The organism is Pseudomonas sp. NY15364 (assembly GCF_048068235.1).
GTDB lineage: Bacteria > Pseudomonadota > Gammaproteobacteria > Pseudomonadales > Pseudomonadaceae > Aquipseudomonas > Aquipseudomonas mendocina_D.
The window spans coordinates 1-43,602 of sequence record NZ_JBLUPX010000032.1 but is presented as its reverse complement, the minus strand read 5'-3'; the positions used below and the strand labels follow the sequence as shown (position 1 = coordinate 43,602).

General features: G+C 61.7%; 44 protein-coding genes and 1 pseudogene. 22 read left to right on the top strand and 23 right to left on the bottom strand.

The genetic code is table 11. From position 1 onward, the window contains the following. From ACNFCJ_RS20400 to recX, 4 genes are all read left to right on the top strand, one after another. Window positions 1-241, top strand: a 241-nt coding sequence (locus tag ACNFCJ_RS20400) for a DUF2514 family protein (protein WP_416773274.1), incomplete at its 5' end; no start/stop codon positions are given. Window positions 242-694: 453 nt separating this feature from the next. After that, complete coding sequence (locus ACNFCJ_RS20395) at window positions 695-1,195, top strand: CinA family protein (protein WP_416773272.1); 501 nt, start codon at window positions 695-697, stop codon at window positions 1,193-1,195. A gap of 87 nt (window positions 1,196-1,282) precedes the next feature. After that, window positions 1,283-2,326, top strand: coding sequence for a recombinase RecA (gene recA / locus ACNFCJ_RS20390; protein WP_106734992.1), 1,044 nt, complete (start codon window positions 1,283-1,285; stop codon window positions 2,324-2,326). 11 nt (window positions 2,327-2,337) lie between these two features. Continuing rightward, entirely contained in the window at window positions 2,338-2,799 is a 462-nt protein-coding gene (gene recX, locus ACNFCJ_RS20385; RefSeq protein WP_343349669.1) for a recombination regulator RecX, read from the top strand. A gap of 13 nt (window positions 2,800-2,812) precedes the next feature. On the opposite strand, the gene ACNFCJ_RS20380 is transcribed toward recX, so the two are convergent. Beyond that, window positions 2,813-3,694 (bottom strand): DUF6685 family protein, encoded by an 882-nt coding sequence (locus tag ACNFCJ_RS20380; protein ID WP_416773271.1) that lies wholly within the window; start codon window positions 3,692-3,694, stop codon window positions 2,813-2,815. A 144-nt stretch (window positions 3,695-3,838) separates the two neighbouring features. Between ACNFCJ_RS20380 and ACNFCJ_RS20375 the strand changes: the two genes are divergently transcribed. Both ACNFCJ_RS20375 and ACNFCJ_RS20370 read left to right on the top strand, forming a co-directional pair. Next, window positions 3,839-4,060, top strand: a complete 222-nt coding sequence (locus ACNFCJ_RS20375; protein ID WP_125874293.1) for a DUF2835 domain-containing protein — start codon at window positions 3,839-3,841, stop codon at window positions 4,058-4,060. 86 nt (window positions 4,061-4,146) lie between these two features. Continuing rightward, window positions 4,147-5,169, top strand: a complete 1,023-nt coding sequence (locus ACNFCJ_RS20370) for a quinone-dependent dihydroorotate dehydrogenase (RefSeq protein ID WP_416773269.1) — start codon at window positions 4,147-4,149, stop codon at window positions 5,167-5,169. Between the two features lie 81 nt (window positions 5,170-5,250). On the opposite strand, the gene rmf is transcribed toward ACNFCJ_RS20370, so the two are convergent. Then, a complete protein-coding gene (gene rmf / locus ACNFCJ_RS20365; RefSeq protein ID WP_003244273.1) occupies window positions 5,251-5,466 on the bottom strand; it encodes a ribosome modulation factor in 216 nt (71 codons plus the stop codon). Between the two features lie 416 nt (window positions 5,467-5,882). Here rmf and rlmKL point away from each other — a divergent pair, with 416 nt between their 5' ends. Beyond that, on the top strand, window positions 5,883-8,063 hold the full coding sequence (gene rlmKL / locus ACNFCJ_RS20360) for a bifunctional 23S rRNA (guanine(2069)-N(7))-methyltransferase RlmK/23S rRNA (guanine(2445)-N(2))-methyltransferase RlmL (RefSeq protein WP_416773267.1): 2,181 nt from the start codon (window positions 5,883-5,885) through the stop codon (window positions 8,061-8,063). 72 nt (window positions 8,064-8,135) lie between these two features. On the opposite strand, the gene dacB is transcribed toward rlmKL, so the two are convergent. After that, complete coding sequence (gene dacB / locus ACNFCJ_RS20355) at window positions 8,136-9,572, bottom strand: D-alanyl-D-alanine carboxypeptidase/D-alanyl-D-alanine-endopeptidase (protein ID WP_416773266.1); 1,437 nt, start codon at window positions 9,570-9,572, stop codon at window positions 8,136-8,138. A 247-nt stretch (window positions 9,573-9,819) separates the two neighbouring features. Between dacB and ACNFCJ_RS20350 the strand changes: the two genes are divergently transcribed. Continuing rightward, complete coding sequence (locus tag ACNFCJ_RS20350; RefSeq protein WP_045735171.1) at window positions 9,820-10,161, top strand: YggL family protein; 342 nt, start codon at window positions 9,820-9,822, stop codon at window positions 10,159-10,161. Between the two features lie 134 nt (window positions 10,162-10,295). On the opposite strand, the gene ACNFCJ_RS20345 is transcribed toward ACNFCJ_RS20350, so the two are convergent. From ACNFCJ_RS20345 to ACNFCJ_RS20315, 7 genes are all read right to left on the bottom strand, one after another. Further along, window positions 10,296-13,247 carry an HD domain-containing phosphohydrolase gene (locus ACNFCJ_RS20345; RefSeq protein ID WP_416773264.1) on the bottom strand — a complete coding sequence of 984 codons (2,952 nt, stop codon included), beginning with the start codon at window positions 13,245-13,247 and terminating at the stop codon, window positions 10,296-10,298. 70 nt (window positions 13,248-13,317) lie between these two features. Beyond that, complete coding sequence (locus ACNFCJ_RS20340) at window positions 13,318-14,382, bottom strand: FUSC family protein (RefSeq protein ID WP_416773263.1); 1,065 nt, start codon at window positions 14,380-14,382, stop codon at window positions 13,318-13,320. Between the two features lie 12 nt (window positions 14,383-14,394). After that, window positions 14,395-15,726, bottom strand: coding sequence for a deoxyguanosinetriphosphate triphosphohydrolase (locus tag ACNFCJ_RS20335; protein ID WP_416773261.1), 1,332 nt, complete (start codon window positions 15,724-15,726; stop codon window positions 14,395-14,397). Between the two features lie 71 nt (window positions 15,727-15,797). Beyond that, complete coding sequence (locus ACNFCJ_RS20330; protein WP_125835717.1) at window positions 15,798-16,961, bottom strand: EAL domain-containing protein; 1,164 nt, start codon at window positions 16,959-16,961, stop codon at window positions 15,798-15,800. A gap of 101 nt (window positions 16,962-17,062) precedes the next feature. Continuing rightward, a complete protein-coding gene (locus ACNFCJ_RS20325) occupies window positions 17,063-17,362 on the bottom strand; it encodes a hypothetical protein (protein ID WP_143505289.1) in 300 nt (99 codons plus the stop codon). Further along, complete coding sequence (locus ACNFCJ_RS20320; protein WP_179576974.1) at window positions 17,359-17,718, bottom strand: phage holin family protein; 360 nt, start codon at window positions 17,716-17,718, stop codon at window positions 17,359-17,361. Before ACNFCJ_RS20320 ends, ACNFCJ_RS20325 begins: the two co-directional genes overlap by 4 nt. 8 nt (window positions 17,719-17,726) lie before the next feature. Then, window positions 17,727-18,044, bottom strand: coding sequence for a DUF883 family protein (locus ACNFCJ_RS20315; protein ID WP_106735004.1), 318 nt, complete (start codon window positions 18,042-18,044; stop codon window positions 17,727-17,729). Window positions 18,045-18,415: 371 nt separating this feature from the next. On the opposite strand from ACNFCJ_RS20315, the pseudogene ACNFCJ_RS20310 reads away from it, so the two are divergent. Then, window positions 18,416-19,625 (top strand): annotated as a pseudogene (locus ACNFCJ_RS20310) (ammonium transporter). A gap of 258 nt (window positions 19,626-19,883) precedes the next feature. Here the strand turns inward: ACNFCJ_RS20310 and ACNFCJ_RS20305 are convergent. The 3 genes from ACNFCJ_RS20305 to purM are packed head-to-tail and all read right to left on the bottom strand — an operon-like array spanning window position 19,884 to window position 22,311. Beyond that, window positions 19,884-20,600: a DUF3108 domain-containing protein gene (locus tag ACNFCJ_RS20305; RefSeq protein WP_416773258.1), complete on the bottom strand. Its 717-nt coding sequence runs from the start codon at window positions 20,598-20,600 to the stop codon at window positions 19,884-19,886. Window positions 20,601-20,608: 8 nt separating this feature from the next. Continuing rightward, entirely contained in the window at window positions 20,609-21,253 is a 645-nt protein-coding gene (gene purN / locus ACNFCJ_RS20300) for a phosphoribosylglycinamide formyltransferase (protein WP_106735007.1), read from the bottom strand. Next, window positions 21,253-22,311 (bottom strand): phosphoribosylformylglycinamidine cyclo-ligase, encoded by a 1,059-nt coding sequence (purM, locus tag ACNFCJ_RS20295; RefSeq protein ID WP_099523368.1) that lies wholly within the window; start codon window positions 22,309-22,311, stop codon window positions 21,253-21,255. Before purM ends, purN begins: the two co-directional genes overlap by 1 nt. Before the next feature lie 247 nt (window positions 22,312-22,558). Between purM and ACNFCJ_RS20290 the strand changes: the two genes are divergently transcribed. The 3 genes from ACNFCJ_RS20290 (at window position 22,559) to hda (ending at window position 25,456) form a co-directional block, all read left to right on the top strand. After that, on the top strand, window positions 22,559-23,599 hold the full coding sequence (locus ACNFCJ_RS20290; protein ID WP_416773257.1) for a DUF2066 domain-containing protein: 1,041 nt from the start codon (window positions 22,559-22,561) through the stop codon (window positions 23,597-23,599). Window positions 23,600-23,672: 73 nt separating this feature from the next. Beyond that, window positions 23,673-24,755 carry an AI-2E family transporter gene (locus tag ACNFCJ_RS20285; RefSeq protein ID WP_143505298.1) on the top strand — a complete coding sequence of 361 codons (1,083 nt, stop codon included), beginning with the start codon at window positions 23,673-23,675 and terminating at the stop codon, window positions 24,753-24,755. Continuing rightward, a complete protein-coding gene (hda, locus tag ACNFCJ_RS20280) occupies window positions 24,752-25,456 on the top strand; it encodes a DnaA regulatory inactivator Hda (protein ID WP_099523360.1) in 705 nt (234 codons plus the stop codon). The genes ACNFCJ_RS20285 and hda overlap by 4 nt, the downstream gene beginning before the upstream one ends. A 96-nt stretch (window positions 25,457-25,552) precedes the next feature. Here hda and ACNFCJ_RS20275 read toward each other — a convergent pair whose 3' ends face one another. Genes ACNFCJ_RS20275 through arsC form a run of 3 tightly spaced genes read right to left on the bottom strand, consistent with a single transcriptional unit; the run spans window position 25,553 to window position 26,909 of the window. Continuing rightward, entirely contained in the window at window positions 25,553-25,960 is a 408-nt protein-coding gene (locus ACNFCJ_RS20275; RefSeq protein ID WP_179576967.1) for a DUF2069 domain-containing protein, read from the bottom strand. Window positions 25,961-25,962: 2 nt separating this feature from the next. Beyond that, complete coding sequence (wrbA, locus tag ACNFCJ_RS20270) at window positions 25,963-26,559, bottom strand: NAD(P)H:quinone oxidoreductase (protein ID WP_179576966.1); 597 nt, start codon at window positions 26,557-26,559, stop codon at window positions 25,963-25,965. After that, complete coding sequence (gene arsC / locus ACNFCJ_RS20265) at window positions 26,556-26,909, bottom strand: arsenate reductase (glutaredoxin) (RefSeq protein ID WP_416773256.1); 354 nt, start codon at window positions 26,907-26,909, stop codon at window positions 26,556-26,558. The genes wrbA and arsC overlap by 4 nt, the downstream gene beginning before the upstream one ends. Window positions 26,910-27,051: 142 nt before the next feature. On the opposite strand from arsC, the gene ACNFCJ_RS20260 reads away from it, so the two are divergent. Both ACNFCJ_RS20260 and ACNFCJ_RS20255 read left to right on the top strand, forming a co-directional pair. Further along, window positions 27,052-28,269, top strand: coding sequence for a YihY family inner membrane protein (locus ACNFCJ_RS20260; protein WP_416773255.1), 1,218 nt, complete (start codon window positions 27,052-27,054; stop codon window positions 28,267-28,269). A 211-nt stretch (window positions 28,270-28,480) separates the two neighbouring features. Continuing rightward, window positions 28,481-28,681, top strand: a complete 201-nt coding sequence (locus ACNFCJ_RS20255; RefSeq protein ID WP_074860691.1) for a hypothetical protein — start codon at window positions 28,481-28,483, stop codon at window positions 28,679-28,681. Between the two features lie 48 nt (window positions 28,682-28,729). On the opposite strand, the gene ACNFCJ_RS20250 is transcribed toward ACNFCJ_RS20255, so the two are convergent. After that, window positions 28,730-29,122 carry a hypothetical protein gene (locus ACNFCJ_RS20250; protein ID WP_003461530.1) on the bottom strand — a complete coding sequence of 131 codons (393 nt, stop codon included), beginning with the start codon at window positions 29,120-29,122 and terminating at the stop codon, window positions 28,730-28,732. Between the two features lie 114 nt (window positions 29,123-29,236). Further along, complete coding sequence (locus tag ACNFCJ_RS20245) at window positions 29,237-30,643, bottom strand: PilZ domain-containing protein (RefSeq protein WP_416773252.1); 1,407 nt, start codon at window positions 30,641-30,643, stop codon at window positions 29,237-29,239. Between the two features lie 30 nt (window positions 30,644-30,673). Between ACNFCJ_RS20245 and ACNFCJ_RS20240 the strand changes: the two genes are divergently transcribed. The 5 genes from ACNFCJ_RS20240 to ACNFCJ_RS20220 all read left to right on the top strand — a co-directional run bounded on the left by ACNFCJ_RS20240 (window position 30,674) and on the right by ACNFCJ_RS20220 (window position 35,262). Next, window positions 30,674-31,150, top strand: coding sequence for a TlpA disulfide reductase family protein (locus tag ACNFCJ_RS20240; RefSeq protein ID WP_416773251.1), 477 nt, complete (start codon window positions 30,674-30,676; stop codon window positions 31,148-31,150). A gap of 98 nt (window positions 31,151-31,248) precedes the next feature. Further along, the gene (locus tag ACNFCJ_RS20235) at window positions 31,249-32,421 is read left to right on the top strand and encodes an MFS transporter (protein WP_416773250.1); all 1,173 of its coding nucleotides are present in this window, start codon (window positions 31,249-31,251) and stop codon (window positions 32,419-32,421) included. A gap of 112 nt (window positions 32,422-32,533) precedes the next feature. Next, window positions 32,534-33,139, top strand: a complete 606-nt coding sequence (locus tag ACNFCJ_RS20230) for a hypothetical protein (protein WP_416773249.1) — start codon at window positions 32,534-32,536, stop codon at window positions 33,137-33,139. A 66-nt stretch (window positions 33,140-33,205) separates the two neighbouring features. Then, on the top strand, window positions 33,206-33,883 hold the full coding sequence (locus ACNFCJ_RS20225; RefSeq protein ID WP_099523335.1) for a response regulator transcription factor: 678 nt from the start codon (window positions 33,206-33,208) through the stop codon (window positions 33,881-33,883). Then, window positions 33,880-35,262 (top strand): ATP-binding protein, encoded by a 1,383-nt coding sequence (locus tag ACNFCJ_RS20220; protein WP_416773247.1) that lies wholly within the window; start codon window positions 33,880-33,882, stop codon window positions 35,260-35,262. The genes ACNFCJ_RS20225 and ACNFCJ_RS20220 overlap by 4 nt, the downstream gene beginning before the upstream one ends. A gap of 238 nt (window positions 35,263-35,500) precedes the next feature. Here ACNFCJ_RS20220 and ACNFCJ_RS20215 read toward each other — a convergent pair whose 3' ends face one another. The 3 genes from ACNFCJ_RS20215 to ACNFCJ_RS20205 form a co-directional block, all read right to left on the bottom strand. After that, window positions 35,501-35,959, bottom strand: coding sequence for a hypothetical protein (locus ACNFCJ_RS20215; protein ID WP_416773245.1), 459 nt, complete (start codon window positions 35,957-35,959; stop codon window positions 35,501-35,503). 95 nt (window positions 35,960-36,054) lie between these two features. Further along, on the bottom strand, window positions 36,055-36,372 hold the full coding sequence (locus ACNFCJ_RS20210) for a hypothetical protein (RefSeq protein ID WP_416773244.1): 318 nt from the start codon (window positions 36,370-36,372) through the stop codon (window positions 36,055-36,057). Between the two features lie 284 nt (window positions 36,373-36,656). Beyond that, window positions 36,657-37,655 carry an AraC family transcriptional regulator gene (locus ACNFCJ_RS20205; RefSeq protein WP_416773242.1) on the bottom strand — a complete coding sequence of 333 codons (999 nt, stop codon included), beginning with the start codon at window positions 37,653-37,655 and terminating at the stop codon, window positions 36,657-36,659. Between the two features lie 162 nt (window positions 37,656-37,817). Between ACNFCJ_RS20205 and ACNFCJ_RS20200 the strand changes: the two genes are divergently transcribed. From ACNFCJ_RS20200 to ACNFCJ_RS20190, 3 genes are all read left to right on the top strand, one after another. Beyond that, a complete protein-coding gene (locus ACNFCJ_RS20200) occupies window positions 37,818-38,957 on the top strand; it encodes an acyl-CoA dehydrogenase family protein (protein ID WP_416773240.1) in 1,140 nt (379 codons plus the stop codon). A 92-nt stretch (window positions 38,958-39,049) separates the two neighbouring features. Next, window positions 39,050-40,690, top strand: a complete 1,641-nt coding sequence (locus ACNFCJ_RS20195; protein WP_416773239.1) for an AMP-binding protein — start codon at window positions 39,050-39,052, stop codon at window positions 40,688-40,690. Window positions 40,691-40,770: 80 nt separating this feature from the next. Next, window positions 40,771-41,952: a CaiB/BaiF CoA transferase family protein gene (locus tag ACNFCJ_RS20190; protein WP_416773238.1), complete on the top strand. Its 1,182-nt coding sequence runs from the start codon at window positions 40,771-40,773 to the stop codon at window positions 41,950-41,952. 110 nt (window positions 41,953-42,062) lie between these two features. Here the strand turns inward: ACNFCJ_RS20190 and ACNFCJ_RS20185 are convergent, their stop codons facing one another. Next, window positions 42,063-42,557 carry a SprT family zinc-dependent metalloprotease gene (locus ACNFCJ_RS20185; RefSeq protein WP_106735555.1) on the bottom strand — a complete coding sequence of 165 codons (495 nt, stop codon included), beginning with the start codon at window positions 42,555-42,557 and terminating at the stop codon, window positions 42,063-42,065. Window positions 42,558-42,618: 61 nt separating this feature from the next. After that, the gene (locus ACNFCJ_RS20180) at window positions 42,619-43,281 is read right to left on the bottom strand and encodes a Yip1 family protein (protein ID WP_416773236.1); all 663 of its coding nucleotides are present in this window, start codon (window positions 43,279-43,281) and stop codon (window positions 42,619-42,621) included. Window positions 43,282-43,602 lie beyond the last annotated feature (321 nt).

The following is a 43,602-nucleotide window of genomic DNA, read 5'->3' as shown; positions in this document are numbered from 1 at the left end:
CGCTGGTACCGCTCTTGAGCGCCTGCAGCAGCGCCTCGCAGCCGCTGAGCAACGCAGTCGTGACGCCGGCAATTCCATCACTGCCCAGCTCGGCCAGGCAGCCGAAGACGCAGCCCGAATGCGAGCCGACGTGCTCGGCCGGCTCGGAGAGGCTGTTCGACTCTATGCTGACATTGCCGACCAGCGAGGAATAGCCGGGGCGACGTGCGAGAAAGCGTATGACGGTTTGAGGGGAGAGTAGTTGCCCAGGACGGGCGATGCGGGGTGTCTAATACTAGGTGCTTCTGTGTCGGTTTTAGTGGCCTGTACGCTGGCTATCTCGCGATTGCCAATTAGACACAGATTCTGTTTGCGCCTTGCGCTGCGCGGCCTTTACGCCTGTTGTTCCGCTACTGCTGCATCATCGGGGTGTGGGCGGAGAGATCGGTCATGCCGGGCCTTACGTGCGTGGGTGTGACGAAGCCGAGAATTTTCCCATACTTCGACCGTTGCGTGGGTGCGATTCGTTGTTGATTCGGACTCAGCCGGGTATCTATGTCCGGCCTGGAATGGCGTCTCTGGTCGGAACCCCCGCGTCGCCTTCCTGCCTGAGTCTTTCTTGTTCCTGCGCAACGTTTCGCAGGTGGCGGAGTCTGTGGTTTCCATCGACCGTGCAAGCTGTGTAGGGTTTGTAGCTCACGATGGAGGTATGAATATGGACAGAATCAGCGAGTTGGCTGAGCTACTGGGCGAGGCACTGAAGACGCAGGGGGCTCAAGTCACCACGGCTGAGTCGTGCACGGGAGGTGGTATCGCTGAGGCCATCACGCGCATCCCCGGCTGTTCGGCCTGGTTCGAAGCCGGCTATGTCACCTATTCCAATGCACAGAAGAGTAAGCAACTGGCAGTTCCGGCCGAATTGTTCTGCAATGTGGGCGCCGTCAGCCGCGAAGTGGTCGAAGCGATGGTGCGTGGCGCTCAGGCCAATAGCGGGGCGCGCTATGCGGTGGCTGTCAGTGGGGTGGCGGGGCCGGGCGGTGGCTCTGTGGAGAAACCGGTCGGTACCGTCTGGTTGGCCTGGGGCGATGACGAGCGTCTTTTCAGTGTGCGCAAGCAGTTCGCTGGTAACCGCGATGAGGTGCGCCGACAAACGGTCGAGGCCGCTCTGGCGGGGCTTCTGCGCCTGTTGGAGGAGGAAAATCCGCTTGTGGGGTAGGCGGGCGACTTGCCCTGTGGAATAATACTGGCTACTTATACAGTTGTCGGCGGCCCTCGAGGCCCTTGTTAATACGTGAGGATGGTAATGGACGAGAACAAGAAGCGCGCGTTGGCGGCTGCCCTGGGTCAGATCGAGAAGCAGTTCGGCAAGGGTGCGGTCATGCGCATGGGCGACCATGAGCGTCAGGCCATTCCGGCCATCTCCACCGGTTCGCTGGGGCTGGATATCGCGCTGGGCATCGGCGGTTTGCCAAAAGGCCGTATTGTCGAGATCTACGGCCCGGAATCCTCTGGTAAGACCACGTTGACCCTGTCGGTAATCGCCGAAGCGCAGAAGCTTGGCGCCACCTGTGCCTTCGTCGATGCCGAGCATGCGCTCGACCCGGATTATGCCGGCAAGCTCGGCGTCAACGTCGATGATCTGCTGGTATCGCAGCCGGACACTGGTGAGCAGGCGCTGGAAATCACCGACATGCTGGTGCGCTCCAACGCCATCGACGTGATCATCGTCGACTCCGTAGCAGCTCTGGTGCCCAAGGCGGAAATCGAAGGCGAGATGGGTGACATGCACGTAGGTCTGCAGGCGCGTCTGATGAGCCAGGCGCTGCGCAAGATCACCGGTAACATCAAGAACGCCAACTGCCTGGTGATCTTCATCAACCAGATTCGTATGAAGATCGGCGTGATGTTCGGTAGCCCGGAAACCACCACTGGTGGTAACGCCCTGAAGTTCTACTCCTCGGTTCGTCTGGATATCCGCCGTACTGGTGCGGTGAAGGAAGGCGAAGAGGTCGTGGGCAGCGAAACCCGCGTGAAGATCGTCAAGAACAAGGTCGCGCCACCTTTCCGCCAGGCTGAGTTCCAGATCCTTTATGGCAAAGGCATCTACCGTAATGGCGAGATCATCGATCTCGGCGTGCAACAGGGCCTGGTCGAGAAGTCGGGTGCCTGGTACAGCTACAAGGGCAACAAGATCGGTCAGGGCAAGGCCAATGCGGCCAAGTACCTGGAAGACAATCAGGAAGTGGCGCGCGAGATCGAAGGTCTCATTCGCGAGAAGCTGCTGGTCAGCAGCACTCCAGCCAAGGCTCCGGCTGCCGATCTGGCTGATGCTGAAGTCGACTTCTAAGCCGTCAGAGCATGACCGTCGTACTGGATAACCCGCTCGCCGTCAGGCGGGCGGCCATGGATCTACTGGCGCGGCGTGAACATGGACGTGTCGAGCTTGCGCGCAAGTTGCGCAAGCGTGGCGCCTCCGAGGACATGATCGACGCGGCTTTGCAGCGGCTATCGGAGGAGGGCTTGTTATCCGAGGCCCGCTATCTGGAAAGTTTCGTCGCTTATCGTGCGCGCGCTGGCTACGGGCCGTTGCGTATTCGCGAGGAGCTCGGCCAGCGTGGGCTTGCGCGTAGCGATGTCGATCAGGCTCTGCGTGAAAGTGGTATCGACTGGTTCGAGCAGTTGCGTGAAACTTGGCAGCGCAAGTTTGCCAGTCGGCTTCCTGAGGATGCTCGAGAGCGTGCTCAGCAAGGCCGGTTTCTGGCCTATCGTGGTTATTCGCTGGATATGATCGGGCGTCTGTTGCGCGGTTGCGATGAATAGCGCGCCAGTCTGCTTAGGCTGGCTGGATGGCCAACTGGCGTAGATGGCTCGGCACGTCTGGTGCGCCGGCCAGGCGCAACCCTTCGCCAAGTGCAGTGGCTTCCTGATGCTCTTTGGGCAGGAGGAGGAACTCCGGGGTGCCGGCTTTCTTCAGTAGCGACAGGCGTGCATAAGGGATGCCGTTGTCCAGAAGCAGCCCCATGAAGCTGGGATCACTCCACGCCGCCTCTGGCATGGCAAGTACGTGATAGCGATTTTGCAGGTTGTCCAGGCCCGCTTCATTCAAGCGATAGCGAACCAGATTGGCTGGCAGCAGCACTTCCAGTTCGCGTCTGCGCGCATAGGCGATTGCTCCGGCGAAGGCTTCGCCGTGCATCTCCCCTGACCAGAAGGTGCGTGAGCCGCGCCAGCTGGCTTGACGCAGCTCTATCGGCTCGCCGGCGAGAAATCGCGGCAACGCCTGGCTGACGGTCTTGACGAAATCCTTGTAGCTGATGATGCGCACCTGCTTGCAGTGTTCGCTTGCCGCGTAGTCTTCGAAGTTCACGTAGCCTGGTACCGGACAAGGACAGGCGAAGCCATCGATCAGGCGCAGATCGAACGATTGCAGTTGCTGCGTTTGCGCTTCCACTACTTGAGTCAGTGCGGAGTGGGCCTGTGCTTTGTCTTCCTGCACCGGGCCGGAAAGTGCGCCGCGAGGCAGGTTGAGCAGAAGCTGCAGTTGCGGGCCGTCGTGCCAGCCAATACTTTCGACCGCTGCTGGCAAGGGTTTGAATGGCAGGCGCAAGGCGCTGGCTCTGGCGAATATCTGCCGTGAGCTGCGGCCGAGCAGGCCCATGCGCTGAGCCAGTGCAGCCAGGCGGCTGCTGAGAGTTGAGGATTCGGACAGGCTCATGGCCGGCAGATCGTTCCTGAAGCGTCTGCTGCAGTGTGGCAGACGCGGATGGCTATTGCCCATATAGCGTAGCGCGGCGCGTGAGTGCCTGTCGCGTTACAGGTCTGTGGCAAAATAGCCGCATTCATTTGCGAGGGTGCCTCCATGCCCAGCTTGGTGCTGGATATTGCGTTATCGGCCGAACGATTGCAGGCCATCTATCGTGGCCAGGCCAACCGGATTATGGCGCAAAGCCGGGATGGGCGCCGCGTCAGTTTGCCGGCCCATCATTTGCGGCCGTATTTGACGCACGCCGGCATCTTTGGTTCCTTCGTGCTGGAATTCAATAGCTCCGGCGAGTTACTGAGCTTACGCCCTTTGGAGTGATCTGGCGCACTTGCCTCGCGCCGAAGCTGCCTGCGCGGCTATAATCGCCGGCTGCCAACCCTCTACCTGTCGAGCTGAGCCTGATCATGTACTCCCTGGCCCGCGAGCTGCTGTTCAAACTGTCCCCGGAAACTTCCCATGAGCTGTCCATCGATCTGATCGGTGCTGGTGGTCGGCTGGGGCTCAACGGCCTGCTGACCAAGGCGCCGGCCAGCCTGCCGGTAAACGTGATGGGTTTGCAGTTCGCCAATCCGGTCGGTCTGGCGGCGGGCTTGGACAAGAATGGCGATGCCATCGATGGTTTCGCCCAGTTGGGCTTCGGTTTCGTCGAGATCGGCACCGTGACCCCACGTCCGCAGCCGGGTAACCCCAAGCCACGACTGTTTCGTTTGCCGGAAGCCGAGGCGGTGATCAATCGCATGGGCTTCAACAACCGTGGCGTCGATCATTTGCTCGAGCGGGTCAAGGCAGCGAAGTTCAAGGGTGTGCTGGGTATCAACATCGGCAAGAACTTCGATACGCCGGTCGAGCGGGCAGTGGATGATTACCTGGCTTGTCTGGGCAAGGTCTATGCCCACGCCAGTTACGTCACGGTCAACGTCAGCTCGCCCAATACGCCAGGGCTGCGCAGTCTGCAGTTCGGTGATTCGTTGAAGGAGTTGCTCGAGGCGCTGCGTCGTCGTCAGGAAGATCTGGCCCAGGAGCATGGCAAACGCGTGCCACTGGCGATCAAGATTGCCCCTGACATGAGCGATGAAGAGACCGCGTTGGTCGCTTCTGCGCTATTGGGCGCGGATATGGATGCGGTGATCGCCACCAACACAACCCTCAGCCGTGAAGGTGTGGAGGGGCTGGCTCATGGTGACGAGGCGGGTGGCTTGTCGGGCGCACCGGTGCGTGACAAGAGCACGCACATCGTCAAGGTACTGGCTGCTGAGTTGTCCGGCCGCCTGCCGATCATTGCGGTCGGCGGTATCACCGAGGGCAAGCACGCTGCGGAGAAGATCGCTGCTGGGGCGAGTCTGGTACAGATCTATTCGGGGTTCATCTACAAGGGGCCGGCGCTGATTCGCGAAGCGGTGGATGCTATTGCCGCGTTGCGCAAATAAATAGGGCTCCCGAAGGAGCCCTTGGGCTTGCGCCCGCCGCCCGGAGGGGGTCGGCATGGTGAAGTCGGGAGTGATCCTGTATTAGCCGACAGCGTGAAGTTCGTTGAGTCGATGAATACCGGCCGTGCCGGTCAGCCCATCCCAGTTGTCACCACGGCCCTCACGCCAGCCATTGAGCCAGGCCTGACGAACCGAAGGTAGGGTGAAGGGGCAAAGTTCGCGGGATTTACCATTGATGCCGTACTGATAGCCGCGCAAAAAAGCTCTTTCTAACGGATCACGCTTAAGTCTTCTCATAGGGTGTTGCCCTCACTGTTGACTGTTATGTCCCGTTGGCCTTGTGGCAAGGCCGGGCAGAAATCTTCTGCCTGCGAAAGTCCGCTGCCGGCGTGGCGAACTTTCTGTGCCTTCGCCGTTGCAGCGAAAGCCCTAGGTAGTGTTCTAACGAATGCACCGAGGCCTGTGAATGATCGATTTGTCATAAGGGCGTAACCTAAATGCAGGTGAGGCCATAAGGACGCTGGAGATACGTCCAGCACCTTTCAGCCAGACGCCGTCGTATCTGGCTATGCGAGCCGATACCGTCATTTTGCTAGTGCAAATGAGAGTGCTTGCTTATTCCGACGAAGGGTCGCGCTGTGACCTTTTGTCACTTATTTTGAGTCGAGGTGCGCCGCCGCACCTCTCTGATTGCCATAGGCAGTGGAACATCCATGTCTGATCGTTACGAAATCGTGCTGACCTGCCCCAAGGGGCTCGAAGGGCTGTTGCTGGAAGAGGCCAGGGCGCTGGGGCTGGAAGAAGCGCGCGAGCAAACGGCTGCGATCCGCGGCCACGCTGAAATCGAAGTGGCTTATCGGCTGTGCCTGTGGTCGCGCCTGGCCAACCGCGTGCTGTTGGTGCTGTCGCGTTTTGCCATGAACAACGCCGACGAGCTTTATGACGGCGTGCAGGCGATCGACTGGAGAGACCATCTGGAGCCGTCCGGCAGCCTGGCAGTGGAGTTCAGTGGCAACGGTTCGGGTATCGACAACACCCACTTCGGTGCACTCAAGGTCAAGGACGCTATTGTCGACCGGTTGCGTACCGCGGGCGGCGAGCGGCCCAGCATCGACAAGCTCAACCCGGACCTGCGCGTGCATCTGCGCCTGGACCGCGGTGAGGCGGTGCTTTCTCTGGACCTTTCCGGTCATAGCCTGCATCAGCGCGGTTATCGCCTGCAGCAGGGTGCTGCGCCGCTGAAGGAGAACCTGGCTGCGGCGGTGTTGATCCGTGCCGGTTGGCCGCGCATTGCCGCTGAGGGTGGCGCCCTGGCTGACCCGATGTGCGGTGTGGGCACCTTCCTGGTGGAGGCGGCGTTGATGGCAGCCGATATCGCCCCCAATCTCAAACGTGAACGCTGGGGCTTCTCCAACTGGCTCGGCCACGTGCCGGCAATCTGGAAGAAGCTGCACGCCGAAGCCGAGCAGCGCGCGGCAGCGGGTCTGGCCAAGCCGCCGTTGTGGATTCGTGGTTACGAAGCCGATCCGCGGCTTATCCAGCCTGGGCGCAACAACGTCGAGCGCGCCGGTCTGTCCGACTGGGTGAAAATCTATCAGGGCGAGCTGGGCAGTTTCGAGCCGTGCCCGGACCAGAATCAGAAGGGCCTGGTGATCAGCAACCCGCCTTATGGCGAGCGCCTGGGCGACGAAGCCAGCCTGTTGTATCTCTATCAGAACCTCGGCGAGCGCCTGCGCCAGGCCTGCCTGGGGTGGGAAGCGGCGGTATTTACCGGCGCGCCCGAACTGGGCAAACGCATGGGCCTGCGCAGCCACAAGCAGTACGCGTTCTGGAACGGCGCACTGCCCTGCAAACTGTTGTTGATCAAGGTGCAGACCGAGCAGTTCGTTACCGGTGAGCGGCGTGCGCGTGAAGACGATCAAGAGCCAGCGCAGGATGCGCCGCAACAGGCGCGTCTGTCCGAAGGCGGGCAGATGTTCGCCAATCGTCTGCAGAAGAATCTCAAACAACTGGGTAAGTGGGCACGCCGCGAAGGTGTCGAGTGCTATCGGCTGTACGATGCCGACATGCCCGAGTATGCCGTGGCAGTCGATCTGTACCGCGACTACGTGCATGTTCAGGAATATGCCGCGCCGCGTTCGATCGACCCGGACAAGGCGCAGGCACGCCTGCTCGATGCCCTGGCGGCAATCCCGCAGGCGCTGGGCGTGGCTCAGAGTCGTGTGGTCATCAAGCGTCGTGAACGCCAGGCCGGTACCAAGCAGTATCAGCGTCAGGCGGCGCAGGGCGAGTTCATGGAAGTGAACGAAGGTGGGGTCAAGCTGCTGGTCAACCTCACCGATTATCTGGATACCGGGCTGTTTCTCGATCACCGCCCGTTGCGCCTACGTCTGCAGCGTGAGGCGGCCGGCAAGCGGTTCCTCAACCTGTTCTGTTACACCGCGACGGCCACCGTGCACGCGGCCAAGGGCGGCGCGCGCAGCACCACCAGCGTCGATCTGTCAAAAACCTATCTGGACTGGGCGCGGCGTAATCTCGCGCTCAACGGTTTTTCCGACAAGCACCGTCTGGAGCAGGGTGACGTGATGGCCTGGCTGGGAGAGGATCGTGGTGAGTACGAGTTGATCTTCATCGACCCGCCGACCTTCTCCAACTCCAAGCGCATGGAAGGTGTATTCGATGTGCAGCGTGACCACGTCGAGCTGCTCGACCTGGCCATGGCGCGTCTGGCCCGTGGCGGCGTTCTGTACTTCTCCAACAACTTCCGCAAGTTCCAGCTGGATGAGAGCCTGGTGGCGCGCTATCAGGTCGAAGAAATCAGCGCGCAGACGCTGGACCCGGACTTCGCCCGCAACCCGAAGATCCACCGCGCCTGGCGTTTCACCGCCCGCTGATTACATCGCTAGGACACAATCAGGGGTCTGGTTCATGAAAACCCCCGGATTGTGTCCGGGCTACAAAAATCGTCAGCGCTTGGGCTGTTTGTAGGTTTCCAGCAACACCTGATCGAGAATCGAGGTGGCTCCCCAGGGTTTGGGGTCGTTGAGGATGGCGACCACGGCCCAGTCCTGGCCATTGCTGTCGCGACTGTAGCCGGCGATGGCGCGCACGTTATTCAGGGTGCCGGTTTTGATGTGCGCCTCACCTACTAGCGGCGTGCGCTGCAGGCGTCGACGCATGGTGCCGTCCATTGCCACCAGCGGCATCGAGCTGCGGAACTCGGCAGCGTAAGGGCTGCGCCAGGCCGCCTGGAGTATCAGCGCCATTTCCCGTGCGCTGATGCGCTCGGCGCGCGACAGGCCGGAGCCATTCTCCATCACCAGATGCGGTGCTGTGATGCCCTTGCGTGCCAGCCAATTGCGGATGACGCGCTGCGCGGCCATGGAGTCATCCTTGTCGGCTTCGGTACGGAACTGTGCGCCGATGCTGAGGAACAACTGCCGTGCCATGGTGTTGTTGCTGTACTTGTTGATGTCGCGGACGATCTCCACCACATCGGGCGAGAAGGCGCGTACCAGCATGCGGGCGTCTTCCGGGACGGGGCCCTGGCGGTCCTTGCCGAGGATCTTGCCGCCCAGTTCCTGCCAGATGCCGCGTACCGCGCCAGCTGCGTAGCTGGGGTGGTCGAGCAACGACAGGTAGGTCTGCGCGCTGCAGCCTTCGGCCAGTTGGCCACTGACGATCAGTGTGGTGCCGTCGAACTGATCCACTGCGTTGTAGCGAATGTCGGGCCAGGATGGGCACTTTGCGGCCTTGAGCAGGCGGACCTGGTTATCGATACGGATCGAGGCGATGGGCGGGTCCATGGCGATGCTCACCTTGCCGTCTTCGGCGCGGGTGATGAAACGTTGCGCCTTGAGGTTGACCAGCAGCGAGTCGGGCTTCACTAGGAACGGCTTGTTGGCGTCGCCGCCATCGTCGTTGAACGCCGGCAATTGCGGAGCGACGAAAAAGCTGCGATCAAGCACCAGGTCCCCTTGAACCTGGCGCACGCCATTGATGCGCAGGTCGCGCAGCAACAGCCAGAGCTTCTCCATGTTCAGTTTCGGGTCACCGCCACCCTTGAGGTAGAGGTTGCCATGCAGCACGCCATCCTTCAGCGGGCCGTCGGCATAGAACTCGGTCTTCCACTGATGGTTGGGTCCCAGCAATTCCAATGCTGCGTAAGTGGTCACCAGCTTCATGGTCGAGGCCGGGTTGACCGAAACATCAGCATTGAACTGCAGGCCGCCAGCCTGGCCGCCCAGAGGCACGGTCATCACCGACAGCGAGTTGTTGGAAATCTTGTTGGCCTTCAGGGCCTGCTCGACCTTGGCGGGGAGTGCGGCGCTGGCAGCGTGGCAGGACAAGGCGAGGGGGAGAAGCAGGGCGCTCAGCGCCAGTTGGCGAAACCGCTGGATCATCGACAAGAACCTTCCGCAGTCAGGCGGGAGTAACGAGGGAGACAGACAAACGACAGTCCGACTCGGGGAAAAGTTGCCGGCATTATGCAGCAAGAACCGGCTTGCAGTCGGCCTCGTCTATTTAAAAACAGTCACTGCAAACAGCTGGCGTTCAATATGTTCGATGGGCTGCCGGGCGACACAAAGCGGGCGCTCTGCCTGCGAAACTGCTAGAGTGCTGCGCGTTATTACCTTTGAGGATTGTTTCATGGCGACCAACCGTTCCCGCCGTCTGCGCAAGAAGCTCTGTGTCGATGAATTCCAGGAGCTGGGCTTCGAGCTGACCCTGAACTTCAAGGCTGACCTGAGCGATCAGACCCTCGACGATTTCGTCGATCAGTTCCTCGATCAGGCCATCGCAGGCAATGGTCTGGATTACGTCGGTGGCGAAGACTTCGGTCTGGTCTGCCTGGCCAAGCGTGGCTCGGTCAACGAGGAGCAGCGTGCTGCCGTTGAGGCCTGGCTGAAAGGCCGTGACGAACTGGAGAAGTTCGAGCTCAGCCCGCTGCAGGACGTCTGGTACCCGGAAAACCCGATCAACCAGGCTTGATCGCTACTCGGCGCCGGGTTCCCAGGCGCCGCCTCAGCTTTGGCTGATCCGGCCATGGCCTGATACCTGACTGCAGGAGCGGCTCTGCTCTCGAGTCGAAGCGTTGACCAACGTTTCGCGAGCAGAGCTCGCTCCTACAGCACTCCTGCCTTTTCCAAGACCATCTGTTCGTCCACCTGATCGATCTGTTCGGGCTGCATGAAACGTTCGGCGTAGCGCCGATAGATGCCAGCGCGAATGAACAGCGCGAACAGCTGCGGGTCGATGTGCGCGCCCTTGCACATGCCGACCATGATGTTCAGCGCCTCCGACAGCGTCTTGCCTTTCTTGTAGGGGCGATCCACCGCCGTCAGTGCTTCGAAGATATCGGCGATTGCCATCATGCGTGCCGGCAGGCTCATTTGCTCGCGCGTCAGGCGTTTGGGATAGCCGCTGCCGTCCATCTTCTCGTGGTGCCCACCGGCGATCTCGGTGACGTTCTGCAGATGCTTGGGGAAGGGCAGGTGGTCGAGCATCAGGATGGTCTGCACGATGTGATGATTGATGATGTAGCGCTCCTCGGCCGTCAACGTGCCGCGGGCGATGCTCAGGTTGTGCAACTCGCCGCGGTTGAACTTGTGCGGCGGCACTTCCAGCTTGAAGCCCCAGGGATTGTCCGGTGCGATCACCTCCTGGCCCACTCGCTCGATCAGGTGCTCGGGGCGGTCGGCGAGCAGCGGTTCTTCCACCGGCAGGCTTGCAGGTGTCGAGCGCTCCAGGCGCTTGGCTTCCTCCCAGGACACGCCCAGGCGATTGTCCAGGGTGCGTAGCCAGCGGCGTTCGGCGATCTGCTGCAGGCGCGCCTGGTCGGCATCGGCCATGGCCTCGCCGCCCAGGTTGATGCGGGCGATGAAGGCGAACTCGTCGTCCAGATCGCTCAGCAACTGGTCGCGTAGCCTGGCCAGCTCCGCCTCCTCGCCACCTTCGGTGCGGGCACGCCAATAGGCGATCCAGGCATCGCGCTTGAGCACCTCGAAACGCATGCGCACTTCGTGAATGCGGTCGTACAGGGTTTCCAGTTTGGTCGCCTTGTCGACCACGTATTCCGGCGTGGTGACCTTGCCACAGTCATGCAGCCAGGCGGCGATATGCAGCGCCTCCCATTCTTCGTCGCTCGGGTTGTAATCACGAAACTCGGGGGCGTCGCTCTCGGCAGCGGCGCGCGCCAGCATCAGGGTGATTTCCGGTACGCGCTGACAGTGGCCGCCGGTATAGGGACTCTTGGCGTCGATAGCGCCGGCGATCAGCTGGATGAAGGCATCGAGCAACTGCTTCTGCCTGGCCAGCAGACGCTGGCTCTCGATGCACAGCGCGGCACTGCCTGAGACGGCATCTACGAAGGCGACACGGTCGGGGCTGAGCATGCTATCGCTGTTCTCGCCGGTGTCACGTTGCAGCAGCACCAGCACGCCGACGGTGTCGCCCTGACGGTTGTGCAGGCCGGCCGCGATCAGGTGCAGGCGCGGGCTGTCCATGGCCGACAGCAGCCCCTGGAATTTCCCCGCCTGATCGAAGCCGATGGACGTGGCGATGCTGTTACCACCGCTGGCCGGGCGTTGTAACCAGGTGGGCAGGGTTGGGTCGTCATGGGCCAGGCCGTGGATGCCGAGGTCGGCGAGGTTGCGGCTCTGACCGTCGAGGATCAGCCCATGGGGCTCCAGGCGTCCGCTGTCGTTGTCCAGCAGGTAGAGCAGGCCGCCCTGGGCCTCGCTGATGGAGACGGTAGCGTCCATCACGCGTTTGATCAGTGCTTCGAACTGGGTTTCCGCAGACAGGCTGGCGGCGATGTCGAGGAAGCTCGACAGAGTGTCCTTCATGCTGCTCATGGACACAGCCAACTGGTCGACTTCGAGAATCGGTGAGCGCCCGCTGGCCGGGTAGGCGAAGTCGAAGCGGCGGATGGCCTGCGCCTCCTGCACCAGGCTGCGCAGCGGTTTGACCACCAGGCGCGAGGTCAGCCAGCCCAGGGGTAGGCACAGCAACAAGGTGGTGAGGGTGATCAGGGCACCCTGCCAGAGTATGCGGTAGGCCTCGGCCAGCAGTTCCCGCTCGGGGACCAGCAGCGCCAGATGCAAACCTTGCGGGCCGCCTTCCTGGATGTGGCGATGGGCCATGGCCCAGCGTTGCTTGGCCAGCTCGATTACGCCTTCGCCCTGTTCGTTCAACTGACCCGCCAGCAGTTCACCCAGGGCAGGGTTGAGCTCGCTGACCTTGACCAGCGATACCTTGCCGTCGACCTCCTTGAGCAGACGGCTGCTCTCGGGGTAGGCCACGGCGTTGCCATCGCTGTCAGCAAGCACCACCTGGGTGTTGGGGGTGACGCGGTGGCTGGCCAGGGTGGCGGATAGATCATCCAGGGTCAGATCCGCGCCGATCACCGTGGTCAGGCCGCTGCGCCTGGCCAGGGTAGTGCCGATTTCCTGGGTGGAGAAGAACAGGTAGGGGGCGGTGGTGATCTGCCCACCGTCGCCACGGGCGCGCTTGAACCACTCGCGTTGCCTCGGATCATAGGGTTCGCTGAGGTTCTGCCGGCGGTTGAGCGGGTTCAACGAGCCGTCATAGAACAGGTAGTCGCTCTCGGTACCGACGCTGCTGCGGTCGATGGCCCAGACCTGGTAGGCGGCTTTGTCCGGCGCGTCGAAGCGTTGCTTGAGCATGTCGCTGCGCAGCGGTCTGACCATGAAGAAATCACCATCTTCATAACCCAGGTAGATCGAGGCCAGCTTGGGGTTGTCGCGCAGGGCCTGGACGAACAGCGGCAGCATTTCCAGGCGTTCGTCCAGCGTATCGGCCTGAGTGGCAGGGTGCAGCGCCAGTAGGCTGAGCAGATGGCGTATCGGTCGGTAGGTGCTATCCAGATCCTTCTGCACGTCGTGCTGGATGCGCTCGAACAGGGTCGAGCTGCTGGAGAAGATCAGTTGGCTGGTCTGCTGATAGTTGAATAGCCCCAGTACCACGCCGGTGAACAGCAGCAGCAAGGTGACCAGGACGCTGATATGAACATGCAGGGGAAAACGGCGTTCGCGCGCAACCGCTGTATTGGCCATCGCACTTCACTCCTTGCTGGCGCTGCAGGCTCCAACAGCATAGTGAAGTGTGGGCGAATCTGCCTAATCGTTATAAAGGCTGTTGCGAACTCTCTTCGGGCTTGCCCGGTTTGTTCAGTTGCAGGCGCAGGCCATGCACCAGCAAGGCGATGGTCAGGGTCAGGGCGACGCCGATCAGTGCGTTGAGCAGGCGAACCTCGGCAAGGTGCCAGTCATGCGACAGGCTCTCGGCCAGGAGCACGAAACACAGGCTGGTCTGCAGCACGAACAGGCCGTAGTGATTGGCCTGCAGTGCACGGCTGAGAAACACCAGCGCCAGCAGGGTCATCACCATCATCGGTGGGCTCTGCAGGCTGTGGCCGAAGATGATCAGTAGGCCGGCGGCGGCGAGGCTGGCCAGGCTGGCCTGCAGGGCGCGCACCAGGCTGCCCTGGAATTCCAGTTGCAGCGTGCTGATGACGGTCAGGGTCAACCAATAGCCGCGCGACAGACCGGCCAGGTTGACGATCAGCCCCGAGGCGGCGAAAGCCAGCATGCACGCCAGGGCGTGCAGGCGCCACTGTTGGCGCGGCAGGCGTTGCGCGTGGCGCTTGAGTACTTTGAGAATGGCGAGAAAGCGCGGCATGTACGGCCACATGCGCAGACCATGCAGGCCGCGCAGGCCGAAGGCCAGCAGCATGACCCAGAGCCCGCCGAGGATGAACAGCGTGGCCACTGCGTAGGGATTGTGCAGATTGCCGATGCCGAACTGACCCTGGCCAAGGCACAGGCAGATGCTCAGGCCGATACCCAGCTTGCCGGCTTCGCTACCGAAGCGTTGCAGCCAGGCCAGCAGCAGGCCGAACGCTGCAAAAATGCACAGGCTGAGCAGGGGGTGACTAGCCACCCAGAAACCCAGGCCGGCACTGCAGGCACCCAGGCCGGTGAGCAGCAGCATGCGCAGCATGCCGAAGCGGTGCAGCGGGTTGGCCTGGGCGGCCTGAAAAGCACCTGCCGAGGCCCAGAGAAAACCACTGTGAGCAGTGAACAGGCCCAGCACCAGCGGCAGGGCGCAGCCCAGCACCGCGACCACGGCAGGGCCCCAGGCCGGTGGGCCGGCATGCCAGGTGAAACTGTTGCGAATCAGGTTCTTCATGCGCTGTTTTCGTCAGATCGGGCTCGAACGGCCGGTCATCTCCCTCGCCATTTCCGTAGCGTAGCTGTCCGTCATGCCGGCGATGAAGTCGATCACCCGCATGAACGAGCGATACAGGGGCCAGCCGGGTTCAGGTGCGTAGTAGCTGAGCAGGTCGAGGATGCGCCGGTGCTTGAACGACAGTGCACGCCCACTGTGCAGCTCCAGCGCTGCACCGCAGAAGGCGTTGAGGAGGATTTCCAGCGTGGTGTAGGCGCCGATTTCATGCAGCGTCTTGCGCTTGTCGTGGAAGATCTTCTCGCGCGCCAGGGATTTCGCGCTCTGAACACAGTGCTTGGCCGCGCCGTGCATGTGTTCGACCAGATCGCCCTGCAGGCTGCCGCCCAGCAGGGCGTGTTGTTGCTCGACGAAGGCACCGGCCGCGGCGTTGGTCAGGTGTTCGATGGCCTTGCCGCGCAGGATCGCCAGCTTGCGTCGGCGTGAGTCCTTGGGGCCGAGCTGGCGATAGGTTTCCGGCAGATCAACGCCCACCAGGTCGAGCAGCAATGCCTCCACTTCGGTGTAGTCGAGCAGTTCCATCTCTACGCCGTCTTCCAGGTCGATCAGGCCGTAGCAGATGTCGTCCGCGGCCTCCATCAGGTAGACCAGCGGGTGGCGTGCCCAGCGCTGCGCCTCCAGTTGCGGCAGCTCGAGTTTGGCGGCGATCTGTTCGAGCAACGGCAGCTCGCTCTGGTAGCAGCCGAACTTGTGCTTCTTGTAGCCCTGAGCGTCGGCATGGCGAGCGGTCCAGGGATATTTGAGGTAGGTGCCGAGGGTGGCGTAGGTCAGCCGTGTGCCGCCATCGAACTGGTGGTATTCCAGCTGGGTGAGCACGCGAAAACCCTGGGCGTTGCCTTCGAAATTGAGAAAGTCGCCGCGTTCGGCATCGCTCATCGCGTCCAGCCAACCGCGCCCGGCAGCCTGCTGAAACCAGTGGCGAATGGCGTCTTCGCCGGAGTGGCCGAACGGCGGGTTGCCGATATCATGGGCCAGGCAGGCGGACTGTACGACCATGCCGAGATCGCTCGGTGTGCACCAGTTGGGCAGGTCGTCACGCAACATCTCACCGACGCGCATGGCCAGTGAGCGGCCGACGCAGCTGACTTCCAGCGAGTGGGTCAGGCGGGTGTGGATATGGTCGTTGCTCGAAACCGGATGCACCTGCGTCTTGCGTCCCAGGCGGCGAAAGGCGCCGGAGAAGATGATGCGGTCATGATCCTTGTGGAAGGGACTGCGGCCTAGCTCTGCCGAGCTGGGCGCAGGTTTACCGAGACGTTCACGGGTGAGCAGGGTGTGCCAATCCAAGGCCTATCCTCGCCAGGTTGATCCGGGCCCCTAGCTTGGGTGTTCATGCCGCCGGCTGCAACCCCGGTTGGTTACAGGCCGGCGGCGTCGATATCCACCAGCAGCAGTCGACGGCCGTTATCGATGAACTGGCCGGCGGTCAGGCAGTATTGGTTGGTGGTGGCGTCGCGGTAGGTGGTGGAGAGCGTCAGGCGCCGTTCTTCCCAGCCTTCGGCCAGCAGTTGATAGAAGTAGGGGCGCCACGACCAGTTGTGGCCGAGGTAACGATCATCAGCCTGCCAAGCCCCTTGGCGCCATTCCAGGTTTGGCGTGAGCTGGGTGCCGTGGCGGTCGCACTGATAGATGCGCAACAGCCAGGGGTAGTTGTCAGGTGCTTTAAGGCTCGTTGTCGGGGCACCGCTTTCGGCCCAGAACCTCAGTTCGGACATCAGCTCGGCCAGTTGCTGGCGCAGGTTGACCAGGCGTGCGCGCTCGGCGAGTTTCTGTTGCACGTAGTTGTCACGCAGGCGCGCGAAGCGGCCGACGAAGGCATCGCTGGCGAACAGCTCCTCTTCCGGCTTGGCGAACAAGAACCCCTGCACATAGCGGGCGCCGCATTCCAGGGCGAAGTTCAGCTCGGCTTCGGTTTCCACGCCTTCGGCGATGATCCAGCAGCCGGTTTTTTCAGCCATTTGCGCCAGCGCCTTGACCACTTCACCGCTGGGGCCGCCACGGGCGGCTTCCTGAAACAGGCGCATATCCAGCTTGAGGATGTCCGGTTGCAGCGCCAGCACGCGGTCGAGCTGTGAGTAGCCAGCGCCGAAATCGTCGATGGCGATGCGTGCACCGGCGTCGCGATAGCGCGACACCACGTCAGGCAGGCGTTGGCTGGCGCCACCGAGTTCGGTGATCTCGAAAACGATGCGCGTCGGGTCGATACCGCTGCGTTGTAGTTGGATCAAGCTGGGCAGAGGTTGCGCCGGGCGCAAGCGACTGATCCAGCGTGGCGAAATGTTCAGGCTCAGGAACCAGTCCGACGGGGCTTGATGAAAGCGCTGCAGGGCATCTTCGCGGACCTGTCGGTCAAGGCGGCGCAGGGCGGCGGGTGGGGTTTTCGGGTCGGCGAAAAGCGGCCCGGCCGAGCGAGCCTGGCCTTTGTCATCGCGCAGCCGAGCCAGAGCCTCGACACCGGCGATACGACCGGTGGCGGTGTCGATAAAGGGTTGGAAGACGGCAAAAGGCAGTCCGTCGATCACCTGGTTTTTCCTTAGCGCTGAGCGGTTGAGCCGCCTGATGGCGGTTGGGTTACTCAACCAAGCAAGATCGCGGCCAGGCCAGGTCTAGACCAATCGGCGTTTCAGTCGATACCGCTTTGCCGACGTCGAAGTAGTGGCGCAATGATCAATGCCAGGCGCAACCAGCGACGCCAACCGCGTTTACCACCGAGCAGTCCGGCCAGTGCCAATGCGCCGCCAGTGAGCAAAAAGGGTGCATTGCCCTGGCGCAGGCGTTGGCCATACTCGCGTACCTGCTTGAGTGGTTGACTGATTTGCAGCACTTCATGGCGCAGTTCCTGGCGGTGCATCTCCAGGCGCATGCGCAGCACGGCTTTACGCAACTGACGGCGCGAGGCGCCTGGTGGCAAGTTGGACGTCATGGCAGCAGTTGCTCGCGGTCACGTTGCAGTTCTTCAAGGCTGGCGCTGAACGGTGCTTCGGCGTTGCGCAGACTGATCAGCAGCCAGGTGGCACACCCTACCAGGCCAGCACCGTAGAACAGGCAAAGACCCGTGGCGACTGCCAGACGGTGACTGTCCCAGTAGACGATCAGCAGCAATGCCGACAGACCTATCAGCAGGAGCAGGGCGAAGGCCAGGCACAGGCCGCCGAGAACCAGCGCGCGCAGTGCCTGGTTGCGTTGGTCTTCGAGTTCATGGGCCAGCAGCGCCACATGGCCCTGGAGGAGGCCCAGTAGGGCCGCCCCCAGGCGCCGTGGCGATGGTCCATTAGACATTGGCGCTGTCAACGGCGGCTGATCAGCAGGCCGAGCACCAGGCCAATAGCGGCCGACAAACCCAGTGCCTGCCATGGGTGCTTGTGCACATAGTCTTCAGTGGCGTCGACGGCGATCTTGCCCTGCTCGCGCAGGCCAGACTCGGCTTTGTGCAGGGCGTCTCGGGCACGATCGAGGCTGCCACGAATGTCATCACGCAGGGCCTCGGCGTGTTCGCCGGCGAGACTGGCGGAATGTTGCAGGAGCTTCTCGGTATCGCTGACCAGAGCCTGGAATTCATCCAGCAGGGCGTCCTTGGTGCTTGGAGTAGCGGCTTTGCGGGGCATGGTGAGCAGTCCTCTGCGTTGGTATGTGCTACTTACGATTGCTCTGCAGCGTGAGGGTTCCGCAAGAATAGTCGGGAAGTGACCGGCCTGGCGTTTGGTATAGCGATTGCATTTTGCTGGTGCGCGAAGGTCGAGAAATGCCCTGTGATGGGGCTTTTTCGGGGCGGCTCAGGATGGTCCATTTCGCACATAACCATTTGATTAACAGGAAATAAGCATCGATATGTCGACATTTGGTGGCGCTATTTTAGGGCCACTCGACGGCACTTTTCGAGGGCGCTCCACTGTGTCTGGCTGCATTGTGGTGCGCGTTTTCGGGTTTGTGTCTTTGTTTGGTGCCTTTTCTTCTGCCGCCGGAGTTTTCTTTCTCGATGGAAAACATCAACAGTGCCGTGGCCACGCTGATCCACGGCTCCAATACCCTGTTCATCCTGCTGGGTGCCATCATGGTTCTGGCCATGCATGCCGGCTTTGCCTTTCTCGAAGTGGGAACGGTACGGCAGAAAAACCAGGTCAACGCGTTATCGAAGATTCTCTCGGATTTCGCTATTTCCGCCTTGGCATATTTCTTCATCGGCTACTGGATCGCCTACGGCATCAATTTCTTCGAGCCGGCTGCGATGCTGACGGAAAACCATGGCTACGGCCTGGTGAAGTTCTTCTTCCTGCTGACCTTCGCCGCGGCGATTCCGGCGATCATCTCCGGTGGTATTGCCGAACGTGCCAAGTTCGGCCCGCAGCTGTGCGCCACGGCGTTGATCGTTGGCCTTCGTCTACCCCTTCTTCGAAGGCATGATCTGGAACGGCAACTATGGCTTCCAGGCCTGGCTCGAGGCTCGCTTCGGTGCAGCCTTCCATGACTTCGCCGGTTCGGTGGTGGTGCATGCCATGGGCGGTTGGTTGGCCTTCGGCGCCGTGCTGTTGCTGGGGCGCCGCAACGGGCGTTATCGCGACGGCAAGCTGGTGGCCATGGCGCCCTCGAACATTCCGTTCCTGGCGCTGGGCTCGTGGATCCTGATCATCGGCTGGTTCGGCTTCAACGTGATGAGCGCGCAGACGCTCGAAGGCGTCAGTGGCCTGGTGGCGGTCAACTCGCTGATGGCCATGGTTGGCGGTACCGTCGCCGCGCTGCTGGTAGGGCGCAACGACCCTGGCTTCCTGCATAACGGCCCGCTGGCTGGCCTGGTCGCGATTTGCGCCGGCTCGGACCTGATGCATCCGATTGGTGCTCTGGTCACTGGCGCGATTGCCGGTGCATTGTTCGTCTGGGCATTCACCGCGACGCAGGTGAAGTGGAAGATCGACGATGTGCTCGGTGTCTGGCCGCTGCATGGCCTGTGCGGTATCTGGGGCGGCATCGCCTGTGGCATCTTCGGCCTCAAGGCATTCGGCGGCCTGGGTGGCGTGAGCCTGGCCAGCCAGGTGATCGGCACTGCGTTGGGGGTGGTGGTCGCTCTGATCGGTGGCTTCGCGGTGTATGGCCTGCTCAAGGCGTCGCTGGGTATTCGCCTGAGTCAGGAAGAGGAATACAACGGTGCTGACCTGTCGATTCACAAGATCTGTGCGGTGAGTCAGGACTGAGAGGCCAGGGCTGGCGTTGTTTGCCAGCGTTTACGGCGGGCAATAAAAAACCGGGCAATGGCCCTAGCCGTTGGGGAAATCTGTTGAAAGATTCCCCGATGGCCTGCGGTTACGGGTCCTATAAGCAAAAATCCCCAGCCGAGATATTTTCTGCTGGGGACTTCTGCTTTTTGGCTTTCAGATCATGACGTTAACGATCTGCATCAACAGATTAAGCCAACGCCTTGGCAATGGCCCGGTTTTTCATTCAGTTGTAGATCAGTCGCGACGACCTTCTACCGATTTGCCGGCGACGGTGCCTTCCTTGAGCATGATCTGGTATTCCTTGCCGTCGGTTTCCACCTGATGCAGGCGTACCAGCAGGTGGCCCCAGTCTTTGGCGAACCACAGCACGGTCTTGCGGGTGCTTTGCGTGGGGTCACGCACGCGTTCGACCTTGATTGCGTCAATCAGGCCCGCCTTGGTGCGTACCACTTCTTCGCCCAGCACGCGGAAGTCATAGGTTTCGATCTCGTCACCGTCGACCACCTGGTAGCTCACGCTCTTCTTGCCGGCCGCAACGTCCTCTTGCAGGGCAACCTGGTAGGTCGATTTGTCCAGCAGGCCACGGTTGAGCGGCAGTCTTACGGCATCGCCACGGTCGCTGCCAATGACTTGCTTCTGCTCCCAGTCGAAGTCCTGCTCGACCTTCTTGCCTTTGCCCAGGCCGCTGCGATTGAGGCGGTAGGTCAACGGCAGCAGGGCGCCGTTATCGACGCGGAAGGTGCTTTCTTCGGTGAGGCCGGCGACCAGCATCGATGCTTCGAAGTTGAGGGTCCAGCGGCCGTTGTCTTCACGTTTGAGGCTGCGCTCGGCGCTGCCACTGACCGGCAGCTGCTTCCAATCCGCGGTGTAGCTGGCGGAGAAGGGCTGCAGGTCCTCGGCAAAGGCGGACAGGCTGAACAGTGTCAGGGCGAACAGCAGGGCACGACGCATAGAGTCTCCTAGGTTCGAATCAGGTGGCCGCTGGCGGGCAGCGGCTGGCCATCCAGCATTGCGCCTTGAGCGCCAAGACGCAAGCGGCCTTCGGCAAACCAGCGCACTGCCAGCGGATAGATCTGGTGTTCCTGCTGGTGCACGCGGCGAGCAAGGCTTTCGGCCGTGTCGTCTGCCTTGATCGGCAACACAGCTTGTACGACCAGAGGGCCACCATCGAGTTCCTCGGTCACGAAGTGCACGCTGCAGCCGTGTTCGCTGTCGCCGGCTTCCAGGGCGCGCTGATGGGTATGCAGCCCCTTGTGTTTGGGTAGCAGTGACGGATGGATATTCAGCAGGCGGCCTGCGTAGTGCTGAACGAAGCCCGGCGTGAGGATGCGCATAAAGCCAGCCAGCACCACCAGGTCAGGCTGGTGGGCATCGATGGTCTGGATCAGCGCTGCGTCGAAGGCGTCGCGGCCATCGAACTGCTTGTGGTCGAGCAGGCCGGTGGCGATCCCGGCCTGTTTCGCTCGCTCCAGGCCATAGGCATCGGCGCGGTTGCAGATAACCGCGGCGATGCGGGCCGGATTGCCGTCGTGGCCGACGCTGTCGATCAGCGCTTGCAGATTGCTGCCTGATCCGGAGATCAGGACGACGACATTGCAGGGCATCAGTGGGCTTTCAGGTTGTTCAACTGAACCTGGGCTGCGCCTTCTGCTGCGGCGGTGATCTGGCCGATGACCCAAGGTTGCTCGCCGCTGGCGCGCAGGCTGGCCAGGGCGGTTTCAACCTGGTCCTGAGCGACGCAGATGACCATGCCTACGCCGCAGTTCAACACGCGGTGCATTTCATGCTCGTCGACGTTGCCTTGCTCCTGCAGCCAGTCGAACACGGCTGGGCGATTCCAGCTGGCCACGTCGATCACGGCCTGTGCGCCCTGCGGCAGTACGCGCGGGATGTTGTCCAGCAGGCCGCCGCCGGTGATGTGGGCCATGGCCTTGACCGCACCGGTGTCCTTGATCAGCTTGAGCAGCGGCTTGACGTAGATGCGGGTCGGCGCCATCAGCAGATCGGCCAGAGCCTTGCCGTCCAGTTGCACCTGCTCGATGTCGGCGCCGGAAACTTCGATGATCTTGCGGATCAGCGAGTAGCCATTGGAGTGCGGGCCGGAGGAAGGCAGGGCGATCAGGGCGTCGCCGGTGACGACCTTGGAGCCGTCGATGATCTCGGCTTTTTCCACCACGCCGACGCAGAAACCGGCCAGGTCGTAGTCTTCGCCTTCGTACATGCCCGGCATTTCGGCTGTTTCACCACCGACCAGGGAGCAGCCGGCGAGTTCGCAACCAGCGCCGATACCGGTCACCACGGTGGCGGCGACGTCGACGTTGAGCTTGCCGGTAGCGTAGTAGTCGAGGAAGAACAGCGGCTCGGCGCCACAGACCACCAAGTCGTTGACGCACATGGCGACCAGATCCTGGCCGATGCTGTCGTGCTTGTTCAGGTTCAGTGCCAGGCGCAGCTTGGTGCCGACACCGTCGGTGCCGGACACCAGTACCGGTTGCTTGTAGCCGGCCGGGATCTCGCACAGGGCGCCGAAGCCGCCCAGGCCACCCATGACTTCCGGACGCGCAGTGCGCTTGGCGACGCCTTTGATGCGTTCGACCAGGGCTTCACCGGCATCGATGTCGACGCCTGCGTCCTTGTAGCTGATGGAGGGTTGCTTGCTCATAGATCCGGGCCTTTGGATGGGGAGTTCGTGTAGACGCCGACGTGGCGCAGGCTCATCCAAGGAGCCCGGCGCGCGTACCGGCTGGCGAAGGCGCGCGATTTTATCAGGCTTGCCCGGTAGCGGCCACTCGTGTGCATGCGCTTCGTCGCAGGCACTGGCTCTGGTTGCCGGGGCTTGAGCGGCTGTTTAAGGTATAGGCCTTTGTGCCCGCCCGCCGTGCGGCCATCCCTTGCGAGAGTCCACCCCAATGCGTTTGCCCATCCGCCTGTTGTTCCTCTGTCTGTCGCTGCTGAGCCTGCCGGTATTGGCCGCGCCGGTTACCGGTCTGTACCAAGTGCGCGAGCCCGTGGCCGACCAACAGCCGGAAGCTCGCGACGCTGCCATGCAGAAAGCCCTGCAGACGCTGGTGCTACGCCTGACCGGCGACGCCAAGGCGTTGCAAAGTGCCGGGCTGGAAGGGTTGCGCAAGGACCCCCAACAGATCGTCAGCCAGTACGGTTATGAAGGTGACGCGTTGTTGGTCGAGTTCGATCCGGGCAGTACCGAGCGCCAGTTGCGGCAGGCCGGCCTGGCTCTGTGGGGTGCCAATCGCCCGGCCATCCTGACCTGGTGGCTCAACGAGTCGCCGGAAGGCAGCCAACTGGTTGGTGAAAGCCAGAGTGCATCGGCACTGCTACGCGATGCCGCGCAACATCGTGGCTTGCCACTGCGTTTGCCGCTGGCGGACCTGAGCGAGCAGGCGCTGGGCAGTGCCGATGTGCTGCTGGCCAACGATCCCCAAGCCCTGCGCGAGGCGTCAGAGCGCTACGGCGCCGATGCCTTGCTAGTCGTGCAGGCGACTGAAAGCGGCGGCAGCTGGCAGGCGACCTGGCGCCTGTGGCTGGGTGACGAGCGCGAGCAGGGCAAGGCCGAGGCCGCCGATCAGGCAGCGCTGGCCGATGCAGTGCTGTTGGCCGTGGCCGAGCGCCTGGCGCCGCGTTTCCTGGTCAAACCGGGTGCTGCGCAGAGCCTGACGCTGGTGATCGAGGGCGTAGACCTGGGCCGTTTCGCGGCACTGGAGCGCTTGCTCGAACCCTTCGCCGCGCGTTTGCAGGAGATCGACGGCCAGCGTCTGATCTATCAGGTCAGCGCCAGCCCGGAGCAGCTGCGCGCGCAACTGGCATTGGGGCAACTGCAGGAAGTCAGTGAGCCGCTCGATGCTGCTGAGCCAGTAGAGAACCCGGAGGCCGCTGCAACCGAGGCGCCGCAGGTGAAGCCGCGCACCGATCAATTGCGCTTTCGCTGGTAGAATTTGCGTCGGGTAGACCACAGCCCAGTTACGCGGCGCCTTCCTGGCGCCGTTTCGCATCGAGGACGCGAGCATGACCGATTCCACCCGTTGGCTATGGATGGCTGGGCTGTTTCTGCTCGGCTGGCTGCTGTACCTGTTGCACCCGATTCTTTCCCCGTTCCTGATCGGTATCCTGCTGGCCTACATGGGCGACCCGCTGGTCGATCGTCTCGAGCGGCATCGGCTGTCGCGCACGGGGGGCGTGGTGGTGGTATTCGCGCTGTTCGCTCTGGTCTTGCTGATCCTGCTGCTGGTGTTGGTGCCCATGCTGGGACGACAGCTGGTGCGTCTATATCAGCTGGCGCCGGAAATGCTCGATTGGTTGCAAGGCACGGCCTTGCCGTGGTCGCAGTCGCATCTGGGGTTGCAGGATGACCTGCTGCAGGTCGATCAACTCAAGCAGGTCTTTACCGACAACATTGGCAAGACCACCGATGTGCTCAAGGCGGTGCTGGCCCAGGCGACATCCTCGGGGTTGGCACTGCTGGCCTGGCTGGGCAACCTGATGCTGATTCCGGTGGTGAGCTTCTACCTGATGCGCGACTGGGATCTGCTGGTCGAGCGCGTGCGCCGCCTGCTGCCGCGCCAGCGCGAAGGATTGATCGTCAAGCTGACTGGCGAATGTCATGAAGTGCTGGGCGCCTTCCTGCGCGGCCAATTGCTGGTGATGCTGGCGCTGAGCGTCATCTATTCCGTGGGCTTGATGCTGGTGGGGTTGGAGCTGGGACTGTTGATCGGTGTGCTGGCGGGCCTGGCCAGTATCGTGCCGTACATGGGCTTTATCGTCGGTATCGGTGCGGCGTTGACTGCTGCGCTGTTCCAGTTCGGTCTCGAGCCCTATCCGCTGATCGGTATCGGCGTGGTGTTCATGATCGGCCAGTTGCTCGAGGGTATGGTCCTCACGCCCCTGCTGGTGGGCGATCGCATCGGCCTGCACCCGGTCGCGGTGATCTTCGCCATTCTCGCGGGTGGCCAGCTGTTTGGCTTTACCGGCGTGCTGCTGGCCTTGCCGGTTGCTGCCGTGATCATGGTTCTGCTGCGCCATGCCCATGATTTGTATAAACTTTCCGGCCTTTACGGAGAGAGCAGCGGTTCCCACGAGCCCCCCACATGAAACCCATCCAGCTTCCCTTGGGGGTGCGTCTGCGTGATGACGCCACCTTCGCCAATTACTACCCCGGCGCCAATGCCGCGGCCCTGGGCTATGTCGAGCGCTTGTGCGAGGCCGACGCCGGCTGGACGGAAAGCCTGATCTACCTGTGGGGCGCCGAAGGCGTCGGGCGCAGCCACCTGCTGCAGGCGGCCTGCCTGCGTTTTGAACAGCGTGGCGAAGCGGTGGTGTATCTGCCGCTCAGCGAAGTGGTGCAGCACGGCCCGGAGTTGCTCGACAACCTTGAGCTGTGCGAGCTGGTCTGTCTCGATGATCTCGATGCCGTGGCTGGACGCAGCGACTGGGAAGAAGGGCTGTTCCACCTGTTCAACCGACTGCGTGACAGCGGCAGGCGCTTGTTGCTGGCAGGCACCATGTCGCCACGCGAGTTGCCGATTCAACTGCCTGATCTGAAGTCGCGACTGACCCTTTCGCTAATCTTCCAGCTGCATGAACTGTCCGACGAGGACAAGCTGCGCGCCCTGCAGCTGCGCGCCTCGCGCCGTGGCTTGCAGATGAGCGACGAGGTCGGTCGCTTCATCCTCACTCGGGGTGAGCGCAGCATGAGTGCGTTGTTCGAACTGCTGGAGCGCCTCGATCAGGCCTCGCTGCAGGCCCAACGCAAGCTGACCATTCCCTTCCTCAAGGAAACGCTGGGTTGGTAACTGCTTCGGGAACTCAGGTGTAGGAGCGAGCTCTGCTCGCGAACTCTTGGCTGCACAAGCGCTTCGCGAGCAGAGCTCGCTCCCACACCAGGACGTTTATTCCCCAGCCAGCTTGCGGTCGTACTGAAAACGCCAGCGCGTATAGAGCAGTGCGCAGCAGAACAGGCCGAAGCTGATCACTGCCTCCAGTGCGCCGAACAGTGCACGCGCCGGATCGATGGCGGCGAGCACGCCCTGGATGAAGTAGATGTTGACCACGAAGCAGGCCCAAGCATGAGCGCGGGCGTTGCCCAGCAACATGCCGGGGGCGAGCAGTGCAAGCGGCAGCAACTGGATCGCCAATACAACCCCGACCCGCGCACCATGCAGGTCAGCGAAGGCCAGATTCCACACCAGCAGCAGGGCCAGCAGGGCGATAAAGCTGAACAGGCTCAGCGCTCGGCTGAGTTTGACCCGTGGCTCCAGCCACTCGAGGCTGGGCAGGGGTTTCTTCGCTCGGGCCACGTTCAACGCTCCAGTTTGCTGGCGGTTTGCGCCAGGCGTTGACCCAGTGCACGGCACAGGGTGACTTCATGTTCGTCCAGCGCGCGTTTACCGTCGCCGCCCGCATGGTGGCTGGGGCCGTAGGGCGTGCCACCGCCACGGGTTTCAAGCAGTGCCGCTTCGCTGTAGGGCAGGCCGCAGAGCAGCATGCCGTGGTGCAGCAGTGGGATCATCATCGACAGCAGGGTGGTCTCCTGGCCGCCATGCAGGCTGGCGGTGGAGGTGAACACGCCAGCTGGCTTGCCGACCAGTTCGCCGGTCAGCCACAGATTGCTGGTGCCATCGATGAAGTACTTGAGTGGCGCCGCCATGTTGCCGAAACGGGTCGGGCTGCCCAAGGCCAGGCCCGAGCAGTTCTTCAGATCATCCAGGGTGGCGTACATGGCGCCGTCCTCCGGCACGCTCGGCGCAACAGCCTCGCATTCGCTGGATACCGCAGGCACCGTGCGCAGGCGCGCCTCCAGGCCAGCCATCTCGACGCCGCGGGCAATCTGCTTGGCCATCTGCGCGGTGGCGCCATGGCGGCTGTAGTAGAGCACCAGGATGTAGGGCGCGCTCATGCCAGTAGCTCCAGTACTTTTTCCGGTGGTCGGCCGATCACCGCTTTGTCGCCAGCGATGAGGATCGGGCGCTCGATCAGCTTGGGATGCGTGACCATGGCCTCGATCAGTTGCGCCTCACTCAAGCTGGCATCGCTCAGGCCCAGCGTCTTGTATTCGTCCTCGCCGCTACGCAGCAGGTCGCGTGCTGAGATCCCCAGCTTGCCGAGTAGGCTCTTGAGCTCGCTGGCGCTGGGTGGCGTTTCCAGATAGCGCACGACGTGCGGTTGCAGGCCGAGGGCTTGCAGCAGCTCCAGAGCGGCGCGGGATTTTGAGCAGCGCGGGTTGTGGTAGAGGGTCAGGTCGGTCATGGTGGCTCGCATCCGGCTTGAAGTGGCGGCTATTCTAACCGCCTGATGCGCGGATGCACGCAAACCGCTGGGGCGGCTTTGCTGCGACCTTTTTACGCGGCGCATTGTCTGTCTGTTTAGGTTTGAGGGCTAAGGAGAGGTCATGCTGCGTCGTTTGAAGGACTGGGTGGGGTTCTGGCTCAGCCTGTATCAGCGTTTCGTGGATAACCGCGGCGCAGGCAACGCAGCGGCGTTGACCTACACCACCTTGTTCGCCGTGGTGCCGATGATGACCGTGACCTTCGCCATGCTTTCGGCAATTCCGGCATTCCAGGGTGTGGGCGAGGAAATCCAGGGGTTCATCTTCAACAACTTCGTACCCTCCACTGGCGAGACGGTGCAGGAGTATCTGCGTGAGTTCACCACGCAGGCGCGGCAGCTGACCTGGTTCGGCGTCGGCCTGCTGGCCGTTACCGCCTTCCTCATGCTGGTGACCATCGAGAAGACCTTCAACGTGATCTGGCGGGTACGCCAGCCACGCCGCGGGATGTCCAGCTTCCTGCTGTACTGGGCGATTCTCAGCCTTGGGCCGCTGCTGCTGGGGGCCGGTTTTGCAGTCAGTACCTATATAGCCTCGCTGTCACTGATCTCCGGGCCGGATGCAGTAATCGGCGCCAAGACGCTGCTTGCTTTCACGCCGTTGTTATCGAGCATCGCGGCCTTTACCTTGCTCTATGCCGCGGTCCCCAACACTCGTGTGCCGTTGTCTCATGCTCTGTTGGGCGGCCTGTTCAGCGCCGTGCTGTTCGAAGTGGCCAAGGCGCTGTTCGGCCTCTATGTGCGGCTTTTTCCCGGTTATCACCTGATCTACGGCGCCTTCGCCACGGTGCCGCTGTTTCTGGTGTGGATCTATCTGTCCTGGTTGATCGTGCTGCTGGGCGCCGAGCTGGTATATGGCCTGTCGCAACCGCGGCACTGGCGCCGCGAGCCTATCCCCAAGGGGCTGATTGTGCTGGTGGTGTTGCGGCTTTTGCTCAAACGTCAGCAGAAGGGCGAGGCTCTGCATTACGGCGACATGCAACGTGCGGGCTGGCGGTTGCCCGAAGACGAGTGGACGCAGGTGATGGATTTTCTCGAGCGCGAGCACCTGGCATGCAAGGCCAATGGCGGAGGGTGGGTGCTGTGCCGCGATCTGCACAACTTCTCCCTGTATCAATTGCTCGAGTGCAGTCCCTGGCCATTGCCGAGTTTGTCGCAACTGCCCGCTCAGCTCGACGAGCCTTGGTACCCGGCATTGCGCGAGGGGCTGGAGCGCATGCAAGCGGAGCGTGAGGCGCAATTCGGAGCCAGTCTGGCGGATTGGTTGCCGGGGAAGGGCTGAGCAAACCCGCGCGGCGTGTCAGGCAATGGGGCGCGAGAAAGGGTGACAAAAAACGTCAGTTTAAGGCGTTGCCTAGTCCTGCCGGGGTCTGAATGCAAGGGGTAGGCCCAAGGAATGCGTTGTACAAGGGCTGGCACGCTTCTAGCTACTGCAGGTGCAGTTGCTATCGAACTGCCAGCAGGGGCAGGGATCGCTGAGGACGCAGGCAGTAATGACGGTAAAAAACAGGGTAATCCACCTTCATCGACGCGATCCGCAGGAAGCGCTGGCGCGGCTTAACCGAATCACTGGGCTGGAGTTCGCGCGTTGGCCGGAGTCGCTGCTCGAACACGTGGTTGCCGAAAACCTGCAGCCAGACGCTGACGGTTCAATCCCGCGGGCTGCGCCCAGCCCCGGAGTTTCCTCTGGCTGAAAGCAAAACCCCGCGTCACTACGCGGGATTCGATGTTGCCGTTCTGGTTCAGGCCATGGCCTGGCGGGTCTCGCTGTTGGCCAATTCGACGGCTTGAACGAAGAATTCCTCGACCACCAGACTCTGCGCCGGCACAGCTGAGCGCAGGCGTACCTGCATGTCTTCGATCTTCATCCGCACCGGCATGCGAGCGATCCCGGAGAGCAGGATCTTGCCATGGGCATTGACCTTGCCATGGTCGACATTGACCTCGCGGCGCTTGTCCCCGTCGCGATAACTCACCAGCAGCGATACCGGCAGGTTGGCCAGCCCCGGCAATTGCAGCCAGGTGGCGACGTTGTATTCGGCCACGCGCCCCTCGTAGGGAGTGACCAGCAGGTGAGCGACGTCGACGATGCGCGAGGGCACGGAGCCAATCAGCTTGTCTTGCGCTTGGGACATGGTGAAATTCCAGGCAGGGTGATACTTGAGTGCCTGGAATTATAAGCAGCCACCTGTTGGCGAAACTGTGTACTCGGCGGACAGGCCGCGTGACTGGAGTCGCAGTTTTGTATATCAGGCCAGGCGTAGCGGGTGGCGGGTAACCGATGAGGTCTGCAGGTTACTGTCGGGCAGCGGCAAAATCGCTTGGTTATGCACGCTGGCCAATTGCAGCCAAAGATGCTCGCCGGAGCTGAACTGGCCGTTGGGCAACCACAGGCCGTGGTGCCAACCGTTGCCCGGTGCCGGGGTGCTTTGCAGTACGCCAGGGTGAGTCTGCGCATTGGGTGCACGCCGCAGCCAGACCGGCCGCGGCAGGCCTTTCAGATAGCGCAGCCCGAGGTGTAGGCCTTCGCTATTGAGATGACGCCAACGCACCAGTGCCAGGGTCGGTGTGGCATTGGTCAGCAGCAGAACCAGTTGCCCGACCTGCAGTTGTCCACCCTCGTTGGCGTTGCACAGCAGGCGCGCGCCGCCCGGGCTGGCGTCGAGAATCTGCGCCTCGGTACGCTGCGGCAGTTTATCCAGCAGCTGCGCATGAATGGCCGGCAGACCCACCACCAGGCTGCATTGGCCTTCCAGTTCGGCACGTTCATGGCGACGTTGCTGGCGGCCCAGCCAGTGCTGGCGCACTCGTTCGAGCAACTGGCGCTCCTGCGCGCTTTGTAGGGGCGCGGGTTCGTGCAGGGCAATCAGTAGCGCGCCCAGTTCGAAGCGGCGCAGATTGGCGGCTTCGCCTTCGATACGTTGTTCGAAACTGAGGCAGGCCTGTGATTCGCTGAGGTCGACTACCGGGCCTTCGGCATCGTCTTCCTCGTCCCAGGCTTGCAGCCTGGCCAGCGCCGCCAGAGGTGCCAGCGCGCTGAACAGAGTCAGGCATTCGCCTTCATCGAGATGGAAGGGGTTGCTCAGGGCCAAGAGCAGCATCTGCTGGTAGAGGCCGCGCAGGGTGCTGGCCGGTTTCGGCTCGAAGGCCGCCGCGACTGGTTCGTCCAGGCACTGCTGATGCTCGCCGATCCAGTACAGCAGGTGGCTGTCGCGCCAGAGCGTTGCAGGTGGCTCCTGGTACAGCTGGTAGTGGCGCAGCAACTGCTGAGCAAGAAAGTGCTGGGCCATGTACAGGCACCACGCAAGGTGCGGCATCGACGGCTGGCGACCCTGCAAAATTTGCAGTAGCAGGCGTTTGAAACCGATCGCCAATTCGCCGCACAGCCGCACGAATAGAGGGCTTGGCGGATGCTGGCGATTGGCAAGGCTGGTGTAATGGCGGTACTCGTCACTGAAGTTTTGCAGCGCACGCTGCCTTTCCAGTAAGGTCAGAGCGCTGCGATTGAGCGAAAACAAAAGGCCCAGCACTTGTTGCAGGCCATGTTCCGGCTCCAGATGGCGAGCAGCTGCGAGTCGCTGGGCGATTTCCGCTGGCGATAAGCTGTTGTCCTCGCGGATGTCCGGTACTTCCAGGCGCAGGGCATCCAGCGTCATATCAACCCTGGGTGGACGAGGATCGAGTACATGGGCTTAGGGCTCCGGAGTTTCGGCAAGGCTGTTTTGGGTATCTGCGCCGGTCTGTTGCTGACGGCTTGTGCCGAAGATTACGGCCTTGATCAGCATGGACGAAAGGTAACGGCTGAGAGCCTGGATGGCCAGTGGCTAGTCATTAATTATTGGGCTGAGTGGTGTGCGCCGTGTCGCACGGAAATTCCCGAGCTCAACGCTTTGGAAGAAGAACTGAAAACCCAGTCGGCGCGAGTGATCGGCGTCAATTTCGATGCCCTGCAGGGTGATGACCTCAAGCGCGCAGCGGACAGTTTCGACATTCGTTTCACCGTGCTGGCGCAGGACCCGGCGGCGCGCTTCGAGCTGCCGCGCAATGACGTGCTACCCGTGACCTATATAGTCGATGCCGACGGCAAGTTGCGTGAGCGCCTGGTAGGCGAGCAGACGTCGGCAGGCTTGCAGGCGCATCTCAAGCAGTTGCGCGGGCAGTAACGCCGAGAAAAACCGGCACGTTGGGCAGTCGCAACGATAGGTAGCATGCTAAGCTTTTGCCTCGGCCGAACCTGCGCCGTGCTTCATGAGTCTGCCTGATGTCCGCTACCCATCTAACCCGTGGCAGCGCCGGTTATCGGCGCGCCACCCTGGCGCTGTTCTGCGCCGGTTTCGCCACATTCGCCATGCTCTATTGCGTGCAGCCGCTGTTACCTCTGCTGGCGGCGCACTTTCGCGTGTCTGCAGCCAGTAGCAGCCTGGCGTTATCCCTCACCACACTGAGCCTGGCGCTGTGCCTGCTGATTTCCGGCGCGCTGGCCGAGAGCTGGGGGCGCAAGCCGGTCATGGCTGCGGCGCTGGGGTTGGCAGCAGTTCTGGGGATCGCCTGCGCGCTGGTAGAAGAGTGGGGCAGTTTGCTGATTCTGCGCGCGCTGCTGGGGCTGGCGCTGAGTGGTCTGCCCGCGTTGGCGATGGCCTATGTCGGCGAAGAATTCGACCCCGAAGCATTACCGGCGGCGATGGGGCTGTATATCGGCGGTACGGCGCTGGGCGGTTTGCTCGGGCGTTTGCTGGCTGGTCTGCTCAGTGACCTGGGCGGCTGGCCCTGGGCCCTGGGCGGCATTGCCGGGCTTGGCCTGTTGGCGCTGGGGCTGTTTATCTGGCTGTTGCCGCCTTCACGGCATTTCACCGCCCAGCCGCTGTCCTTGCGCGGGCTGCTGCGCAACTTCGCCTTGCACCTGAGCAACCCGCGTTTGCGCGTGCTGTTCGCTCTGGCCTTCCTGCTCATGGGCGGCTTCGTTGCGCTGTTCAACTATGTTGGCTTTCGCCTGGCCGGCGCGCCGTTCAACCTTTCGGCGACGGTGATCGGCCTGTTGTTCACCGTCTACCTGCTGGGCATCTTCAGTGCCGGTTGGGCAGGGCGCCTGGTGCCACGCTTCGGCGCACGTCAGGTGCTGCACGGCGGGATCGGCTTGATGTTGTTGGGTGTGGCCTTGTGCGCGACGCCCTGGTTGAGCGCTGCGGTGATCGGGCTGGCGCTATTCACCCTGGGTTTCTTCGCGGCTCATGCGGTTGCCAGCGGGCAGGTCGGTATCCATGCGCAGGGGGCCAAGGCGCAGGCATCGGCACTGTACCTGTGTGCCTATTACCTCGGCTCCAGCCTGGTGGGCTACGTCGGTGGTTATGTATGGGAGCACGCCGGTTGGCTGGCGTTGCTGGCTGTGCTGGCCTCGTTATTCGTCGCGGCAGGGGCTCTGGTACGGCGTATCTAGGCTGTTTGTCGCTCGTTCAGTGCAGGTTCAAGGAGGGTTCAGGAGGGATTCAGTAGTCTTCCCGCAGACTTGTTGCCGAGTTGATCAAAACTGCAACGAGAGGAAGGATTCAATGAAAATCACCCTGAACCGTATCGCATTCGCTACCTGCCTGGCCCTGGGTGCAACCGCAGCCCAAGCCAACGACAATTTCGTCGGCCTGACCTGGGGTCAGACTGACAACAATATTCAGAAGTCCAACGCGCTGAATGCCAATCTCGGCAATCCCAAGTTGGACAAAGTGATCAATGACGAGGGTACCTGGGGTGTCCGCGCCGGCCAGAAGACTGCTGACGGTCGCTACTACGCGACCTACGAGAATGTCTCCGACAGTCACAATGGCTACAAACTGCGTCAGCAGAATCTGCTCGGTAGCTACGACATGTTCGTCCCGCTGGGCAGCAACAACACCAAGCTATTCGGTGGTGTAACCGCCGGCCTGGTCAAGCTCGAGCAGGAAAGCCGCGGCTTCTCCCGCGACAGCGATATCGGATTTGCTGCAGGTTTGCAGGCCGGTATCCTGCAGGAACTGAACAGCAATACCTCGATCGAAGCCGGCTATCGTTATCTGCGTACCAACGCCAGCACGGAAATGGCACCGCGTGGTGAAGGCAAGGCCGGGTCGCTGGACCTGCATAGCAGTTCGCAGCTCTACCTCGGCGCCAACTTCGCCTTCTGATGGCGGCTTAGCGTTACCAGGCCGGGCATCTGCCCGGCCTTCGTACAACTAAAAAGGGGAAATCTCATGAAATTGCTGGTGGTGGAGGATGAGGCGTTACTGCGTCACCATCTGTTCACTCGCCTCAGTGAAAACGGACATGTGGTGGACGCCGTGCGCACCGCCGAAGAAGCACTGTACCGAGCTGAGTCCTTCAATCATGACCTGGCCCTGGTCGATCTCGGTCTGCCGGGTATGAGCGGTATCGACCTGATCCGTGAGCTGCGCAGTCAGGACAAGAATTTTCCGATCCTGATCCTTACCGCGCGCGGTAACTGGCAGGACAAGGTCGAAGGGCTGTCCTGCGGCGCTGACGACTATGTGGTCAAACCGTTCCAGTTCGAAGAGTTGGAGGCGCGGCTGAACGCGCTGCTGCGACGCTCTTCCGGGTTCACCAAATCGACCATCGAGGCGGGGTCGCTGGTGCTGGACCTCAATCGCAAGCAGGCCACAGTGGATGAGCAGTCGCTGCAGTTGACGGCCTACGAGTACCGCATTCTCGAATACCTCATGCTGCATCACCAGCAGGTGGTGGCCAAGGAACGCCTGATGGAGCAACTCTATCCGGGCGACGACGAGCGTGACCCCAACGTCATAGAGGTGCTGGTCGGCCGTCTGCGGCGCAAGCTGGAAGGTGTGCTCGGCGGCAAACCAATAGAGACCGTGCGTGGCCAGGGCTACATGTTCAACGAGCGCTGCAAGTGAGTCGAGCGCGCGCCGCGTTGCGCAAATTGCGCATGCGTTTCGGCTCGCTGCGGCTGCGCCTGATGTTGGCCAGCGCCGCGTTGGCAATGCTGTTCATGCTGTTGCTGATGCCTGTCTTGCAGGGCGTGTTTCTCATGGCTCTGGAGCAGACCGTGGAGAAGCGTCTGGCCTCCGATGCGGCCGCGTTGATATCTGCCGCCCGCATCCATGACGGCCAGTTGCACATGCCGGACAAGATGCCTGACGAGGAATTCGACAACCTCGACTCGCACCTGCTGGGTTTCATCTTCGACCGTGAAGGCCAGATGATCTGGCGCTCACGCTCCTCCATCGACGAGTTGGTGCGCTACCTGCCGCGCTACGACGGTCGCGGCCACGAGTTCATCCGCATTCGCGATGACAGCGGCCAGGAATACTTCGTATACGACGTGGAAGTGGATTTGCTGCGCGGCGACCAAACCGCGCTGAGCATCGTGACCATGCAGCCGACGCGCGAATACCAGGGGCTGTTCAACGGCTTTGCCTGGCAACTGCGTCTATGGCTGGGCATCGCCTTGCTAGTGTTGCTGGGCCTGCTCTGGTTCGGCCTGACCTGGGGTTTTCGCAGCCTGCGCGGCCTCAGCGACGAGCTTGATGGCGTGGAGGCGGGCACTCGTCAACGGCTGAGTGATGAACACCCGCGCGAACTGCTGCGCCTGACCAACTCCCTCAACCGCCTGCTCGACAGCGAACGGCGCCAGCGCGAGCGCTACCGCGACTCGCTGGAAGACCTCGCCCACAGCCTGAAAACACCACTCAGCGTGTTGCAGGGCATTGGCGAAACCCTTGCCGTTCAACACGAAAATCGCGAGCAGGCACAGCTGATGCAGGCGCAGATCGAACGCATGAGCCAGCAGGTCGGCTATCAACTGCAGCGCGCCAGCCTGCGCCGCAGCGGCCTGGTACGCCATCGCGAGAAGGTCTGGCCGGTGCTCGACGGCTTGTGCCGCTCGCTGGACAAGGTCTACCGCGACAAGCGCGTCGAAGCGACACTGGAAGTGCCCGAGCACAGCCAGATCACCATGGAACGTGGCGCGCTGATGGAACTGCTCGGCAACCTGCTGGAAAACGCCTATCGCCTCTGCCTGCATCGCGTACGCGTCAGGCTACAACCCCTGGCCGGCGGCTGCCTGATCACCATCGAGGACGACGGCCCCGGCGTACCGCAGCAGCAGCGTGAGCGGGTGCTACAGCGCGGCGAGCGTCTGGATGCGCAGAACCCGGGGCAGGGCATAGGCCTGGCAGTGGTGGAAGACATCATCGAAAGCTACGACGGCGAGCTGAGCCTGGAAGACTCGGAGCTTGGCGGCGCCTGTTTCAGGGTGCGGTTGTATGACTGAGCCTTGCTGATGCATCTTCCTTGATTGTGCTCAGGCCGCTGCAGCGGAGCAAGGCTGATAACAATGATGATCCTCGTGATCGATTGAACGCTTGGCCCCCGCTGCGTGAACTACAGAATGGCCAGGGCGCAAGAGCCCAGAACAGGCCGGACATACGAATGCAACCGCGCTGGCGACAGATGCAAAGCAACACTTTGCTCACTGCTTGTGGGGAGAGTCCATATACACTAGTTAGACATTAACTCCACGACTCTGGATCAATTTCAAAATTTTCACTTTCTAGGCGGCGGAGTTCCTGAAAGCTATCAGATTTTTCCTTAATTTCACTCCAGGCACGTTTGAAAGAGGGCCGTTCAAGATTTGACTTTATTCCCGATAACCAATTTAGCCAAGCTTCTTTCTTAACGCGATTGCGCTGCCTTAGAGGAGTTTGCTCATTGGTTAGATCTATGTATCTATAAAGCTCGTCGAATGATTTTTGAAATTCTTCCTCAGAAAGTTCTATGCCTAGTAGCGCTTTTGTAGGGATATTGGATGCTAGCTCTCTGTACTCTTTTGCAAGTCCATCTTCAAACTCAAGCTGCGCTATGTTCTTTGAGATCCTCAGCTGACCATAAGCTAAAAATACTCCGCACGCGGCAACAACTGATGCAAGAGCCGATATCCAGTCTGGCGTGATGTATTTGCAAAATTCCAAGGCTGCCTCGATTTTGATTTAACGTCTAACGCAGAAGTGGGGCAGCGCGGAGGGAAACAAAAGCTTAGCTTTTGGCTGTCCCCTCGACTGCCGAGTTACGCCTTGCGTTCAGAATCAACACCCTTCTCTTCCATTCTTTCCTGTGCTCGCCTTTTTGCACTCTCTTGAAACTGTATTGCAGCCGCTGCGGCGTCAAGCGCTCCTTCCTTTATAGAGTTAGCGATTGCCCTCCGCCTTCTTAAGAAGATCGCTATATTGCCAACGATCCATGTCGCCAATATGGCAAAAACGGCTGCTAAAGCGAGTGCATTTGGTCTGTGTCCGATGAATTTTCCAAATACCAGACCGAAGATGAAGAAAAGCATGCCCATCGTGGCATTGAATTTCAGGAGGGTAATGATCGCGGATTTCACAGTTGAGTTGCCCTTTGGCCAATTTGCCTAGCTATTAATTAGACGATATTCATGTCGCATTTCCACACGACACCTGTCGTATAACCTTCCTTGTCGTCCTGTAAGTCCTTGTCTGGCCTGACGATGCTCGCTGCAAACGCGACAGCACTCGGGAGAAAAAGCGACATGGAGAACGGCAAGCTTATCGCCTCTGGCGCATTGCCAGCAGGCTTTGGTCAGAAACTAGTACATGACTGTCTGCTCTGTCCATTCACGAAGCCCGATGCACAGACAGCCATGCTGCCTTACCCCTCTTGCGCGCGATACGCCCCTGGCGTGAGCCCTGTCCATTTCTTGAAAGCCCGATGAAATGCCGAGGGTTCGGAGAAGCCGAGTTGTTCGGCAATGTCCTGAATTGCCAGTTCGTCGCGGCCCAGGTGGTAGATGGCGAGGTCGCGGCGCAGGTGGTCCTTGAGCTCCTGGAAGCTGGTGCCTTCTTCGCGCAGGTGGCGGCGCAGGGTTTGCGGGCTGGTGTGCAGGTGCTGGGCGACCTGTTCCAGGTCCGGCCAGGTTCGGCAGTCGCGACCGAGCAGGCGGCGGATCTGGCTGATCAGGCTGTCGCCGCCGTCGGGGCGAGCCAGCAGGTCGGCGGGGGAGTGCTGGAGAAATTGCTTGAGGGTGCGTTCGTCCTGCAGCAGCGGCATGGCCAGGTAGCGGGCATGGAACAGCAGGCTGTTTTGCCCGGCGGCAAAGCGTCGACTGCAGGGGAACAGCAGTTCGTATTCGGCGGCATGCGCGGGTTCGGGGTAGGCGAAGGTGGCTTCTTCCAGGCGGATGCGTTGGCCGATCAGCCAACTGCCCAGGCGATGCCAGATCACCAGCAGGCTCTCCACGAGAAAATGATCCGGGTCCCACAACGTGCTGTCGTCGACGCTCAGCCGCGCCCAGTCGCCTTCGCGTTGCAGGCGTATGCCCGGTGCGTCGGGAAACAGGCCATAGAACATCGCACCACGGCTCAGAGCTTTTTCCAGGCTGCGGCAGTGAATAATGGCGTGGCCCATCATGGCGAAGGTGCCGCGTTTGCTCGGCTGGCGGCCGAAGCCGAGGTATTCGTCGTCCAGCGCTTCCCACAGCAGTTGCATCAGCCGGGAAAATTGTTCCGGGGCGATGCGTGCGCGTGGCTCGACCAGCACGGCGCTCTGAATACCAGCCTGACGCAGTATTGGGTCGCAGGCCTGGCCGTGGCGGTCCGCACCGCGCAGGGCGGCACGGACGAAATGGCTGGCAATGGTGCGTTCGCGCATGCTGGGTTTCCGAAAGCGAGGGTGGCCGATGGTAGGCAGCTGCGCTCGGCTTGGGCAAGCCAGCCGAGCGATTGGGTCAACCGAGGCTGAGCGCATGGGTCATTGAGGGCGCGCGGGGTGGCCCTTACCCTCAATGGCATAACAACAGCGGAGGACCCGCCCATGCAGCGCAGCCATTTCGACACCGAGCACAACCTGTTCCGCGATGCCTTCGCGGCCTTTCTCGACAAGGAAGTGGTGCCCCATCAGGAGGCCTGGGAAGAGGCAGGTGTGGTGGATCGCAGCGTGTGGCGCAAAGCCGGCGAGATGGGTTTTCTGCTGCCTTGGGCGGACGAGGAGTACGGCGGGGCGGGGCTCAAGGACTTTCGTTACGAGCAGATCATGTGCGAGGAGCTGGCGCGCATCAACGAGCCGGGGTTCATGATCCCGCTGCACTCGGCGCTGTGCGGTCCCTATATCGCCGAGTACGGCAATGCCGAGCAGAAGGCGCGGCTGCTGCCGGGCATCATCAGCGGTGAAATCATTCTGGCGGTAGCGATGACCGAGCCGTCTGCCGGCTCGGATCTGGCCGGCATGCGCACCACAGCGGTGGACAAGGTCGACCACTGGCTACTTAACGGCTCCAAGGTGTTCATCTCCAATGGCTATCTGGCCGATGTGGTGATCGTCGCGGCCAAGACCGATCCGGCCAACAAGCACGCCATGGGCCTGTTTCTGGTGGAGCGCGGCATGCCCGGTTTCGAGCGCGGCAAGAAGCTGAAGAAACTCGGCATGCACAGCCAGGACACCGCCGAGTTGTTCTTCAATGACGTCAAGGTGCCCAAGGACAACCTGCTGGGCGATGCCAAGGGCGGCTTCTTCTACCTGATGAACATGCTGGCCCAGGAGCGTCTGACCAATGCCTGTGGCGCAGTGGCCGGCGCCGAGGCGGCGCTGCAGACCACCATCGAGTACGTCAAGGAGCGCCACGCTTTCGGTCGCCCCGTCGCGCACTTTCAGAACACCCGCTTCAAGCTGGCGGAAATGCGCACGCAGGTCGACGTGGCGCAGGTGTTCACCGACCGCTGCGTGATGGATCACAACCAGAAGAAGCTCACTCCCGAAGTGGCTGCCGAGGCCAAGCTATTCACTACCGAACTGCTCGGCAAGGTGGTCGACGAGGGCGTGCAGCTGCACGGCGGCTGGGGCTACATGTGGGAGTACCCGATCTGCAAGATGTACGCGAATGCGCGTATCCAGCGCATCTTCGCCGGCACCTCGGAGATCATGAAGGAGATTATCAGTCGCGGGATGAAGCTGTAGGTTTTCGCACTATGACGGCATCGCGGTCTATCGTCAGTAGCGCTCGTATCGCAATGAGCAGGTGAACCAAAAGGACAAGAAGGTAGCCTCCCATGACCCTGCAACTACCTCTGGAACGATTCAACCACTGGCTGGATCGGCAACCCGACGCAGTCTGGCTGCGTCAGCCTGTTAATGGCGTGTGGCATGACTACAGCTGGCTGCAGGTCGACGAGCAGGCGCGGCGCCTGGCCAGCGCGCTGCTGGCGCTGGGCTGCGTACCTGGCGAGCGCGTGGCGCTGCTGGCGAAGAACTGCGCCGAATGGTTCATCAGCGACCTGGCGATCCAGCACGCTGGGCTGGTAAGCGTGCCGCTGTATCCGCTGCAGGCGCCGGAACAGATCGCTTACGTGCTGGAGCACGCGGGCTGCAAGGTGATTTTGGTTGGCAAGCTGGATGAGCCGGACAAGCTGGCCAGCGGCATCGCCGCGCATATCACCCGCATCGCCATGCCATATCCGACCATGCCTGCTGAGTACCAGTGGCACGCGCTACTGGCCGCTCACGAGCCGCTGCCGGGGACCCGCTCTCAACGTGGCGAGGATCTGCTGTCGATCCTTTACACTTCTGGCACTACCGGGCAGCCCAAGGGCGTGATGCTTTCGGCCCACGCCATGGCGTTCTCTTCGGCCAACGCCACGGCTGAGCTGAACATGACGCCGTTGGATCAGTTTTTCTCCTACTTGCCGTTGTCGCATGCCGCTGAGCGTTTTCTGGTGGAGTTCAACAGCCTCTATTGCGGCGCACCGGTGGCCTTCGTCGAATCCCTGGAGACTTTCGCCAGCGACCTGCGCCAAGTACGGCCCACGGTCTTCTTCTCGGTGCCGCGATTGTGGACGCGCTTTCAACAGGGCGTGCTGGAGAAACTGCCGGTGCACAAGCTCGAGCGTCTGCTGCGCATTCCGCTGCTCGGGCGTCTGGTAGCGCACAAGGTGCGCGCAGGCTTGGGACTGGATCGCGCGCGTATTCTCGTGTCCGGTGCGGCGGCGATTTCCACCGGCTTGTTGGAATGGTACCGGCGGTTGGGCATGACCATTTGCGAGGGCTACGGCATGACCGAGCACTTTGCCTATGGCTGTTTCAATCGCCCCGGCCAGGTGCGCTTCGGCACCGTGGGCAGGCCGATGCCGAATCTGCAGGTGCGCATCGATGCGGCTGGCGAGATTCTGCTGCGCAGCGAAACGCTGATGCAGGGTTATTACCGCGAACCAGAGAAAACCGGGGAAACGCTCAGAGACGGCTGGTTGCACACGGGGGATCGCGGCCAGCTGGATGAGGCCGGCTATCTGCGCATTACCGGGCGGGTTAAGGACATCTTCAAGACCAGCAAGGGCAAGTACGTGGCGCCGGCGCCCATCGAGGGCGACATAGCCAAGAGTCACTGGGTCGAGCAGGTGTGTCTGATGGGCAGCAATCTCGATCAACCGCTGGCGCTGATCGAACTCTCGCCCGTCGCCCGTCAGCAACCGCGTGAGCTGCTCGAACAGTCTCTTTCCGAGCACTTGCACGCAGTCAATCAGAGGCTCGAGGTGCATGAACGTGTCAGTCACTTCTATCTGGTCAGTGAGGCCTGGACGGTGGATAACGGCAGCATGACGCCGACCATGAAAATTCGTCGCAACGTCCTGGAAGTGCGTTATGCCGAGGCTATTGTCGGCCTGCCAGGTGAGCGGGTCATCGTCTGGGAACATTGATTCATCGTCTGGGTGCAAACCGGTAAGCGTCATCCCAGGTTGCATCCGGTCTACCTCGAACACGCCAATCTGGAGTCACCATGTCCGGCCCGTTGTCATCACTGAAGATTCTCGATTTTTCCACGCTGCTGCCTGGGCCGTTCGCGTCGCTGCTGTTGGCCGACATGGGCGCCGAGGTGCTGCGGGTGGAGTCGCCCACGCGCATGGATCTGGTACGCGTGCTGCCGCCGCACGACGGCGGAACCTCCACCAGTCACGCCTACCTCAACCGCAACAAGCGTAGCATCGCCCTGGACCTTAAGCGGCCAGAGGCCGTTGAGGTGGTCAAGCAACTGGTTGGCGAGTACGACATCGTGCTCGAGCAGTTCCGCCCCGGCGTGATGGACAAGCTGGGTGTCGGCTACGAGGCGCTCAAGGCGATCAACCCGCGGCTGATCTACGTGTCGATCACCGGCTACGGCCAGAACGGGCCGTACCGTGACCGTGCCGGGCATGACATCAACTACCTGGCGCTGGCCGGTATCGCCAGCTATACAGGGCGCCGCGACAGTGGCCCGTTACCGCTTGGTGTGCAGTTGGCCGACCTGGCAGGTGGCTCGCTGCATGGCGTGATCGGCCTGCTCGCGGCCGTGGTACAGCGCCAGGTTACCGGCCTGGGGCAGCAGGTCGACGTGAGCATGACCGACTGCGCGTTCAGCCTGCACGGCATGGCGGGGGCTGGCTACCTGGGGGCTGGCGTCGAGCCTGAGATGGAAAACCAGGCGCTCAATGGCGGCAGCTTTTACGACTACTACCGTACCCGCGACGGTCGTTGGTTCTCTGTCGGCAGCCTGGAGCCGCAGTTCATGCAGCAGTTCTGCGCGGCCATCGGCCGCCCCGAGTTGGCGGCGCGTGGTCTGTCGCAAAAGCCCGAGGACCAGCGCGCGCTCAAGCGCGAGATCGAGATCGAGTTCGAGAAGCGCGATTTCGCGCAATGGTGCGCGGTGTTCGCCGAGCTGGATGCTTGCGTCGAGCCAATGCTGCCGCTGGCCGAGGCGGTCGAGCATCCGCAGGTCAAGGCGCGTGGCCTAGTGGTGGAGGTGCCGCGCGAAGGCTTGCCGGCGCAGTCGCAACTGGCCTGCCCACTGAAGTTCTCCGAAGGGCTACCACCGCCAAGGCATGTCGGTGCGGCAGTTGGCGCGCATACCTCCGAGGTGCTGGCTGAGCTGGGCTACGACGCCGAACAGATCGAGGCGTTGAGGAGTGCTAGGGCGCTGGGTTGAGTCGAACGGCTAACTGTCTGGCAATGTCGCTGCGCACAGCGCGCCCTGCGGGGCTTCGATACTGGCGTAGGGTACGCCGCGCGCATCGAGGCGTTATGAGATTTCCCTCATCACTCCTGGCGCTGCTCGCCGCTGAAGGTCAGCGTCACCTTGCAGCGCCGGCAGTAGTAGCGGCGGCCCTTGGCGACCAGAGCGTGACGCTGGGCGGAGAAGGGAAACTCACCATCCGCGCAGCTACAACGATAGATGAAGCGACTGACCTTGCGCCGTTCGACTTCGTAGCTGTGGCAGCGATGTGGCGGCAGTTCGTAGACGCCGCGCATGATCAACTGCCACTCCTCACCATGCGGCTGGATGCGCGGGCCGAATAGCTGGTGGGCGACCATGTGAGCGACTTCGTGAGGCACGGTCTGGCGCAGGAAATCCTCATGGTTGGCGCGGTACAGCTGCAGGTTGAAACGCAGCTTGTTTTCCGTGAGGTGTGCGACGCCAGCCTTCTGGCCACGCAGCTTGAAGCTGATCTCGGGGCGGGCAAAGCGTTGCTTGAAGAAGGTTTCGGCCTGCTGATAACAGGCTTCGACGCGGGCTTGAATCTGTTCTGGCATGGACAGGCGCAGGTACGGGCTGAGCGCCGATTATGCCGTAAGCGGCCTGCTTGCGCAGGTATCACTCGTCTACTGGCGCCTGCATTTGCTCCTGTTGGGTGCCGCGGCTCTGGTCCTGCTGCACCGTGCGCTGATACTCCGGCTCCAGGGTGTAGGTCCAGAACAGGATCATGCTCACCAGAATGGTGACGATCACCAGCAGCCCCACGCCAATCATCGAGGAGGCGTAGAGGAAACCTTGCTGATTGTCGATGCGCATGAAACGTGGCAGCCCGACATAGATCAGGTAGGCAGCATGGGCGCAGGCGAGTAGCAGGACGCTGATTGCCAGCCAGCGCGTGGGATAGAGCGCGGCGATCCCGGCGATAAAGAAGGGCGTACAGGCGTAGGCGATGAAACCAATGCACTGGTTGAAGGTGGGCCTGGCCTCGAAGGTGCGCGACATGTAGCGCAGGAAGTAGCCCATGATGAACACACCGACCAGCGTTGCCAGATAAAGCAGCCCGCTCAGTTGCAGTGCACTTGCGACCTCCAGGCGAATGCGTTCTTCTCCTACCAGGCTCCAGCCGACCCAACGGGTGCCGATGAACAGGCAAACCGCTGGTAGCAGGCTGAAAAGCAACAGGTAGGGCAAGTAGCTGGCGCTGTTACGTTCCTCGTCCTGGCGAATGGCCGTCCACGCTCGATCCGGGCGGGTGAGAAGGGTGTAGAGGTTCGCATACATGGTGTGACCATCCGCTTGGCTGCCTTTAAATGTCCGGCAGCCGTTGCAGCGTAGGGTTCAACCCAAATTTTCTGGTGCATGGCAACGAAAAGGCCGCCCGAGCAGACTGTGTGAAAACCTAGCAGTCTGAGTGCAAGGTGAAGACAATGCCTCCATCAGTCGATGGGGGCATTGTCGTTTATGGGCTACATCCAGGGTGAAGGTCGTCAGCAAAGCAGCCTGTTTCCGCCGACATTGGAAGAGCTGGTTCCTGAGGATCATCTAGTTCGAGTCATCGAGGCCTATGTGGCTCGTCTGGATCTGAAGGTACTGGGGTTCAGC

What these genes read in the sequence shown, in the direction of transcription:
- ACNFCJ_RS20345 (WP_416773264.1), bottom strand. Translation starts at nt 13,247, where the DNA reads ATGGCCAATACAGCGGTTGCGCGCGAACGCCGTTTTCCCCTGCATGTT.
- ACNFCJ_RS20225 (WP_099523335.1), top strand. Translation starts at nt 33,206, where the DNA reads ATGAAATTGCTGGTGGTGGAGGATGAGGCGTTACTGCGTCACCATCTG.
- recA (WP_106734992.1), top strand. Translation starts at nt 1,283, where the DNA reads ATGGACGAGAACAAGAAGCGCGCGTTGGCGGCTGCCCTGGGTCAGATC.
- rmf (WP_003244273.1), bottom strand. Translation starts at nt 5,466, where the DNA reads ATGAGAAGACTTAAGCGTGATCCGTTAGAAAGAGCTTTTTTGCGCGGC.
- ACNFCJ_RS20185 (WP_106735555.1), bottom strand. Translation starts at nt 42,557, where the DNA reads ATGCCAGAACAGATTCAAGCCCGCGTCGAAGCCTGTTATCAGCAGGCC.
- ACNFCJ_RS20190 (WP_416773238.1), top strand. Translation starts at nt 40,771, where the DNA reads ATGTCCGGCCCGTTGTCATCACTGAAGATTCTCGATTTTTCCACGCTG.
- ACNFCJ_RS20255 (WP_074860691.1), top strand. Translation starts at nt 28,481, where the DNA reads ATGACGGTAAAAAACAGGGTAATCCACCTTCATCGACGCGATCCGCAG.
- ACNFCJ_RS20395 (WP_416773272.1), top strand. Translation starts at nt 695, where the DNA reads ATGGACAGAATCAGCGAGTTGGCTGAGCTACTGGGCGAGGCACTGAAG.
- purM (WP_099523368.1), bottom strand. Translation starts at nt 22,311, where the DNA reads ATGAGCAAGCAACCCTCCATCAGCTACAAGGACGCAGGCGTCGACATC.
- ACNFCJ_RS20305 (WP_416773258.1), bottom strand. Translation starts at nt 20,600, where the DNA reads ATGCGTCGTGCCCTGCTGTTCGCCCTGACACTGTTCAGCCTGTCCGCC.
- ACNFCJ_RS20195 (WP_416773239.1), top strand. Translation starts at nt 39,050, where the DNA reads ATGACCCTGCAACTACCTCTGGAACGATTCAACCACTGGCTGGATCGG.
- ACNFCJ_RS20205 (WP_416773242.1), bottom strand. Translation starts at nt 37,655, where the DNA reads ATGCGCGAACGCACCATTGCCAGCCATTTCGTCCGTGCCGCCCTGCGC.
- ACNFCJ_RS20240 (WP_416773251.1), top strand. Translation starts at nt 30,674, where the DNA reads ATGGGCTTAGGGCTCCGGAGTTTCGGCAAGGCTGTTTTGGGTATCTGC.
- ACNFCJ_RS20375 (WP_125874293.1), top strand. Translation starts at nt 3,839, where the DNA reads ATGCCCAGCTTGGTGCTGGATATTGCGTTATCGGCCGAACGATTGCAG.
- ACNFCJ_RS20285 (WP_143505298.1), top strand. Translation starts at nt 23,673, where the DNA reads ATGACCGATTCCACCCGTTGGCTATGGATGGCTGGGCTGTTTCTGCTC.
- ACNFCJ_RS20290 (WP_416773257.1), top strand. Translation starts at nt 22,559, where the DNA reads ATGCGTTTGCCCATCCGCCTGTTGTTCCTCTGTCTGTCGCTGCTGAGC.
- wrbA (WP_179576966.1), bottom strand. Translation starts at nt 26,559, where the DNA reads ATGAGCGCGCCCTACATCCTGGTGCTCTACTACAGCCGCCATGGCGCC.
- ACNFCJ_RS20200 (WP_416773240.1), top strand. Translation starts at nt 37,818, where the DNA reads ATGCAGCGCAGCCATTTCGACACCGAGCACAACCTGTTCCGCGATGCC.
- purN (WP_106735007.1), bottom strand. Translation starts at nt 21,253, where the DNA reads ATGCCCTGCAATGTCGTCGTCCTGATCTCCGGATCAGGCAGCAATCTG.
- ACNFCJ_RS20350 (WP_045735171.1), top strand. Translation starts at nt 9,820, where the DNA reads ATGGCGACCAACCGTTCCCGCCGTCTGCGCAAGAAGCTCTGTGTCGAT.
- recX (WP_343349669.1), top strand. Translation starts at nt 2,338, where the DNA reads ATGACCGTCGTACTGGATAACCCGCTCGCCGTCAGGCGGGCGGCCATG.
- ACNFCJ_RS20235 (WP_416773250.1), top strand. Translation starts at nt 31,249, where the DNA reads ATGTCCGCTACCCATCTAACCCGTGGCAGCGCCGGTTATCGGCGCGCC.
- ACNFCJ_RS20380 (WP_416773271.1), bottom strand. Translation starts at nt 3,694, where the DNA reads ATGAGCCTGTCCGAATCCTCAACTCTCAGCAGCCGCCTGGCTGCACTG.
- ACNFCJ_RS20325 (WP_143505289.1), bottom strand. Translation starts at nt 17,362, where the DNA reads ATGACGTCCAACTTGCCACCAGGCGCCTCGCGCCGTCAGTTGCGTAAA.
- ACNFCJ_RS20370 (WP_416773269.1), top strand. Translation starts at nt 4,147, where the DNA reads ATGTACTCCCTGGCCCGCGAGCTGCTGTTCAAACTGTCCCCGGAAACT.
- ACNFCJ_RS20245 (WP_416773252.1), bottom strand. Translation starts at nt 30,643, where the DNA reads ATGACGCTGGATGCCCTGCGCCTGGAAGTACCGGACATCCGCGAGGAC.
- ACNFCJ_RS20340 (WP_416773263.1), bottom strand. Translation starts at nt 14,382, where the DNA reads ATGAAGAACCTGATTCGCAACAGTTTCACCTGGCATGCCGGCCCACCG.
- ACNFCJ_RS20230 (WP_416773249.1), top strand. Translation starts at nt 32,534, where the DNA reads ATGAAAATCACCCTGAACCGTATCGCATTCGCTACCTGCCTGGCCCTG.
- ACNFCJ_RS20180 (WP_416773236.1), bottom strand. Translation starts at nt 43,281, where the DNA reads ATGTATGCGAACCTCTACACCCTTCTCACCCGCCCGGATCGAGCGTGG.
- dacB (WP_416773266.1), bottom strand. Translation starts at nt 9,572, where the DNA reads ATGATCCAGCGGTTTCGCCAACTGGCGCTGAGCGCCCTGCTTCTCCCC.
- hda (WP_099523360.1), top strand. Translation starts at nt 24,752, where the DNA reads ATGAAACCCATCCAGCTTCCCTTGGGGGTGCGTCTGCGTGATGACGCC.
- ACNFCJ_RS20260 (WP_416773255.1), top strand. Translation starts at nt 27,052, where the DNA reads ATGCTGCGTCGTTTGAAGGACTGGGTGGGGTTCTGGCTCAGCCTGTAT.
- ACNFCJ_RS20320 (WP_179576974.1), bottom strand. Translation starts at nt 17,718, where the DNA reads ATGTCTAATGGACCATCGCCACGGCGCCTGGGGGCGGCCCTACTGGGC.
- ACNFCJ_RS20315 (WP_106735004.1), bottom strand. Translation starts at nt 18,044, where the DNA reads ATGCCCCGCAAAGCCGCTACTCCAAGCACCAAGGACGCCCTGCTGGAT.
- rlmKL (WP_416773267.1), top strand. Translation starts at nt 5,883, where the DNA reads ATGTCTGATCGTTACGAAATCGTGCTGACCTGCCCCAAGGGGCTCGAA.
- arsC (WP_416773256.1), bottom strand. Translation starts at nt 26,909, where the DNA reads ATGACCGACCTGACCCTCTACCACAACCCGCGCTGCTCAAAATCCCGC.
- ACNFCJ_RS20250 (WP_003461530.1), bottom strand. Translation starts at nt 29,122, where the DNA reads ATGTCCCAAGCGCAAGACAAGCTGATTGGCTCCGTGCCCTCGCGCATC.